At 70.9% G+C, this 49,584-nt stretch carries 49 protein-coding genes; 21 read left to right on the top strand and 28 right to left on the bottom strand.

The window, feature by feature from the left end:
- The 4 genes from DSY14_RS15445 to fahA all read left to right on the top strand — a co-directional run.
- A partial coding sequence (locus DSY14_RS15445) for an FAD-dependent monooxygenase (protein ID WP_249187938.1) occupies nt 1-1,648 on the top strand: 1,648 nt, incomplete at its 5' end.
- A gap of 118 nt (nt 1,649-1,766) precedes the next feature.
- Nucleotides 1,767-2,975, top strand: coding sequence for a homogentisate 1,2-dioxygenase (locus DSY14_RS15440; RefSeq protein ID WP_211717261.1), 1,209 nt, complete (start codon nt 1,767-1,769; stop codon nt 2,973-2,975).
- Complete coding sequence (locus DSY14_RS15435) at nt 2,972-3,802, top strand: hypothetical protein (RefSeq protein ID WP_211717260.1); 831 nt, start codon at nt 2,972-2,974, stop codon at nt 3,800-3,802. Before DSY14_RS15440 ends, DSY14_RS15435 begins: the two co-directional genes overlap by 4 nt.
- Nucleotides 3,803-3,823: 21 nt before the next feature.
- Entirely contained in the window at nt 3,824-5,035 is a 1,212-nt protein-coding gene (fahA, locus tag DSY14_RS15430) for a fumarylacetoacetase (protein ID WP_211717259.1), read from the top strand.
- Nucleotides 5,036-5,103: 68 nt separating this feature from the next.
- Here fahA and DSY14_RS15425 read toward each other — a convergent pair whose 3' ends face one another.
- The 3 genes from DSY14_RS15425 to DSY14_RS15415 are packed head-to-tail and all read right to left on the bottom strand — an operon-like array spanning nt 5,104 to nt 8,373.
- Nucleotides 5,104-6,174: an iron chelate uptake ABC transporter family permease subunit gene (locus DSY14_RS15425; protein WP_211717258.1), complete on the bottom strand. Its 1,071-nt coding sequence runs from the start codon at nt 6,172-6,174 to the stop codon at nt 5,104-5,106.
- 5 nt (nt 6,175-6,179) lie between these two features.
- Nucleotides 6,180-7,283, bottom strand: a complete 1,104-nt coding sequence (locus DSY14_RS15420) for an iron ABC transporter permease (protein WP_211717257.1) — start codon at nt 7,281-7,283, stop codon at nt 6,180-6,182.
- A gap of 40 nt (nt 7,284-7,323) precedes the next feature.
- The gene (locus DSY14_RS15415) at nt 7,324-8,373 is read right to left on the bottom strand and encodes an ABC transporter substrate-binding protein (protein WP_211717256.1); all 1,050 of its coding nucleotides are present in this window, start codon (nt 8,371-8,373) and stop codon (nt 7,324-7,326) included.
- 187 nt (nt 8,374-8,560) lie between these two features.
- Between DSY14_RS15415 and DSY14_RS15410 the strand changes: the two genes are divergently transcribed.
- Entirely contained in the window at nt 8,561-9,358 is a 798-nt protein-coding gene (locus DSY14_RS15410) for an AraC family transcriptional regulator (protein ID WP_211717255.1), read from the top strand.
- 49 nt (nt 9,359-9,407) lie between these two features.
- Here the strand turns inward: DSY14_RS15410 and DSY14_RS15405 are convergent, their stop codons facing one another.
- The 3 genes from DSY14_RS15405 to DSY14_RS15395 all read right to left on the bottom strand — a co-directional run bounded on the left by DSY14_RS15405 (nt 9,408) and on the right by DSY14_RS15395 (nt 11,284).
- Nucleotides 9,408-9,719 (bottom strand): YrhK family protein, encoded by a 312-nt coding sequence (locus DSY14_RS15405; RefSeq protein ID WP_211717254.1) that lies wholly within the window; start codon nt 9,717-9,719, stop codon nt 9,408-9,410.
- 170 nt (nt 9,720-9,889) lie between these two features.
- Nucleotides 9,890-10,729 carry a helix-turn-helix domain-containing protein gene (locus DSY14_RS15400; protein ID WP_211717253.1) on the bottom strand — a complete coding sequence of 280 codons (840 nt, stop codon included), beginning with the start codon at nt 10,727-10,729 and terminating at the stop codon, nt 9,890-9,892.
- 141 nt (nt 10,730-10,870) lie between these two features.
- A complete protein-coding gene (locus DSY14_RS15395) occupies nt 10,871-11,284 on the bottom strand; it encodes a YciI family protein (protein ID WP_211717252.1) in 414 nt (137 codons plus the stop codon).
- Nucleotides 11,285-11,784: 500 nt separating this feature from the next.
- Here DSY14_RS15395 and DSY14_RS15390 point away from each other — a divergent pair, with 500 nt between their 5' ends.
- The gene (locus DSY14_RS15390; RefSeq protein ID WP_211717251.1) at nt 11,785-12,468 is read left to right on the top strand and encodes a DNA alkylation repair protein; all 684 of its coding nucleotides are present in this window, start codon (nt 11,785-11,787) and stop codon (nt 12,466-12,468) included.
- Nucleotides 12,469-12,716: 248 nt separating this feature from the next.
- Here DSY14_RS15390 and DSY14_RS15385 read toward each other — a convergent pair whose 3' ends face one another.
- Complete coding sequence (locus DSY14_RS15385; protein WP_211717250.1) at nt 12,717-13,784, bottom strand: Rv2578c family radical SAM protein; 1,068 nt, start codon at nt 13,782-13,784, stop codon at nt 12,717-12,719.
- A gap of 259 nt (nt 13,785-14,043) precedes the next feature.
- The gene (locus DSY14_RS15380) at nt 14,044-15,327 is read right to left on the bottom strand and encodes a glutaminase (RefSeq protein ID WP_211717249.1); all 1,284 of its coding nucleotides are present in this window, start codon (nt 15,325-15,327) and stop codon (nt 14,044-14,046) included.
- Nucleotides 15,328-15,450: 123 nt separating this feature from the next.
- Here DSY14_RS15380 and DSY14_RS15375 point away from each other — a divergent pair, with 123 nt between their 5' ends.
- Complete coding sequence (locus DSY14_RS15375; protein ID WP_211717248.1) at nt 15,451-15,792, top strand: VOC family protein; 342 nt, start codon at nt 15,451-15,453, stop codon at nt 15,790-15,792.
- An 81-nt stretch (nt 15,793-15,873) separates the two neighbouring features.
- On the opposite strand, the gene DSY14_RS15370 is transcribed toward DSY14_RS15375, so the two are convergent.
- Nucleotides 15,874-16,746 carry an aldo/keto reductase family oxidoreductase gene (locus DSY14_RS15370; RefSeq protein WP_211717247.1) on the bottom strand — a complete coding sequence of 291 codons (873 nt, stop codon included), beginning with the start codon at nt 16,744-16,746 and terminating at the stop codon, nt 15,874-15,876.
- Nucleotides 16,747-16,874: 128 nt separating this feature from the next.
- Between DSY14_RS15370 and DSY14_RS15365 the strand changes: the two genes are divergently transcribed.
- Nucleotides 16,875-17,369, top strand: a complete 495-nt coding sequence (locus DSY14_RS15365; protein ID WP_211717246.1) for a helix-turn-helix domain-containing protein — start codon at nt 16,875-16,877, stop codon at nt 17,367-17,369.
- A 520-nt stretch (nt 17,370-17,889) separates the two neighbouring features.
- On the opposite strand, the gene DSY14_RS15360 is transcribed toward DSY14_RS15365, so the two are convergent.
- Nucleotides 17,890-18,519 (bottom strand): TetR/AcrR family transcriptional regulator, encoded by a 630-nt coding sequence (locus tag DSY14_RS15360; RefSeq protein WP_211717245.1) that lies wholly within the window; start codon nt 18,517-18,519, stop codon nt 17,890-17,892.
- Nucleotides 18,520-18,576: 57 nt separating this feature from the next.
- Here DSY14_RS15360 and DSY14_RS15355 point away from each other — a divergent pair, with 57 nt between their 5' ends.
- Nucleotides 18,577-19,989, top strand: a complete 1,413-nt coding sequence (locus tag DSY14_RS15355) for an aldehyde dehydrogenase family protein (RefSeq protein ID WP_211717244.1) — start codon at nt 18,577-18,579, stop codon at nt 19,987-19,989.
- A gap of 78 nt (nt 19,990-20,067) precedes the next feature.
- On the opposite strand, the gene DSY14_RS15350 is transcribed toward DSY14_RS15355, so the two are convergent.
- The 3 genes from DSY14_RS15350 to DSY14_RS15340 all read right to left on the bottom strand — a co-directional run bounded on the left by DSY14_RS15350 (nt 20,068) and on the right by DSY14_RS15340 (nt 24,044).
- Nucleotides 20,068-20,790: a polysaccharide deacetylase family protein gene (locus tag DSY14_RS15350; protein WP_307851236.1), complete on the bottom strand. Its 723-nt coding sequence runs from the start codon at nt 20,788-20,790 to the stop codon at nt 20,068-20,070.
- Between the two features lie 220 nt (nt 20,791-21,010).
- Nucleotides 21,011-22,576, bottom strand: coding sequence for a polysaccharide deacetylase family protein (locus DSY14_RS15345; protein ID WP_211717243.1), 1,566 nt, complete (start codon nt 22,574-22,576; stop codon nt 21,011-21,013).
- 394 nt (nt 22,577-22,970) lie between these two features.
- Nucleotides 22,971-24,044 carry a pyroglutamyl peptidase gene (locus tag DSY14_RS15340; RefSeq protein WP_211717242.1) on the bottom strand — a complete coding sequence of 358 codons (1,074 nt, stop codon included), beginning with the start codon at nt 24,042-24,044 and terminating at the stop codon, nt 22,971-22,973.
- A 175-nt stretch (nt 24,045-24,219) separates the two neighbouring features.
- Between DSY14_RS15340 and DSY14_RS15335 the strand changes: the two genes are divergently transcribed.
- The 3 genes from DSY14_RS15335 (at nt 24,220) to DSY14_RS15325 (ending at nt 26,847) form a co-directional block, all read left to right on the top strand.
- Nucleotides 24,220-25,767 (top strand): aldehyde dehydrogenase family protein, encoded by a 1,548-nt coding sequence (locus tag DSY14_RS15335; RefSeq protein WP_211717241.1) that lies wholly within the window; start codon nt 24,220-24,222, stop codon nt 25,765-25,767.
- A gap of 146 nt (nt 25,768-25,913) precedes the next feature.
- The gene (locus tag DSY14_RS15330) at nt 25,914-26,396 is read left to right on the top strand and encodes a MarR family winged helix-turn-helix transcriptional regulator (RefSeq protein ID WP_211717240.1); all 483 of its coding nucleotides are present in this window, start codon (nt 25,914-25,916) and stop codon (nt 26,394-26,396) included.
- 25 nt (nt 26,397-26,421) lie between these two features.
- A complete protein-coding gene (locus DSY14_RS15325; protein WP_211717239.1) occupies nt 26,422-26,847 on the top strand; it encodes an organic hydroperoxide resistance protein in 426 nt (141 codons plus the stop codon).
- Nucleotides 26,848-27,005: 158 nt separating this feature from the next.
- On the opposite strand, the gene DSY14_RS15320 is transcribed toward DSY14_RS15325, so the two are convergent.
- Nucleotides 27,006-27,611 carry a helix-turn-helix domain-containing protein gene (locus tag DSY14_RS15320; protein ID WP_211717238.1) on the bottom strand — a complete coding sequence of 202 codons (606 nt, stop codon included), beginning with the start codon at nt 27,609-27,611 and terminating at the stop codon, nt 27,006-27,008.
- A gap of 80 nt (nt 27,612-27,691) precedes the next feature.
- On the opposite strand from DSY14_RS15320, the gene DSY14_RS15315 reads away from it, so the two are divergent.
- Together DSY14_RS15315 and DSY14_RS15310 are read left to right on the top strand one after the other, a co-directional pair.
- A complete protein-coding gene (locus tag DSY14_RS15315) occupies nt 27,692-28,699 on the top strand; it encodes an NAD(P)/FAD-dependent oxidoreductase (protein WP_211717237.1) in 1,008 nt (335 codons plus the stop codon).
- 29 nt (nt 28,700-28,728) lie between these two features.
- Complete coding sequence (locus tag DSY14_RS15310) at nt 28,729-29,379, top strand: bifunctional 2-polyprenyl-6-hydroxyphenol methylase/3-demethylubiquinol 3-O-methyltransferase UbiG (RefSeq protein ID WP_211717236.1); 651 nt, start codon at nt 28,729-28,731, stop codon at nt 29,377-29,379.
- 57 nt (nt 29,380-29,436) lie between these two features.
- On the opposite strand, the gene DSY14_RS15305 is transcribed toward DSY14_RS15310, so the two are convergent.
- The 7 genes from DSY14_RS15305 to DSY14_RS15275 all read right to left on the bottom strand — a co-directional run bounded on the left by DSY14_RS15305 (nt 29,437) and on the right by DSY14_RS15275 (nt 35,622).
- Nucleotides 29,437-29,886, bottom strand: coding sequence for a hypothetical protein (locus tag DSY14_RS15305; protein WP_211717235.1), 450 nt, complete (start codon nt 29,884-29,886; stop codon nt 29,437-29,439).
- Nucleotides 29,883-30,326, bottom strand: coding sequence for a hypothetical protein (locus DSY14_RS15300; protein ID WP_211717234.1), 444 nt, complete (start codon nt 30,324-30,326; stop codon nt 29,883-29,885). Before DSY14_RS15300 ends, DSY14_RS15305 begins: the two co-directional genes overlap by 4 nt.
- A 13-nt stretch (nt 30,327-30,339) precedes the next feature.
- Nucleotides 30,340-30,591 (bottom strand): helix-turn-helix domain-containing protein, encoded by a 252-nt coding sequence (locus DSY14_RS29625; RefSeq protein ID WP_211717233.1) that lies wholly within the window; start codon nt 30,589-30,591, stop codon nt 30,340-30,342.
- 1,052 nt (nt 30,592-31,643) lie between these two features.
- On the bottom strand, nt 31,644-32,654 hold the full coding sequence (locus DSY14_RS15290; RefSeq protein ID WP_211717232.1) for a hemolysin family protein: 1,011 nt from the start codon (nt 32,652-32,654) through the stop codon (nt 31,644-31,646).
- Nucleotides 32,651-34,030, bottom strand: a complete 1,380-nt coding sequence (locus DSY14_RS15285; protein ID WP_211717231.1) for a hemolysin family protein — start codon at nt 34,028-34,030, stop codon at nt 32,651-32,653. The genes DSY14_RS15290 and DSY14_RS15285 overlap by 4 nt, the downstream gene beginning before the upstream one ends.
- Nucleotides 34,031-34,277: 247 nt before the next feature.
- Nucleotides 34,278-34,838, bottom strand: coding sequence for a TrmH family RNA methyltransferase (locus DSY14_RS15280; RefSeq protein ID WP_211717230.1), 561 nt, complete (start codon nt 34,836-34,838; stop codon nt 34,278-34,280).
- A 124-nt stretch (nt 34,839-34,962) separates the two neighbouring features.
- The gene (locus DSY14_RS15275; RefSeq protein ID WP_211717229.1) at nt 34,963-35,622 is read right to left on the bottom strand and encodes a class I SAM-dependent methyltransferase; all 660 of its coding nucleotides are present in this window, start codon (nt 35,620-35,622) and stop codon (nt 34,963-34,965) included.
- 139 nt (nt 35,623-35,761) lie between these two features.
- Between DSY14_RS15275 and DSY14_RS15270 the strand changes: the two genes are divergently transcribed.
- Both DSY14_RS15270 and DSY14_RS15265 read left to right on the top strand, forming a co-directional pair.
- On the top strand, nt 35,762-36,253 hold the full coding sequence (locus tag DSY14_RS15270) for a dsRBD fold-containing protein (protein ID WP_211717228.1): 492 nt from the start codon (nt 35,762-35,764) through the stop codon (nt 36,251-36,253).
- A 220-nt stretch (nt 36,254-36,473) separates the two neighbouring features.
- A complete protein-coding gene (locus tag DSY14_RS15265) occupies nt 36,474-37,736 on the top strand; it encodes an APC family permease (RefSeq protein ID WP_211717227.1) in 1,263 nt (420 codons plus the stop codon).
- A gap of 61 nt (nt 37,737-37,797) precedes the next feature.
- On the opposite strand, the gene DSY14_RS15260 is transcribed toward DSY14_RS15265, so the two are convergent.
- The 5 genes from DSY14_RS15260 to DSY14_RS15240 form a co-directional block, all read right to left on the bottom strand.
- Nucleotides 37,798-38,574 carry an NUDIX hydrolase gene (locus DSY14_RS15260; RefSeq protein ID WP_211717226.1) on the bottom strand — a complete coding sequence of 259 codons (777 nt, stop codon included), beginning with the start codon at nt 38,572-38,574 and terminating at the stop codon, nt 37,798-37,800.
- The gene (locus DSY14_RS15255) at nt 38,574-39,299 is read right to left on the bottom strand and encodes an HAD family hydrolase (protein ID WP_211717225.1); all 726 of its coding nucleotides are present in this window, start codon (nt 39,297-39,299) and stop codon (nt 38,574-38,576) included. The genes DSY14_RS15260 and DSY14_RS15255 overlap by 1 nt, the downstream gene beginning before the upstream one ends.
- A gap of 128 nt (nt 39,300-39,427) precedes the next feature.
- Nucleotides 39,428-40,375, bottom strand: coding sequence for a VWA domain-containing protein (locus DSY14_RS15250; RefSeq protein WP_211717262.1), 948 nt, complete (start codon nt 40,373-40,375; stop codon nt 39,428-39,430).
- Between the two features lie 70 nt (nt 40,376-40,445).
- On the bottom strand, nt 40,446-41,414 hold the full coding sequence (locus tag DSY14_RS15245) for a DUF58 domain-containing protein (RefSeq protein WP_211717224.1): 969 nt from the start codon (nt 41,412-41,414) through the stop codon (nt 40,446-40,448).
- 11 nt (nt 41,415-41,425) lie between these two features.
- Nucleotides 41,426-42,490, bottom strand: a complete 1,065-nt coding sequence (locus DSY14_RS15240) for a MoxR family ATPase (RefSeq protein ID WP_211717223.1) — start codon at nt 42,488-42,490, stop codon at nt 41,426-41,428.
- Nucleotides 42,491-42,643: 153 nt separating this feature from the next.
- Here DSY14_RS15240 and DSY14_RS15235 point away from each other — a divergent pair, with 153 nt between their 5' ends.
- The 5 genes from DSY14_RS15235 (at nt 42,644) to DSY14_RS15215 (ending at nt 48,632) form a co-directional block, all read left to right on the top strand.
- The gene (locus DSY14_RS15235; RefSeq protein WP_211717222.1) at nt 42,644-43,348 is read left to right on the top strand and encodes a hypothetical protein; all 705 of its coding nucleotides are present in this window, start codon (nt 42,644-42,646) and stop codon (nt 43,346-43,348) included.
- Nucleotides 43,349-43,884: 536 nt separating this feature from the next.
- Nucleotides 43,885-44,652 carry a HipA family kinase gene (locus DSY14_RS15230; RefSeq protein WP_211717221.1) on the top strand — a complete coding sequence of 256 codons (768 nt, stop codon included), beginning with the start codon at nt 43,885-43,887 and terminating at the stop codon, nt 44,650-44,652.
- Nucleotides 44,649-45,077, top strand: a complete 429-nt coding sequence (locus DSY14_RS15225) for a DUF3037 domain-containing protein (RefSeq protein WP_211717220.1) — start codon at nt 44,649-44,651, stop codon at nt 45,075-45,077. The genes DSY14_RS15230 and DSY14_RS15225 overlap by 4 nt, the downstream gene beginning before the upstream one ends.
- A 146-nt stretch (nt 45,078-45,223) precedes the next feature.
- Nucleotides 45,224-46,474 carry a multidrug effflux MFS transporter gene (locus tag DSY14_RS15220; RefSeq protein WP_211717219.1) on the top strand — a complete coding sequence of 417 codons (1,251 nt, stop codon included), beginning with the start codon at nt 45,224-45,226 and terminating at the stop codon, nt 46,472-46,474.
- Between the two features lie 139 nt (nt 46,475-46,613).
- Nucleotides 46,614-48,632, top strand: coding sequence for an AMP-binding protein (locus DSY14_RS15215; protein ID WP_211717218.1), 2,019 nt, complete (start codon nt 46,614-46,616; stop codon nt 48,630-48,632).
- 63 nt (nt 48,633-48,695) lie between these two features.
- Here DSY14_RS15215 and DSY14_RS15210 read toward each other — a convergent pair whose 3' ends face one another.
- A complete protein-coding gene (locus DSY14_RS15210; RefSeq protein WP_211717217.1) occupies nt 48,696-49,346 on the bottom strand; it encodes a response regulator transcription factor in 651 nt (216 codons plus the stop codon).
- On the bottom strand, nt 49,295-49,584 hold a 290-nt coding region (locus DSY14_RS15205), incomplete at its 5' end, for a sensor histidine kinase (RefSeq protein WP_374224018.1). The genes DSY14_RS15205 and DSY14_RS15210, both read right to left, overlap by 52 nt.

The following is a 49,584-nucleotide window of genomic DNA, read 5'->3' as shown; positions in this document are numbered from 1 at the left end:
GCCCCGCGCCCCCGCCGACACCGCAGCCGACCCCGTCCTGGTGCTCGGCGCGGGGCCGGTCGGACAGACCGCCGCCCTCCTGCTGGCCCGTCGCGGGGTCCCCGTCCGCCTCATCGACGCACGCCCCGCGCGCGACGCGGTGGGATCCAAGGCCATCTGCCAGCAGCGCGACGTGCTGGACGTGTGGGAGTGGCTCGGCGGGCGGACCATCATCGACGAGGGGCTGACCTGGGACACCGCGCGCACTTTCTACCGGGAGCGCGAGCTGTTCAGCGTGCGCCTGCCCGACCCGGGCGCCTCGTCCCTGCCGTCCTTCGTCAACATCTCCCAGTCCCGCACCGAGCAGGTCCTCGACGACCTCCTGGCCCGGGCCGGCGTCACCATCGGTTGGGGGCACGAGATCACCGGGCTCGACCAGGACGAGCACGGTGTCACGGTCGAGTGCGCCACCCCGCACGGCCCGGTGCGACTGCGCGGATCGCACGCGATCTCCTGTCTGGGCGCCCACGGCGGCGTCGTCCGCGCGGCCCTGGGCGTGGACTTCACCGGCACCAGCTTCGACGACCGCTTCCTCATCTGCGACATCCGCGCCGACCTCGGTGGCTGGGAACGCGAACGCCGCTTCTACTTCGACCCCGAGTGGAACCCCGGCCGCCAGGTCCTCATCCACCCCTGTCCGGACTCGGTGTTCCGCATCGACTGGCAGGTGCCCTCCGACTTCGACCTGGCGGCCGAGGAGTCCGGCGGCCGTCTGGACGCACGGATCCGTCGGATCATCGGCGACACCCCCTACGAGATCGTGTGGCACTCGGTGTACCGCTTCCACACCCGGGTGGCCGACCGCATGCGGGTGGGACGGGTCCTGCTCGCCGGCGACAACGCGCACCTGGTCGCCCCCTTCGGCGCCCGGGGCCTCAACTCCGGTGTGCAGGACGCCGAGAACGCCGCCTGGAAACTCGCCTACGTCCGTGACGGATGGGCGGGGGAGGAACTCCTGGAGAGTTACCACACCGAACGCCACGCGGCGGCACTGGAGAACGCCGACGTCACCAGCGCCACCATGCGCTTCCTCGTCCCTCGCGACGAGGAGGAGCGGCGGGTGCGTCTGGACGTCCTCGAACGGGCCGTCACCGACGCCGAGGCCCACCCGCGGGTGGACTCCGGGCGTCTGGCCGAACCCTTCTGGTACACCGACTCCACACTCACCACGCCCTGCCCGGAACGCCCCTTCGAGGGCCGACCGCCGCGAGGAAGCGCCCCCGCGCCCTGCCCCGGCGTGATCCTGCCCGACGTGCCCCTGTCCCTGGCCGACCGGCCCGAGACGACCCGGCTGCGTCCACTGCTGCGGGAGGGCCTGACCCTCCTGGTGTGCGCCGCGCCCGATGACGGCGACGCCGCGGCCCTGCGCGACGCGGTGCACGCCGCCGCCACCGCCGCCACCCCCGCGCCGGTCGCCACGTTCCACCTGGCCGACGTGGACCCCACCGGTGCCCTGCGCCGCGCCCTGACCCCCGACCCGGGTCAGGTGTGGCTGGTACGCCCCGACGCCCACGTCGCCGCCGTGGTGGCCGGAACCGACACGGCCGCCGTGCGCGCCGCGGTCCGCACCGCACTGGGGCAGGCGGCCACCGACCCCGTCCCCGCCTGAACCCGAGCGCCCGGCCGGATGCGGTCGGGCGACCCGGACCACGGTCCCGAACCGGATACCGACGATCAGGAGCGGCCCCGCCCGGCACGGTCGGGGACCCACGACAGAGGAGGCTTCCATGGCGCACTACCGCAAGGTCGGCGACGTGCCCCGCACCCGCCACACCCAGCACCACAACCCCGACGGCGGCCTGTACTACGAGGAGCTCATGGGCGAGGAGGGCTTCTCCGCCGACTCCTCCCTGCTGTACCACCGCGCCATCCCGTCGGCCATCGTCGACGCCGCCGAATGGCAGGTCCCCGACCAGTCCCGTGGGCGCAACGCCCCGATGATCCCGCGCCACCTCAAGCTCCACGACCTCTTCCAGGGGCAGGACTGGAAGGCCGCCGACGTCGTCGAGTCGCGCCGACTGGTCCTGGGCAACGACGACGTGCGCATCTCCTACGTCGTCGCCGGAGCCCCCTCGGAGCTGTACCGCAACGGCATCGGTGACGAGTGCGTCTACATCGAGTCCGGCACCGGCCGGGTGGAGACCGTCTTCGGCGTGCTGGAGGTGGGCCGCGGCGACTACGTGATCCTGCCGCGCGCCACCACGCACCGCTGGGTGCCGACCGGTGACGAACCCCTGCGCGCTTACGCCATCGAGGCCAACAGCCACATCGCCCCGCCCAAGCGCTACCTGTCCCGCTACGGACAGTTCCTGGAGCACGCCCCCTACTGCGAACGCGACCTGCGCGGCCCCGAGGGCCCGCTGTTGGCGGAGGGCGAGAACGTCGACGTGCTCATCAAGCACCGCGGCGACGGGCCCGGCGGCATCTCCGGCACCCGCTACACCTATCCCACCCACCCGTTCGACGTCGTGGGCTGGGACGGCTGCCTCTACCCGTACGTGTTCAACGTCGACGACTTCCAGCCCATCACCGGGCGCGTCCACCAGCCGCCGCCCGTGCACCAGGTGTTCGAGGGCCACAACTTCGTCATCTGCAACTTCGTGCCGCGCAAGGTGGACTACCACCCCGGCGCCATCCCGGTGCCCTACTACCACTCCAACGTGGACTCCGACGAGGTCATGTTCTACTGCGGCGGCGACTACGAGGCCCGCAAGGGCTCCGGCATCGGTCAGGGCTCCATCTCCCTGCACCCGGGCGGACACTCCCACGGTCCCCAGCCCGGTGCCTACGAGCGCAGCGTCGGGGTCGAGGCCTTCGACGAGCTCGCCGTCATGGTCGACACCTTCCGCCCCCTGGACCTGGGAGAGGGCGGTACCGCCGTGGACGACGGCGTCTACGCCTGGACGTGGGCCCAGGGTCGGAGGAAGCGCCCATGAGCGACGTCCTCTTCCGCGCCCTGTTCGACGACGCCGCGCTGTTCCCGCCCGGGAACGCGCCCATGGGCGAGGCGCTGTCCGCGCACCGCGCGCACCGGGAGAGCGGGCGCGCCCGTTACGTGGGGCCCTTCCTGGTCTCCGACGGGCGCGTCGACGAACTGCGCGCCCTGCTGGCCGGGACCGGACCGGCACCGGAGCCGCTCGACCTGGTGGTCACCGTCCCCGGCGGCGCGGCCGACGCGCCGGCCGCGATCGCGGCGGTGGGCGAGGACCGGGCCCTGCACCTGGTCGGTCTGGAGGTCGCCGCCGCCCCGGGTGAGGCCGCCGACACCGCCGCCGCGCTCGACGCGGCCCTGCCGCCCGGCGCGATCGGCTACGTGGAGGTGGCCCGCGGCACCACCGCCGCCGTCGACATCGCCTCACTGGTCGGCACCGGTGCCAACGCCAAGTTCCGCACCGGGGGAGTACGGGCCGAGGCCCACCCCTCCGAGGACGAACTCGCGGCCCTGCTGTCGGCGGCGATCACCGCCGGAGTGCCGTTCAAGTGCACGGCGGGACTGCACCACGCCGTGCGCCACACCAGCGCCGAGGGCTTCGAACAGCACGGATTCCTCAACGTCCTGCTGGCCACCCGGTCCCTCCTGGACGGAGGGGCGGACACCGACGCCGCGGCGCTTCTGGCCGACCGGGACGGCCGGGCCCTGGCCGCCCGCGCGGTGGCCCTGTCCGACATCGAACAGGCCGACGTGCGGGCCCGGTTCCGTTCCTTCGGTACCTGCGACATCACCGAGCCCCTGGAGGACCTCACCGTCCTCGGGGTGCTCTGAGCACACGAGAAAGCGAGACCCATGCCCGACAGCTGGCTCGACATCGCCCCCGACGCGCAGTTCGGTCTGGCGACCCTGCCCTACGGGGTGTACACCGTCGACGGCGGTGAGCCCCGCGTGGGCGTGGCCGTCGGCGACCACGTGCTGGACCTGGGGGCGGTGGCCCGCGCCCAGGACGCCCCGTTCGCCGACGCCGTCGGCGGACCGAACCTGGACGCCCTGCTGGCCGCCGGGCGGCCCGTGTGGGACGCGGTCCGCCGTAGCCTGACCACCTGGCTCACCGACCCCGCCCACGAGGAGACGGTCCGTCCCCACCTGGTGGACCGTGCCTCGGTGCGCCTGCACCTGCCGTTCACCGTGGCCGACTACGTGGACTTCTACGCCTCCGAGCACCACGCCACCAACGTCGGTCGCATCTTCCGGCCCGACCAGGAGCCACTCACCCCCAACTGGAAGCACCTGCCCATCGGCTACCACGGGCGTTCGGGAACCATCGTGGCCTCCGGCACCGACATCGCCCGCCCCTCCGGCCAGCGCCGACCCCCCACCGATGCCACGCCGACCTTCGGGCCGTCGGTGCGACTGGACATCGAGGCCGAGGTGGGCTTCGTGGTCGGCACCTCCAGCCCCATGGGAGGGCGGGTGGCCGTCGACGACTTCGCCGACCACGTGTTCGGGGTGTTCCTGCTCAACGACTGGTCCTCCCGCGACCTCCAGGCCTGGGAGTACGTTCCGCTGGGTCCGTTCCTGGGCAAGTCGTTCGCCACGTCCGTCTCGCCGTGGATCGTTCCGGTCGCCGCCCTGGAGGCGGCGCGTGTGGAGCAGCCCGCCCAGGACCCTGAGCCGCTGCCCTACCTCGCCGGAAGCCGCTCCTGGGGCCTGGACCTGCGACTGGAGGTGCGGCTGAACGGGCACGTGGTGTCGCGGCCACCGTTCGCGCTGATGTACTGGACCGCGGCCCAGCAGTTGGCGCACATGACCGTCAACGGCGCGTCCCTGCGCACGGGCGACGTGTTCGCCTCCGGTACCGTCAGCGGCCCGGAGGTGGCCCAGCGCGGCTGCCTCCTGGAGTTGACCTGGTCCGGCAAGGAGCCGCTCACTCTGCCCGACGGCACCGAGCGCACCTTCCTGGAGGACGGCGACGAGGTCACCATCACCGCCACGGCGCCGGGACCAGACGGCACCCGGGTGGACTTCGGTGAGGTCACCGGGCGCATCCTCCCCGCGACGTAGCCGGATCGCGCCGTGGGAGGGGCGCGCACCGCCCCTCCCACGGTCGCCGCCGTCCCGGACACCGGCGGCTACCTCCGGGCCTCGCGCACCAGGAGCCGGATCAGGTACAGGCCGCCCAGACACACGGTGACGAGACCGACCGGGACGGGACGGTAGACCTGGGAGAGCACCAGGGAGAGCAGGTGCGCACCGGCCAGCAGCGCCGCCCCCATCGCGGCGGCCGACAGCAGCCCCACACCCGGTGTACGCGTCAGGCGCCGGGCGAGCTGCGGGGCGACCAGGGCGACGAACCCGATCGGGCCCGCGGCGGCGGTCACCAGCGCCGTGGTCGCCACCCCCGTCACCAGCAGCCCCAGCCGGGCCGGTCCAGGGCGGGCCCCCTGGGTCACGGCGGCGTCGTCGCCCAGTTCCAACCTGCGCAACGACGGGGCCAGCGCCGTCGCCGCGAGCGCGACGAGCGCCGCGATCACCAGGGCCGGCGTCATACCGTCCCACGTCACCCGCGTGACCGAACCCGCCCCCCAGAAACCGACGGTCATCGCGTCGTCGATGTCGGCCCGGGTGATGAGGAAGGCGTTGACCGATCCCAGCATCGCGGAGACGCCGATCCCGACGACGATGAGCCGGAACCCCTGGACGCCCCGGCGGTAGGCGAGCAGGTAGACGGCGAACGCGGTGGTCAGACCGCCCAGCAGTGAGGCCGAGGCGATCGACCAGTAGCCGCCCGAGCCGACCACGAGCAGGGTCAGGACGACGGCCGTGTAGGAACCGGCGTCGAAACCGATCACGTCCGGGGAGCCCAGGGGGTTGCGGGTCAGCGACTGGAAGATCGCGCCGCCCACGCCCAGGAGCGCACCGAAGACGACCACCGCGACGGCCACGGGAAGCCGCCACGCGACCACGATGGTCCGGTGGAAGGCCTCCCCGCCGCCGGTGAGCGCCGCACCGACCTCGGGCACGGTCAGGGGGTAGTCGCCGATCCCGAGGGCCCCCACCGCGACCCCGGCCGCGAGGGCGAACAGCAACACCGTGATCGTCAGCGAACGGAGCGGGATCCGCGCGGAGAAGGAGCGGGTCCGCACCGTGCGGGTCGCGTAACCGAAGTCCACGCGGGGCGGTGGTCCCTCGGATCGGGCCATGGTGGTCACAGTCCGCTCGCCCTCCTCGCGCGCACCAACGCGATCAGCACCGGAGCGCCGACGACGGCGGTGACGATGCCGACCTCGACCTCCGAGGGGCGGGCGACCAGCCGGCCCAGCACGTCCGCCGCCAGGACCAGGACCGCCGCGGCCGGGGCCGAGCAGGCGATGATCCAGCGTTGGTCCGGGCCGACGAACCACCGCACCACGTGCGGGACCATGAGCCCCACGAAGGCCAGACCACCGGTCAACGCGGTCGCCCCGCCGGCCAACAGGGTCACGGCCACGATCCCCAGGACACGCGTGCGCACCACCCGGACACCCAGGGACGAGGCCAGGTCGTCGCCCAGGGCGAGGGAGTTCAGGGGCCGGGAGAGCAACAGGGCCAGAAGCATCCCCGTCGCCAGGAACGGCAGCACCGCGAGGGTGTCGTCGAGGCTCACACGGGCGATGGATCCCAGACCCCAGGTGCGCACGGACCGGAAGGTGTGCTCGTCGATGAGGGTGAGGAACGTCGAGAATCCCGTGAGGACGGCCCCCAGGGCGACCCCGGCGAGCACCAGGGTGACCGGTCGGGCCGGACCGCGCCCGGCGGAGCCGATCAGGTACACGAGCACGGTCGCGACCGCCGCGCCCGCGAAGGCGCACCACACGTAGCCACCCATCCCCGTGAGGCCGAGGAGGCCGACCCCGAGGGTGACCGCGAACCCCGCACCCGCGTTCACGCCGAGGATGCCCGGATCGGCGAGAGGGTTGCGGGTCAGCGCCTGGATCAGCGCGCCCGCCATGCCGAAGGCCGCGCCGACGAGCACGCCCACCACGGTGCGCGGGACGCGCAGCGTCCACACGATGAGGTCGGCCTCCGCGCCGTCGCGCCGCCACAGACCCCACCACACCTGGTCGAGGGTGAGCGGGTTGGTGCCCCACGCCAGACTCGCCGTCCCGGCCGAGGGCAGCGCGACCAAGAGCAGCAGTACGCCGACCGTACGGCCCAGGGCCCGGTGCCGTCCGCCGCGCGGTGGGGGCTCCGGGCGCGACGACGGTCCGGGAGCGGGGCTCGCTCGCCCCGCCCCCGCCGTACCGGCCGCCTCCGGGGGTACCCGTGTCATCAGGAGTCCTCGTTCCGCCGGTGCCGTCCCCGTCCTGCGCTCAGGGGAGCTCCACCTCGTCGACCCAGTCGGCGATCGCGCCCATGGCCCAGGGCAGGCTCAGGGCGCTGGCGCCACGGCGCAGCACCCAGGTGGCGTTGCCACCGGAGTCGGCCTGGTCGGACAGGACGGAGACGTAACGCCCCTCCTCGACCGGCGGTAGCGCCTGGAAGAGGTCCATCTCCTCGCGCGCGTCACGGTCGGCCGCGTTGTTGTAGAACACGACCAGCATGTCGGCGTCCAGCAGCGCGATCTGTTCGTCGGAGACCCCGGCGTCGTCGACGAAGTGCTCCGCGAGCGGGTTCGGCGCGAACCCCAGACGCCCGACGATCTCCTCGGCGGTGCCATCGGTCACGGTGTAGTAGTCCATGCCGGTCTCGGTGTAGTCGTAGGCGATGGTGATCGTGCTGCCGGAGACGTCCCCCACCTCCTCGGCCGCGGCGTCGATCTCCTGCTCGGCCCGGGCTATCGCCTCCTCGGCGGCCTCACCGAGGTCGAGGGTGCGACCGATGAGCCGCTGGGTCTCCCGCCAGTCGATCCGGTCGCCGGGGATCTGCTCCTCGTTATCCAGGACGGGCGCGATGTCGGTCAGCTTCGCGAAGTCGGCCTCGTCGTGGACGCCGTTGGTGGCCACGATGAGGTCGGGGTCGGCCGCGGCGATGCCCTCGAAGTTGATCGGGTCCTTGCGCGTGGCGGTGTCCACGACCTCGATCCCGGACTCCCACCCCCGGTCGCGCCATTCCCAGTCCTCGTCGGAGAGGGCGTACACCGGGGTCGCGCCGATCGCTTCGAGCGCGTCCACGTTGGGGGAGAAGCCGAGGACCGCGACCCGTTCGGGGCGTTCCTCCAGGACCGATTCCCCGGCCCAGGTCGTCAGGGTCAGGGGATACTCCGTGTCCCCCTCGGGGGCGGGGAGGTGCGCGCCGGAGCCCGCGTCGGTGCTCTCGGCGGCCGGGTCGTCGGGTGCGCCGCAGCCCATCAGGGCGAGCAGGGTCGCCGAGGCGATCGCGGTCAGTGCTCGTCGCCGGGTTGGGGACAGGGCGATGCTCATGGGGTCCTCTCAGGGGTCGGTGGACGGACGCTCGAGGCCGGGCCGAGGGACGGACGTGGCCGAGCGGGACACCGTTCCCGGTTAGGTTAGGTAAACCTAGCCTTCTTGAGGGTGCAGTTTTCGACAGCATGGGCGCAGTTCACGGCAACGTGGACGCGCCGGTGCCGTCACCGAACAGGTGGGAGCCATGCCGAAGTCACCAGCGCGCGCGTCGGTACACGGGTCGTCGACTCCGGGGCCCGACACCGACCCCGGCTCGCTCTGGCGCGTCCACCTGCCATCCGTCTCCCTGGACGGGCTTGTGGAGGACGACAAGCACCTGTTGCTGTGGCAGGCCCGCGGTGCGTCGGACTTCGTCGTCGAGGACGAGCCCCGGTCGCTGAAGGTCGGCCAGGCGCTGTGGGTTCCGGCACGCACCCGCCACTCCTTCACCGTCCAGGCGGATTCTGTGCTGTTGCCGATGTTCTTCGAGGCGGCGATGACCGCCACCACCCTGCGCGGGCCCACCGTCATCACCGTGGACCGGGACCTGCGCACGCTCTTCCTCGGGTTCATCCAGGCGAGCTACAGCCGGATCCGGCCCGACGTGAACATCGCACGCCAGATCCTCGCCCTGATCGAGGAGCGGCCGGTCCTGGTCACCGACCTGCCGCTACCGACCACCGAGTCGGCCCTCATCGTCGCCGAGTCCCTGCTGTTCAACCCCGGTGACGACCGCGGGGTGGACGCACTCGCCGCATCCGCGCACGCGTCCGTCCGCACCATCGAACGCGCCTTCCTCGCCGAGACCCACATGACCCTGCGACGGTGGCGGATCCGCAACCGCATGGAGGCCGCCGGCATCCTGCTGCGCTCGCACACGACCCTCGACGCCGTGGCCCGCCGGGTGGGCTACACCGACACCAGTGCCTTCCGTCGCGTGTTCAAGGGCCATTTCGGGATGACCCCGAGCGCGTACGTCGCCCGTTTCCGCGCCGCCCGCTGAGAACGGGACCGGGGCGCGCCCGTGCCGGTCGGATCGACGGCGGCGGAGCTCAGAAGTCCATCGAGGCCTCCGGCGGCAGGCCGGAGGGGCGATGGCGGGCACGTGCGCGGTTGAGGTGGAACTGGCGGCCCAACCGGATGAGCGGCCGGATCAGCAGCTCCACGCTGCCCGCCAGGAAACACCAGGTCCCCGCGGTCGACCACGCGGGGAAGAAGAACATGATGCTGCCGGCGATGAACCACAGGGCGACCAGGATGTCGTTGATGATGCTGAGGGACGCGTAGCGTCGCCGGAGGGCCATCTCCTCACGGCCGATACGCGCGATCAGCGGTCGTTCGTGTTCGTGTTCGTGCCCGGGCATCCTCGGCTCCCTCTCGCCGGCGCGTCCTCACCCCGCACGTCCATCATGTGGGCGCGGGGGCGCCCGGCCCGGTCAGACGCGTTCCTCGGTGCGTCGCCCCGGGGCGACGACCGGGTCTTCCCCCGTTCCCCTCCTCCGTCTCCGAGACCTCCGGGTGGTGCCGGGGCGGTTCAGGAAAGTCGCGTCGACGGGGGCATCCGCGCCGAGAGCGTGCCGAGCAGGCCGAGCGCCTCGGCGCTGGGACCGCCGGGCTCGGCCTGGTAGCAGAGCAACTGCCGTCCCGGCGCCTCGGCGATGTCGAAGGTGTGCATGCGCAGGGTCATCGCACCCACGGTCGGATGCACGAAGCCCTTGACCTCGGAGCGTTTTCCGCGGGCACGGTTCTGTTCCCACAGGCGCGCGAACTCGGGGCTGTCGCGGAGCAGGCGATCGATGAGGGAACGGATGCGCGGATGGTCCGGCGCCCGCCCCTCGGACAGGCGCAGGCCGGCCACCGAGTTCTCCGCGGCGCTCCACCAGTCGGCGTAGAACCCGCGGGAGTCGGGGTCCAGGAACACCTTCTCCAGCAGGTTGCGGCTGACGGGGAAACCGCAGAAGAGAGCGTCGCCCAGCACGTTGCACGCGAGCACGTCGTAGGCGGCGTTGACGATGAGCGCGGGGGTCCCCGCCCAGGAGTCCATCAGCCGCAGCAGGTGCGGATCGACGTGCCGCGGGCTGAGATCGGCACGCGGTCGAGGAGCGAGCCCGGCCAGGCGGTACAGGTGTCCGCGACCGTCGTCGTCGAGGTCGAGCGCGTCGGCGAGCCGGTCGAGCACCCGCGCGGACGGGCCCGTCTCCCGGCCCTGTTCGAGACGGATGTAGTAGTCGACGCTCACGTCGGCGAGCATCGCGACCTCCTCGCGGCGCAGGCCGGGCACGCGCCGCCGGGAGGTGCCGCGCAGTCCCACGTCCTCGGGTCGGGTCGCCGCACGACTCGCCCGCAGAAAACCCGCCAGGGATGGTGCAGTCATGGTGCGACGCTACCTCGGACCCTCGGCGGCGGGGAGGGTGTGGCGCACCCGGGTTCCTGTCCGCGGGGCCCTCCCACCGACGCGCGGGGCCGCCGGGCCCCGCGCGCGGCGCGTCCTCGCGCCACGGCCGTCGCCCGGGGCTCAGAACGTCGGGTCGTCCATCTCCTCCGAGATCGGTCGTACGTCGACCCACTCGCCCTCGAACCCCGGCCGGACCAGATCGGCGGCGATCTCGGTGGCCCGGTCGAAGCTCGCGCATTCCACGACCGTGTATCCGGCCAGGACCTCCACGTTCGCGGGATAGGGGTTCTCGGAGACCCGCGTGGCACCGTCGCGCAGCGTGACCCGTCGCGCGTGCGCCGGCGGGGTGAGACCCCGGGCCTCCACCAGTTCACCGGAGTCGGCCAGCCCCTGGTGGTACTCCTGCATGAACGTGGTCATCTCCCGGACCCACTCGGGCCCCACCCGCCGTTCCTCGGGCTGGTCGGGAACGTCTTGGCCGGCCATCATGGCGATGTCGTTCTGCGTGGCGTACAGCATGATCAGGTATTTCATGGTCATCGATCCTTCCCCGAAACTCCTGTGAGGCCCCGCCGAACCACCGATGGCCGCCTCGCGGATCGCGCGGCCGTCGGCGTCGGGCGCGCCGAGCGGCACCGTTCCCGCGCCTCGGTCTCCGTGTGCGCCCGCGGGCACCCGGCCCGACGGCGCCCGGGTGCGCCTCGTGAACGGGCCCCGGTGCGCGCCCGGGGCCGCTCCATCGGCCGGGCACAGAGGGCCCACCCGTTCCGGGATGATGCCCGCGTACCGCTCGGGCCGAACCCCGAGCCCGCCCACCTTCCTCGGAGCCGGTACCGCGGGGCGGAGAAGTCGGTCGCCTCCGCCCCGCATCGGTGCCCGATCCCGTCCTCGCGCGGCAAGGGTCTCGGTGGCATGCGCGCCGACGTGATCGCGAGCGACGACGGCCGGAACCCGCGCGTGTGGTCACCACGCTCGCCCGTGGAGTGTCGTGGGCCCGGCGTAGTGTGGATCTCGCGCACGGGGGAGGGGTCGCGATGGGCGAGACGACGGTGGTCGAGGTCAGGGCGGAGCTCGCCGCTCTGGAGGATCCGAGGATCCGTGAGGTCAACCGCAGGCACGGTGACGATCACGGGGTGAACCTCACCTCGTTGCGGGCCATGGCCCGACGGCTCAAGAAACAGCCGGAGTCGGCACGTGACCTCTGGGCGACCGAGGACGCCGCGGCCCGGCTCCTGGCGATCCTCATCGCGCGTCCGAAGACCTTCCCCCGCGAGGAACTCGACACCATGCTGCGTGAGTCCGGCACCCCGAAGGTGCAGGACTGGCTCCTCACGTACGTGGTGAAGAAGAGCCCGCACGCCGAGGAACTGCGGTTGGCCTGGTGGGCCGACCCCGACCCCGTGGTGGCCGCCGCCGGGTGGTCGCTCACCTGCGCACGGGTGGTGAAGGAGCCCGAGGGCTTGGACCTCCCCGGCCTGCTCGACGTCATCGAGGCGCACATGCGGGACGCCCCGGACCGTCTCCAGTGGGCGATGAACACCTGCCTGGCGCAGATCGGGATCGAACACCCCGAACACCGTGCCCGCGCCCTCGACATCGGTGAGCGTCTGCGGGTCCTCGAGGACCATCCGACCCCACCCGGTTGCACCTCACCGTTCGCGCCCGTCTGGATCACCGCGATGGTGGGCCGTCGTGGGGACGCCGCGACGGCCTCCTGAACGGGGCCCGGTACCGGTATGGGTCCCTCCGCGTCGCGCCCGTATGAATCTACGATGTCAAGGTGGCGGTTCCGAGCCTCGCCCCGCAGCGGCTGTCGACGCACGGAAGCGCCGATCCCGGACCTCGGGTGCCCGTTCGTCGAGGTCGCGCGCCCCGTGCGTGGGCGCGGGCCGCGGGCTTGGAACGCCTGTCTCCTCGCTGCTCCGGCCCCCCTGTCACCGACGGACCGCCGCGCGGTCGCGCCGTCTCAGACCCCGGCCATCGGCAGGTCCAGGGGAAGCTGCGCGTCCTCGGCCGGCTCCCTGCGGCCGGCGTCGCGCGGGGAGCCGGGCCGGTTGAGGCCGTGACGTGCGGCGATCTCTCGCACCGCCGTGGTGACGATGCGTTGGTAGGAGGCGCGGGCGTAGGAACCGTGACCGTAGAGTTCCCGGTACAGCGGGAGCAGGCGGGGGTGTTCTCGCTCCAACCACGCCCGGTACCACTCGCGGGCACCCGGGCGCAGGTGCAGCACGATGGGGGTCACCCGGGTCGCGCCCGCCGCGGCGATGGCGGCGACGGTGCGTTCGATCTGTTCGACCGAGTCGGTCAGGCCGGGCAGGATCGGCGCCATCAGCACCGAACACGTCAGGCCCCGGTCGGACAGACGACGCACCACCCCCAGGCGCGCGCGGGCGGAGGGGGTACCCGGCTCCACGGTGCGGCGCACCTCGTCGTCGACCGACCCCACCGACACCGCCAGGCCCACCTCGGTGACGCGTGCGGCCTGTTCGAGCAGGTCGAGGTCGCGCAGGATCATCGTGCCCTTGGTGAGGATGGAGAACGGGTTGGCGGCGTCGCGCAGGGCCGCGATGATCTGCGGCATCAGTCGATAGTGCCCCTCGGCCCGCTGGTAGGGGTCGGTGTTGGTGCCCATGGCGATGTGCTCGCCCCGCCAGGAGGGGCGGGCCAACTGCGCGCGCAGCAGTTCTCCGGCGTTGGTCTTGACCAGGATGCGGGTGTCGAAGTCCCGGCCGCTGTCCAGGTCCAGGTACTCGTGGGTGCGCCGGGCGAAGCAGTACACGCAGGCGTGGGCGCACCCGCGGTAGGGGTTGATGGTCCAGCGGAACATCGGGTCCGCGCCGGGGACGCGGTTGATGATGGAGCGGGCCCGGATCTCGATGGCGAGCGCCTCACCGTCCTGACCCGCCCGGATGGGGTCGGGGGAGGGCGTGGCCAGGCCCGCCCGCCCGGTGCCTCGATCGGGTGGGGTGAGGGGTGCCTCGAACAGTGAGGTCTGTTCCGTCGTGCCGTCTTCTCGCAGGTTCTCCCAGCGCATGATGCGATTCGAACATGTTTTCGAACGTCTGTCCAGTCCTGCGACGGAGCGGGGGATGTGGGTCGCCCGCGCAGGGCGGGAGCCCGTGTCTCGGGCCGGAGGCCTCCTCGGGCACGGGGGACGGGACGCGTTCTCCGCAGACCGGCGAGGGGCGGGGGAGGCGCGAGCCGCCCCCATCGCGGGCGCCCAGGGTTCCCTTCTCGCGGTCCGGCGCCCGAGCACGGGCCGTAACGCGATGGAGACCCCGCAGGGACAGGGCCTAGTCGACGGCGCCGCCGCCGGCCCGCGCCAGACGTTCGACCGTCCAGCGCTCCACCTCCCGTCCCTGGCTGTCGCGGAAATCGGCCACGGTCTCCTCGGGGTCGACGAGGACGATGCGGTGCCCCTCGTCGATGAGCTTGGTCGCCATGGCCGCGGAGGTGCGGCGGGCCACGGGCAACACCTCGTCCACCCGGCTCATGTCGAAGACCACCAGGTGGGTGGGCGGCGGGTTCTCCACCAGTTCCTGCACGAGCGCCTCGATACCGCTCAGCACCATGTCGCCCTGGAGCACGTAGACCGTCGCCGGCTCGCCCTCCAACGCGGTGCTCAGCCTCTCGCGCAGGGAGGACCGGGAGGGTCGGCTCGCCTCCATCAGGTGCAGACCCAGGTCCTCCGACAACCGCTCCATCATCACCACGCCCCGGGCGCTGTTGCCGTGGGCGTCCAGACGGGGGGAGAACACCGCCACGCCCACCTGCCCGGGCAGGACCCCGATGATCCCGCCGGCCACGCCGCTCTTGGCGGGGATGCCCACCGCGGTCAGCCAGTCCCCGGCCGCGTCGTACATGCCGCAGGAGGCCATCACGCTCAGGAGGTGACGGGTGGTCCGACGACCGAACAGTCGCCGGCCGGTGTTGGGCTGCACACCAGCGTTGGCCAGGGTGGACGCCATCAGTGCCAGGTCGCGCACGGTGACGTTGACCGAGCACTGGCGGGCGTACCCCCGCACGGCCGCCGCGGGGTCCCGGGCCAGGGATCCCGAGGCGTGCAGCAGGTAGGCCAGTCCCAGGTTGCGGTCCCCGGTGGACAGCTCGGAGGCGGCCAGGTCCTCGTCGATGGTGGCGGGCCGTTCGGTCAGGGCGGAGAACAGCGCGAGCAGCCGGTCGACGACCGGCTCCTCGGTGTCGTCGATGAGGGCGTGGGTGGCGATCGCACCGGCGTTGATCATCGGGTTCTTGGGTCGACCGGTCTCGGAGTCCAGGGACAGCTCGTTGAACGCCTCGCCACTGGGTTCCACCCCGACGCGCTCCAGGATGTCCTCGAGCCCCCGGTCCTCGATCGCGAGCGCGTAGGCGAACGGTTTGGACATCGACTGGATGCTGAACTCCTGGTCGGTGTCGCCGCTCGCGTACACGGTCCCGTTCACCGTGCACAGGGCCACCGCCACGCGGTCGGGGTCGGCGGCGGCGAGTTCGGGGATGTAGTCGGCCGGGGCCCCGGAGTCGACGTGGTCGGTCCGGGCGATGATGTCGTCGAGGTAGTCGAGGATCGGAGAGCGCATCGTGTTCCCTGTGGTGGAGGCGGGGCCGTGGAGGGCATCCTTCGGCCGCGCCAAGGTTAACGTCGCCGGTGTGTCGCCGCCGGGCTGACATGCCCGGACCCACGGGCGTCCTAGGGTGGCGACATGACGGTCGATCTGTTCGCGGGCATCCCGGTCACCGACCACGCGCGGTCGCTGGACTGGTACCGCCGCCTGTTCGGAGCCGAGCCCGCGTTCCTGGCCACCGCCACCGAGGCGGTGTGGGAGATGGCCCCGCACCGATGGGTGTACGTGGAGCAGGAACTCGCCCACGCCGGCCACGCCCGCACCACCCTGCTGGTGCCGGACCTGGAGGCTCGGATCGTGGAACTCGCCGGTCGCGGGCTGGAACCGCACCGTCGCGAGGACTACGGGGGTGGGGCCGTCAAGGTCGTCTACCGTGACCCCGACGGCAACGAGTTCGGGTTCGGTCACACCCAGGAGTGAGCCCCGGCCGCGGACGGTGCGGCGACCGGTCCGGGCCCCGACACGCGGGCCCACCCCCACGACGCGTCCTCGGGCTCCGCGCTACCGGCCGATCCGATCCAGTGCGGCCAGGTCCGTGTCGGACAGCGTGAGCCCGGCGCCGGCGACGTTCGCGCGCAGGTGCGCCACGGACGAGGTTCCCGGGATCAGCAGGATGTTCGGTGACCGGTGCAGCAGCCAGGCGAGGGCCACGGACATCGGGGTCGCCGACAGTCGTGCGGCCACGTCCGAGAGCACCGAGGACTGGAGCGGGTCGAACCCGCCGAGGGGGAAGAACGGCACGTAGGCGATGCCGTCCCGGGCGAGCGCGTCGACCAGGGGGTCGTCGTGCCGGTGGGCGAGGTTGTACATGTTCTGCACGCACACGATCGGCGCGATCGACCGCGCTTCGGCGACCTGGTCCGCCGTCGCGTTGCTCACGCCGAGGTGGCGGATCAGCCCCTGGTCCCGGAGTGCGACGAGTGCCTCGAACGGTGCGGCGAGCGAGCCGTCCCGCGGCCCCGTGGCGTCACCGAGCCTCAGGTTCACCAGGTCGAGCACCTCGACTCCGAGTGTGCGCAGGTTGTCGTGGACGGCCTCGCGCACGGCCTCCGGTGTCCGGGCCGGCGGCCAGCCGCCGTCGCGGTCACGCGTGGCGCCGACCTTGGTCGCCAGGCGCAGCGACGCGGGATAGGGGCGCAGGGTCTCCGCTATCAGCCGGTTGGTGAATCGCGGACCGTAGGCGTCACTGGTGTCGATGTGGGTGATGCCGAGGTCGACCGCCTCGCGGAGCACCGCGCGTGCGCCGTCGAGGTCGGCGGGCGGGCCCATGACCCCGGGGCCGGCGAGTTGCATCGCGCCGTAGCCGAACCGAGTGACGGTCAGGTCTCCCAGGGTCCAGGTGCCGCCGGGAAGCGCGGTGGAGAGCGTGCCCATGTCCTGCCTTTCGTCGTGAACCGAGGGTGGCGTGCGACCACCCCGTCACGAGTATGGGAAAGCCGCTCTCCCGGAGGAAGTAGGTACCTTCAGGTGCGTAAGTCACTCACGGAGCACAGGAGAGGTCCATGGCCACGCTGACGGCGGCACAGAAGAGAGCTCAGGCCAAGGAGCGGTACGACGCCTTCCTGGCGGTGTGTCCCAGCCGTATGCTGCTCGACCGGATCTCCGACAAGTGGGTCACGCTGGTGCTGTGCGCACTGGGTGACGACGGCACCGGTGCTCCACGGACGATGCGCTTCTCCGAGCTGTCCCGTCACCTGGCCGGTGTCAGCCAGAAGATGCTCACCCAGACGCTGCGCTCCCTGGAACGCGACGGTCTCCTGACCCGGACGGTGACACCGACCGTGCCCGTCACGGTCACCTACGCGTTGACCGACCTCGGGCTCTCCCTGCACGTGACCATGGGTGCCGTCAAGGACTGGGCGGAGTCGTACATGGACGAGGTGCTCGTCCACCGCGCGGAACACGATGCCCGGGTCGACCGCGACCCGGCGAGCACCGGGCCCTCGGCACCTTCCACGACCAGACGCCGGGCCCCGCGGCCGAAGACCGAGTCGTGAGCCACGCGTACGACCGGGGGAGCGGGGCGACGCCGTCCCGGAGGACGTGCCCGGGGCAGGCGTCGATCGGAGCGGCCCGGCTCCAGGGCGGTGACGGGGGAGGGGCCGGGCGTGAACGCCGGACCACGCAGGCGAGGGGCCCTGAGCGCCAGGATCGTGGCCCTGGTGTCACGCCCGTTGCCCGGGAGGCGGTTCGTGCGCCGATCGGGCTCCCGACACCGTGCCTGTGAATCTACGTTGTCAAGGTGGTGGAACGATTCAATGAACTCGACCACTGCAACAACGACAAAGGAACAACGAGACCCCTCCCTGATTCATCGCCTTTTCAGGATATGATCGCTTTATAGCGATGAATAATCCCTGTTGCGCGCCGGACGCGACCCCGGGGGCGACGCGGCCGTGCTCATCGCCGGACTCGGGACGTGGTTCGGCGCCCCCGCGCTGTGGTTCGAGCGCGCCCGGGTGGTGCTGATGGCGGCCTCGCCGTGCGCGCCGGCGATCTCGGTGCCGGTGGCGGTGCTCAGCCCGGTCGGTGGCCCAGAGCCCGCAAGAGGTAGGGCAGGAGCCGGTCGGCGATGCCGTCACCGGGCTCGCGCCCCTCCGAGGCGGGGAGGAGGAAGGTGTGGCTGACCATGGGTCCGATGACCATCTCGACGACGACGAGGGGATCTTCGACCGGGGGGATCTCCCCACGGTGGACGGCTCGTTCGAGTACGGCCAGGACGCGGTCCTGCAGGGGCAGGACGAACGCCTCGAAGAGCACGTCCGCCAGGGCGCTGTTGTGGGCGGCCTCGCCCAGGACGGCCCGCAGAAGCCGGCCGGACGGTCCTTCGAGGGCGGTGGCCTTGTCGCCGAGCAGCGCCGCGAGATCGCCCGGGAGCGTACCGGTGTCGTGGTCGGGTCCGAGGTTCTCGGCCCAGGCCTGGGCCGCTCCCACGACGAGGTCCTGCTTGGAGCGCCACCGCCGGTAGAGGGTGGCGGTGGAGACACCGGCCCGCCGTGCGACGGCGGCGGTGGTCAGTCCGCTGTAGCCGTGGATCTGCAGTTCGGTGAGGGTGGCGTCCACCAGCGCGCGGTCCCGACCCGCGTCGCGGGGCCGCCCTCGTGGGGTGGCCGGTGCGGAGGTGTCGGGCACATGGTCCGTCGTCATGCGGCGAATTCTAGTCACCCCCTTGGAAACGAAACGTTTTCGTTTAGTATCTAACGCATGGCTGACACCGAGACCTCCGGCGCACCCCTCACGCTGACCACGAACATTCCGCCGATCGTGGCGCGACTGCGCGCCACCTTCGATGGAGGCCGTACCAAGCCGATCTCCTGGCGACGCGCCCAGTTGCGGGCCCTGCGCCGGATGCTCACCGAGGAGCGTCCCACCTGGGAGCGAGTCCTCAAGGACGACCTGGGCAAGCCCTCCCTGGAGGCGCACACCACCGAGATCGGTTTCGTGATCAACGAGATCGACCACGCCGTCAAGCACCTGGCCGCGTGGCTCCGGCCGCAGCGCGTGAGCGTGCCCCTGGGGTTGGCTCCGGCCCGTGCGCGTCGGGTCCGTGAACCGTTGGGTACGGTGCTCGTCATCAGCCCGTGGAACTACCCCGTCAACCTGTCCCTGACGCCTCTGGTCGGGGCGATCGCGGCCGGCAACACCGTGCTGATCAAGCCCAGTGAACTGTCCCCGGCCACGTCGGGAGCGTTGGCGAAGCTGGTGCCGCGGTTCCTGGACACCGAGGCGGTGGCGGTCGTCGAGGGTGGTGTCGCCGAGAGCACCACTCTGTTGGAGCAGCGCTTCGACCACATCCTCTACACCGGCAACGCGGCCGTGGGGCGGATCGTGATGGCGGCGGCGGTCAAGCACCTCACCCCGGTGACGCTGGAACTGGGCGGCAAGAGCCCGGCCGTGGTGGAGTCGGACGTGGACCTGGCCACGACGGCGCGTCGGTTGGTGTGGGGCAAGTTCACCAACGCGGGGCAGACCTGTGTGGCGCCGGACTACGTGTTGGCCGTGGGAGGCGCCGCGGAGCGGTTGCAGCGTGAGCTGGCGGCGGCGATCACCGAGATGTTCGGATCCGACCCCGAGCTCAGTCCCGACTACGGTCGCATCATCAACGAGCGGCACTTCGACCGCCTCAGCGCACTGCTGGGCAGCGGTGAGGTGGTGGCCGGTGGTCGCACGAACCGCGAGGCGCTCTACATCGCGCCGACGGTGCTGGGAGGTGTGGACCCGGACAGCCCGGTGATGGCGCAGGAGATCTTCGGTCCGATCCTGCCGGTCATCCCCGTCCCGGACCTGGACGCCGCGATCCGGTTCGTCAACGAGCGGGACAAGCCGTTGGCGCTGTACGCGTTCACCGACTCGGAGGTCACCAAGCGGCGGTTGATCACCGAGACGTCCTCGGGAGCGGTGGGGTTCGGGTTGCCCATCGCGCATCCGATCGTCCCGGGGCTGCCGTTCGGCGGTGTGGGCGAGAGCGGGTCGGGCGCCTACCACGCGGAGGCTTCGATCGACACGTTCTCGCACGTCAAGCCGGTGTTGGACAAATCGCTGGCCCTGGACACGATGCGGGTCGCCTACGCGCCGATCACGCGGTTCAAGGATCGGTTGCTGCGTCGGATGACCTAGGACGCCGGCCCCTGGGCGCGCGGTCCGAACACGCGAGGGAACGCCGTGATCGGGCCGCGGTGGGCGTCACCTCGGGGGTCAGTCCAGGGACCGGGCGTCGCTGTAGGCGGTGCCGGCGTCGATGTCGGAACCCATCATCTCGCTGACGGTCACGAACTCGTAGCCGTCGTCGGACAGGGTCTCCAGGACGTCGGGCACGGCCTCGACACTGGTCTCGTGGATGTCGTGGAGCAGCAGGACGCTGCCCTCGGAGGTCTCCTCGGTGGAGATGTCGAGGATCGTGTCCGGGTCGCGGTTCTGCCAGTCCAGGGTGTCGACGTCCCAGAGCATGATCGGCTTGTCGATGGTCTCGCGCGCGGTGTCGCTGAGCGATCCGTAGGGCGGGCGCATGGTGGTGGGCGCCTCCCCGGTCACGTCCTCGATGGCCCGGTCGGTGCGGTCGAGGTCGTCCTCGATCTCATCGGAGGACAGCGTGGCCAGGTCTTCGTGGTCCCAGGTGTGGTTGCCCACCTCGTGGTCTTCGTCGACCATCCGCTCGATCTCGTCGCCGTGGCCGTCGACGTTGGAGCCCAACAGGTAGAAGGTGGCCTTGGCGTCGTGTTCGTCGAGGATGTCGAGGAGTTCGTCGGTGTAGGGGCCGGGGCCGTCGTCGAAGGTCAGGGCGACGCACTTGACCTTGTCGCAGTCGGGCGCCGTGCGTTCGTCGTCGGCGCTCGCGGGGAGGGCGGTCAGGGCGAGCAGACCGGTGGTGGCCACCAACCCGCCCACCGCCGCTTTGCGCATCAAAGAGGTAACGTTCACGCGTCGAAATGTATGCGAAGGTGCGCGAGTGGGCAAAGAAAAGCCCGGCTCAGAGCCGTGAAGTGAAGAAGGACTCCTTGCCCGTCGGCGGGAATGGATTCCGGGATCGCCCGCGCACCCGTGGATGCCGCACGCGCGTGGCGGGTGCGTGGGCGCGGTGCCCCGGACCGAAAAAAAGGGGGCCGGAGCGCGATGTGCGCCCCGGCCCCCGGTCGCGACCTCAGTTGAGTCGACCGTCGGTGTGGACCTCGCCCGGCTCCATGCCCTGCAGTCCGAACAGGTCCTTGACCGTCACGAAGTGGTACCCCTGCCGGTGCAGACCGTCCAGAACCTCCGGGATGGCGTCGACGCTGGACTTGTGGATGTCGTGGAACAGCACCACGCTGCCGGCCTGGGACTCGGACAGGGCGTGGCCGGCCACCGCCTTGGTGTCCCGGCTCTGCCAGTCCATGGTGTCCACGTCCCACAGGATGAGCGGGTGGCCGGTCGCGCTGCGCACGGTGGCGTTGAGCGATCCGTAGGGCGGACGCATGGTCACCGGCGCCTCACCGGTGACGGCCTCGATGGCCTCGTCGGTGCGTGCGAGGTCCTCGCGCACCCCCTCGGCCGACATGCCGGCCAGGTCGTCGTGCTTCCAGGTGTGGTTGCCCACCTCGTGACCCTCGGCCGCGGTGCGCTCGACCACCTCGGGGAACTCGCCGACCAGCGACCCCAGCACGTAGAAGGTGGCCTTGGCCTCGTAGTCGGCCAGCATGTCCAGAAGGGCCTCGGTGTGTTCCCCGGGGCCGTCGTCGAAGGTCAGTGCCACGCACTTGAGTTCGGCGCAGTCCAGGGTGGTGCCCTCGGCCGTCGCCTCGGCGCCCAGGTCCAGGGCGTCGGGCGAGGCGTTGCCCTGCACGGCCGCGTCGCGGGCCTGGTAGCCGAGTTCGGACAGGGTCTCCTCGGCCTGTTCGGGCTCGATCGGGACCAGGGCCTCCTCGCCGCGCCCGGCTCCGGGCACGTCGGCCGGATCCATGCGCACGGCCAGACCCCCGGCGGTGCTGAACGCCAGGTCGGCCAGTGGTGAGTCGGCCCAGAGCTCGGCGACCTCCCCCGCCTGTTCGGGGTCGGTGAGGTCGGAGTCCCCCGGCGGCAGGGCCTCGCGTTCCTCGTCGGAGGCGACCGCGGTCGGTGTCGGCTCTCCCTGGGGCTCCTCCTCGTCGGCTTCGGCCTCGGTCTCCGCGTGGGCGGCGACCTCACCGATCCGACCGGGTAGGTCCTCGGTGGCGACGTCGTAGTCGTCGCGCAGGACGTCGGCCAGGTCCAAGTGGGCCTGGACCAGGGCCTGTTCGTCACGGAACAGCGAGGTCCAGGGCAGGACCTGTTCGGAGCCGCCGTCGTACCAGAGCGTGGAGGACTCGGTGTCCTCGGCGCCGGAGTCGGTGACGTTGAGACGCAGTCCGATGACGTCGGGGGATGCCGCCAGGAGTTCGGTGTCCTGGTGGAGTTCGGGGCTGCCGCCTTCGGGCAGTTCCTCAAGGAAGGCGGTCTGGCGTTCGGCCATGGCGGTGCGCACATGGAGCGAGAGCGGATGCGTCTCGCCCAGGACCGGGTATCGGTACCCGACCGTACTGTGGTCGGTCTCCACGGACACGGTACGTGTGTGCAGGTCCGGAAGGTCCGCGGAGATGAAACCGATGGCCTCGGCGTAGGGCAGGGTACTGTCCCCGGCCTGGCAGCCGGTGACCAGGATCAGACCCAGAGCGCTACCGACGGTGAGTTTTCGTCGCAGAGAGGTGTCAGCCACGGAGGGACCATATCGGAGGTCGGCGTCCGAAAGTTAAGCGCAACGCGATGACTCACACACGAAGTCGCCCCGCCGTGGAAACGCTCAGACCGCGGTCACCGGATCACGCGGCGCGCTCGTGTGCTCGGGTGTCGGCGGGCCCCACCCCCGGCGCGACCCGGGGAGGTGCCCCGGGTGGAAGGGTGCGTTCCTCGCCGTCCCACCTCGGGTCCCGAAGGCTCGCGACCACCCGGGCGCCCGAACGGCCGCGTCCCGGCCCCGGGAGGCCACGGCTGCCCTCACCACAGGGGGTTGCGCACGCGGTTCCCCTCGTTCCCGGGGAGGTCCTGTGGGCGCGCCGGGATCCGCACCACGGACCGCGTTCGGGGAAGGGCCCGAAAGAGCACGGCCCGGCCTAGTTGTTCTCCAGGGCCGCCGACACGAGCGCACGCAGCTGTTCCAGTACGGGCACGTGGTCCTCCGGTCGTGTGGTCCGGGGCAGGTGCACGTGGCCCGAACGCGCTCCGGTGCCGGTGCGATCGCGCAGCACGGTGTTGCGGTAGGCGATCTCGTTGGACAGATAGTCGCCTCCGCCGCCCCGCCGGGCGCTCGAACCCTCGCTCGGGCCCTCGGGACGCACCGACGGCCTGTCACCGCCGGAGGGCACCTCGGTCACCTCGGTGTTGGCCACGACGGCGAAGGGCCCCGTCGCGCCGGCCACCATGTGTTCCACCGGCAGGGTCGAACGCGACCACTGCGGCGCCTCACCCTCGGTCAGGGGGACGGGTCCGGTCCGGCTCACCCCGAGATTGTCCGGTCCACCACCGCGCCAGGCGCCGTTGAACACCTCCAGGTCGAAGCGCTCGGGCCGACCGCGGCTCAGGGTCAGCACCGCGTCGGCGACCCCGTGGCGGGTGGCCAGGGCCTCCTCCACCAGGCCGTCGGCGAAGTCGTCCCATCGCACCGGAAAGAGCGCGGCGCGGACCACCGCGGTCCGGTCGCCCACGGGGAAGGTCCACCCGTGAAGGTCCAGGGCCGCGGCCCCGGAGGGGTTGGAGCACTCCAGGTCCTCGTCCAGGTGGAAGGGGTCGAACCCGGTCACCACCACGCGCACCCACCGTTCGCCCGGGGGGAAGTCGAGGTCCGTGATACCGCGGGAGGTGCGTTCCCACAGGCGCAGCAGAGCGGTGTGCTCTCGTGGGGTGAGGTCGAAGGAGGGTCGCCAGGAGCGCAGTCGCGCGGACAGCGTGAGGCGGGCCCAGTACAGGGGACGGTCGTCCACAGGGCCGGTGGTGGGGGTGCGGGTGGCCTCGGTCCACAGCCGGGAGGCGTGCGAGGTGACCACTTCACGGGCCTGGTCGTAGGTGGTGGCGCCGCGCAGGTCCGCGGCGAAGAGGGGGTCGGCGGCGTCGAAACCGGACCGGGCCAACAGCCTCCGGGGGAGGGGCAGGCGGGCACGGTCCTCTTCGGGGGTGGTGTCGGTGCGCAAGGGGTGGTCTGTCTGGGTCGGGGACGGGCCCGCCGAGTCTAACGTTCGTGGGTGATGAACGGACCGTGAACGCCCGCGGGGCGGTGCGGGAGTGACGTCGGGTCTGGATTGTGGGGCCCGGAGTTGGCAAGGTGAGAGGTGTCCGTCGTCCCTCTCAACGGAGAGAGCAACACCTATGACCAACGGTGCCCTACCCGACACGCAGGTTCTCGCCGACCGCGCGCGGACCGCTCTGGAACGGTGCGGTGGAACCCTTCCGCCCCGGTCCGTCGGGGCGACCGGGCGTGCCCGCACGCCGATCACCGGACAGGACCTGTTCGATGTGGAGTTCGATACCCCCGAGAGCGCCGGGCGGGCCGTGGCGGCGGCCGCCGAGGCCTTCGACTCGACCTGGCGCGACACCCCCGCGCCCGAGCGCGGGAAATTGGTGCACCGCCTGGGCGCGCTGCTGCGCGAGCACAAGGAGGACCTGGCCGAGCTGGTGACCATCGAGGCGGGCAAGATCCGCTCCGAGGCGCTGGGCGAGGTGCAGGAGATGATCGACATTTGCGACTTCGCGGTGGGTCTGTCGCGCCAGCTCTACGGGCGCACCATGCCCTCGGAACGGCCCGGCCACCGGTTGATGGAGACCTGGCACCCGATCGGGGTGGTCGGGGTCATCACCGCGTTCAACTTCCCCGTGGCGGTGTGGTCGTGGAACACCTGTGTGGCGTTGGTGTGCGGTGACACGGTGGTGTGGAAACCCTCCGAGTCGACCTCGCTCACCGCGCTGGCCTGCCATGGGTTGCTGATGCGCGCCGCGGCCGACGTGGGCGCTCCGGCCGACGTGCACCGTGTGGTGTTGGGCGGCGCCGAGGTGGGCGGGGTCCTGGTGGAGGATCGCCGGGTGGCGTTGCTGTCGGCGACCGGGTCCACGGCGATGGGCCGGGCGGTGGCACCGAAGGTGGCCGCCCGTATGGGCCGTTACCTGCTGGAACTGGGCGGTAACAACGCCGCCGTCGTGGCGCCCTCGGCCGACCTGGACCTGGTGGTGCGCGGGAGTGTGTTCGCCGCCGCCGGTACCGCGGGACAGCGGTGTACGACGCTGCGCCGGTTGATCGTGCACGAGGACGTCGTGGACGCCGTGTGCGAGCGGGTCGTGGACGCCTACACCCAGCTGCGTGATCGCGTGGGCGACCCCTGCGAGGAGTCCACGTTGGTGGGCCCGCTGGTGGGCGAGGCCGGCCACAAGGCGATGTCCTCCGCGTTGGATCGGGCCCGTGGCGACGGTGGCCGGGTCCTGGTGGGCGGTGAACGCCGGCTCGAGCAGGAGGCGGCCGCGGCCTACTACGTGGAGCCGGCCGTGGTGCGGATGCCCGCACAGACCGAGGTGGTGCGGGAGGAGACCTTCGCGCCGATTCTGTACGTGATGTCCTACCGCACCTTCGAGGAGGCGGTGGAGCTGCACAACGGCGTGCCCCAGGGGTTGTCCTCGGCGATCTTCACCCAGGACCAGGCCGAGGCCGAGCGTTTCCTGTCGGCGGCGGGGTCGGACTGCGGCATCGTCAACGTCAACATCGGTACCTCGGGCGCCGAGATCGGCGGCGCCTTCGGTGGGGAGAAGGACACCGGTGGCGGTCGTGAGTCGGGTTCGGACTCCTGGAAGGCGTACATGAGGCGCGCCACGAACACCGTCAACTACGGTGGTGAACTGCCGTTGGCCCAGGGAGTGCGCTTCCTGTAGAGCGGATCGGGGCCCGCGCCGTCGTCGGCGCGGGCCCTCGGCGTGGCGCACCCGATCCAAAAAGATTGCGCCCAATGCTGTTGTGCACAACTTATTTTCTGTTACCGTGGCAACGCCGACACGGTACGTATCGCAGGGGAGGATCCATGGCCGGAACCGACGAGGGAGACCCCCTCGCCCTGGACAACCAGCTGTGCTTCGCCCTCTACACCGCCTCCCGCGCCCTCACCGGGCTCTACCGGGAGATCCTGACCGACCTCGGGCTCACCTACCCGCAGTACCTGGTCATGCTGGCGCTGTGGGAGCACGGGACCCTGCCGGTCAAGGAACTGGGGCAGGTGCTCAGCCTGGACACCGGCACACTCTCCCCTCTGCTGCGCCGCATGGAGGGGGCCGGGCTCCTGACCCGCAGGCGCGGTCCCGAGGACGAGCGCATCGTCCGCGTCCGTCTCACCGAGGAGGGGGAACGTCTGCGCGACCGTGCGGACGGCATCCCCGACCAGGTCCTGTGCGCGACCGACCTGCCCTTGGAGAAGGCCGTCGAGCTGCGCACGCTCCTCGACCACGTCACCCGCTCTGTGAACGCGACCACCGGCGATCGAACCACATCCACAGGGGAACCGGCCTAGCACCGGACCCCGGAGAGAGGCAGACATGGCTTTCCAGACGCTGTACACCGCCAACGCCACCATCACCGGCGAGGGCCGCGGCGGCTCCGGCAAGACCGACGACGGCCGCCTCGCGGTGGACCTGTCGGTGCCCAAGGGCCTGGGCGGCGACGACGGCCCCGGCACCAACCCCGAACAGCTCTTCGCCGTCGGTTACGGGGCCTGCTTCCTCGGCGCGCTGAAGAAGATCGCCCGCCAGACCAAGGTCGACGCCTCCGACGCCACCATCGACGCCCAGGTCGTCCTGGGCAAGGACGAGGGCCTGGACCTGGTGGTCGCCCTCACCGTGACCCTCCCGCACCTGTCGCAGGAGGAGGCCGACGAGCTCGTGGCCACCGCCCACCAGACCTGCCCCTACTCCCGCGCCACCCGCGGCAACATCGAGGTCACCCTCACCACGAAGACCGCCTGAGCATCACCGTGCCCGGAACGGGGCCGCGACCACCATGGGTGGGCGCGGCCCCGTCGCCGTGTTCGGGGCGGGACGAACGCGCAGGGGGCGATCCCGGGGCGTCGGCCTCCAGTCCGCTCCGAGGGTGCCCGGAGCCGTGGCCTCGCGCGGCGGAGTGCTCAGCCGGCGCGATCGTCCTTGGCGGCGGCTCGGGGCCGGGCGCGCAGATGGGCCTTCTCACCCTGGGCCCCGAAGAGGCTCAGGAACTCCACGGCCCGGTCGTCGGCGGCGCCGAACCAGTGGGGGACCCGGGTGTCGAACTCGGCGGCCTCGCCGGCGCCGAGGATCAGGTCGTGTTCGCCCAGGACCACGCGCAGACGACCGTTGAGGACGTAGAGCCACTCGTAACCCTCGTGGGTCTGGGGGTCGGGTTCACGGCGTCCGGTGCCCGCCGCCAGAACCAGCTTGTAGGCCTGGATGCCGCCGGGGCGACGGGTGAGGGGGATCATCGTCATCCCGTGCTGGGTGGTGGGGCGCAGGTGCACGCGCGGGTCACCGGTGGGAGGCGCGTCCACGAGTTCGTCGAGGGTGACGCCATAGGCGCGGGCCAGGGGCAACAGGAGTTCGAGGGTGGGTCTGCGCTCGCCCGTCTCCAGGCGCGACAGGGTGCTGACCGAGACACCCGTGGTGGCCGAGAGGTCGGCCAGGGTGGTCCCGCGTTGGGTGCGCATGGCGCGCAGACGGGGGCCGACGGCGGTCAGTGCCTGGTCGAGATCGTGGTCCATCCCCGCATTTTGCCACACCGGCAACAGAAGTTGTCGAATCGGTCGGCTGGTAGCACTCTGACGTGTGGAGGTGGTCCACGGTGGACGAGCGGGTCGAGGATGTCTACGAGGTGGTGGTGGTCGGTGGCGGCGCCGCCGGGCTGAGCGGGGCCGTGACCCTGGCACGGGCGCGCCGCTCGGTGCTGGTGGTCGACGCGGGGGAACCGCGCAACGCCCCCGCGAACGGGGTGCACGGTCTGCTCGGGAGGGAGGGCACGTCCCCGGGCGCACTCCTCGAACGGGGGCGTGCCGAGGCCCGTTCCTACGGGGCCCATGTGGTGCGCGGCCGGGTGCGCTCGGTCGAGGGCGCGGTGGGAGCGTTCGTGGTGCACCTGGAGGACGGGCGCACCGTGGAGGCGCGACGGGTGCTGGTGACGACCGGCCTGGTCGACCAACTCCCCGCCGTTCCCGGACTGGCCGAGCGCTGGGGTCGCGACGTACTGCACTGCCCCTACTGCCACGGTTGGGAAGTGCGCGACCGCCCCATCGGGGTCCTGGCCACGGGGCCGATGTCGGTGCACCAGGCACTGATGTTCAGCCAGTGGAGTCCGGACGTGGTCTACTTCGCGAACGGACTCCCGTTGGAGACCGACCAGGTCGAGCGCCTGGCCGTCCGCGGAGTCGAGGTGGTCACGGGCGAGGTGGCCGCCGTGGAGACGGTGGACGACGCGCTGCGGGGAGTGCGTCTGGTCGGGGGAGAGCTGGTGGAACGCCGGGCGCTGGCCGTGGCCGGCCGCATGGTGGCCCGGGTCGACTTCCTCGCCCCGCTGGGGCTGGTGCCGGAGCCGCACCCTTCGGGGATGGGCGAACACCTTCCCGCCGACGCCACCGGACGCAGCGCCGTTGCGGGGGTGTGGGTGGCGGGCAACGCCACCGACGTGGCCGCCCAGGTGGGGGCGGCGGGAGCGGCCGGCACGCTCGCGGCGGCCCAGATCAACGCCGACCTGATCACCAGCGAGATCGACCTGGTCCTGGCCGATCGCCGGGCCTTCTCGGCCGGCTCCGAGCGGGAGGCGGCCGCCCGCAGAAGGGGCGGGCACGGACTGTGAACACGCACGACGACGCAGGGGGGAGTCACATGGCGCAGGAGTTCGACCGTGAGTTCTGGGAGGAGCGGTACCGCACCGGGCGACACGATCACGGTGGGCACGGGCCCGACGGGCCGGGCGAGCCCAACCCGCAGTTGGTGGCCGCCGCCCGCGACCTGCGACCCGGTCGGGCCCTGGAGGCCGGTGCCGGTCTGGGCGTCGACAGCCTGTGGCTCGCCGGGCAGGGGTGGCGGGTCACCGCGTTGGACGTCTCCCAGAACGCGCTGGACCGGGCCGTGGAGTCGGCCGAGCGGATCGACCCGGAGGCGGCCGCCCGGATCGACTGGGTGCGGGGCGACGCCACCGAACTCGATCCCGACCGGGTCGTCTTCGACCTGGTCACCAGCCACTACGCCCACCCGGTGGGGCCCTTCTCGGCCCTGGTGGAGCGTCTGGCCGCCGTGGTGGCCGTGGGAGGGACGTTGCTCATCGTCGGCCACGACCCCTCCGACGCCCACGGCCACGCTCCGCACGCCGGACACGCGGCGGCGCACGTCAGTGCCCCCGAAATGGCGGACGTGCTGGACCGAAAGCGTTGGCGTGTGTTGGTGGCCCAGACCCGGCCGCGCACCCGACGGGGCGGCGATGGCGGCCGGGTGGCCATGAACGACGCGGTGATGGTGGCCCGCCGCGTCGGATGAGGGTGGCGGGTCCTCCCCCCTTCCGCCCGAGGGGAGGACCCGCTTTTCCAGGGGTGGTCACATGGTGCGGAAAGCGGCCAGACGGCGCTCGAACAGCACATCGACGGGGTGGGCGAAGGGGCGGGAGCGGTCCAGCACCATCACCAGCTGTCGCGTGCCCGGGCGCAGCAGGGCCGTGACCGCGTGGGTGAAGGCCTCGGGATCCAGAAGGGGGTCTGCTCCCAGCACCAGGGGGCGGCGCACCGCCTGTTCCAGGCGCGCCCAGCCGCGTCGCTCGTCCCAGGCCAGCAGGAAGTCGTCGTGATCGGGGCCGCCCAGTCGCACGAGGGCGCCGCGGTCGTCCTGCCGCTGCAGGTGGCTCTCGGGGAAGTGCACCCGGGGCGGGTGGCTGAGCTCCTTGCGCAGGCGTTCTGCGCAGGCGTACACATAGGCGTGGTGGTTGAGCGGCCACGGCGTGGTGTTGGCGTCCACGTACTGCAGCCGGCTCGTCGGGGGGGTGATGGTCACTGGTCGGGCTCCTGTTCCACCTCGTCCTGGTCCGAGGTGGGGGACCCCGCCAGGACGGTGAAGAGTACGGTCACTGCATAGCCGGAGTGTTCTCCGCGCAGGGTCACCACGCGTTCGCGGCCCCCCGCACGTTCGCTGCTGGACTCGGTGGGCACGTGCAGACGGTCGCGCCAGCGGGAGACGACGCCGTCCGGACCGAACAGGGACGAGGCGAGGCCCCCGCCGTGCACGGCGGCGTAGTGAACGGTGGTCAGCCCATTGATGTCGGTGACACAGGTGGTCAGGGCCGGCCACAGACCGGGGTCGCCCTCGATGAGTTCGGCCACGTCGCGCGCGCACGCCGTCAGTCTGCGAGGACCGGGGACGAGCGGCTCGATCCGTAGGCCGGGCTTGCGTTTAGGGAGAGCGGGGGGTTTGTCGGTCGTGGGAAGTGCGTTCACTCGGCCTCACCTTTCAAAGGTGTCTGTGTTCCGTGCTCGTGTCGATCCGCGATTCGCGTACGGCGTTTTCGACGTACTGATTGAGTGATTCGCACGTGATGCGACGAATCCATTTCTTGGGTCCGATCTTCACCGACTGGAGTTCGTCGCTGTAGCAGAGATCGTAAACCACGCGCTCCGACACATCGAGAATCTGTGCGGCTTTTCGGACACTCACTAAGAGTTTCTCTTGATCAATAACGCGGATATCCCGCGGTTGCGTCATGACGAGAACCTAGCAATCCCAGTGGTGCGTGTACAGAGTCCGTTCTGGGGACAACACAGCCTGGTAATTACCGATTGTCGGGAATCAGGACCAGGGTCCCTCCGGTTCTCCCCTCCCGGTGTCTTCTCCATACTCTGCGAGGTTTTGCGAGTCTTGAATAGGGGGCCGAACCTTTTGGACCTTAAAGAGAAGGAAGATCTTTTACTGTTGATCTTGAAAGAAGGGTCGACGTGCGGAAACGCCGGAAGGAGGAGTGTGAACCGAACGGTTGCCGAAGCCCTTCTCGGCCGGCCGCCCCGGGCGTCGGAGCGCAGCGGGAACGCTCGGTCCCACGGGCCCTCCTGGGTCGACGGATCCACCGGGGCGTCCCTCCCGTCGCGGACCGGGACGACAGGCGGGCGCGGCCCTGACGCACCACGTCCGGAGCGAGGCACGGGGCCGACGAGGGCCGGGAGACGGCCCGGGCCGCGCACACACGGCGGTCCCGGCGGTCACGCCCGGACGCGGGGTGAGTCGTTCGGGCACGTGGTGGGCGGACGCGACACGCGTGGTCGGCTCTCACGGGGGCGCGTCCTCCTCGTCCGGGGCGCGGACGGGCACGGTCGGATCGTGGTCACCGGGTCGCCCGTAGCGACACCCCGCGGCCGACCCGGGGCCGGCCCACGGTGGTGTACGCGGACCCCTGGGCGATGCGCCGGCCGGTTCCACGGGCGGAACCACGATGGCCACGAGCGTGCCCGCCACGATGTCCCCGAGGAGGTTCCGCACCGTTCCTTTCGCGCGGGGAAGGGCCAGACGGGGGGAGGGGCGAGACGAGCACGGTGGGTCGCGCCCGTCGTCGTCACGACGGGCACACGGCGTCAGGGGAGAGGCGGCACGGCCGGGAGACCGTCGACCCGGTCGCGGCCGCGCCCCCGACGCTGATCAAGCTGTGCCCCCGGAGCGGCTCCGCGCGCCGCACGCCACGGTGCGCGGGTCCTCGCGCACACGAAACGGGGAGGGCCCCAGAGCCCTCCCCGTCGTGTCGGTCGCGCCGCCGGGCGGCGCCACCGTCAGGCGGCGGTCTCCAGCAGCAACAACCGGTCCAGGATGTCCTGCAGGGTGACCAGACCCACCAGACGGTCCTCGTCCTCGACCAGGGCCAGGTGGGTGCGGCTCTCACGCATGATGCCCATGGCCGCGTACATCGGCGTGCCGGTGTCCAGGGTCAGGACCGGACGCATGAGGTCCGCGGCGGTGGTGTCGGCCGCACCGGTCAGGGCCTCACGTACGTGCAGCACCCCCACCGGTTCTCCGTGCTCCATCACGACCAGACGCAGGTGGGTGGACTCACGGGAGACCCGCTTGATCTCCTCCACCCCGGCGTCGGGCCCCACCCAGGCGATCTCCTCGCGCGGGGTGATGTGTTCACTGATGGGTTGGGAGTTGACCTCCAGGGCGGTGGCCAGCTGGTCCCGGCGCTCGGAGTCCAGGGAACCGGCCTTGGCCGAGTGCTCGACCAACTCGCGCACGTCCTCGGGGTTGTGCCCCGTGATCAACTCGTCCACGGCCTGCACGCCGAAGCGGTGCAGGACCCAGTTGGCCATGTTGTTGAGCATGACGATGACCGGACGGGTGAGCCACATGAACGCGCGCATCGGGATGGCCAGCAGGGTCGCCGACTTCTCCGGGTGCGAGATCGCCCAGGACTTGGGTGCCATCTCTCCCACGACCAGGTGCAGGAACGTCACGATGATCAGGGAGAAGGTGAAGGAGAGCACGTAGGCCACCGAGTCGGGCAGCCCACCGAAGAGCGGCTCCAACAGGTGGTGGAAGGCCGGCTTGGAGATCGCGCCCAAGGCCAGGGTCGCCAGGGTGATCCCCAACTGGGAACCGGCCAGCAACAGCGACAGGTCACGGGCGCTCTTGAGGGCCGCCCGCGCCGAGGCGCTGGTGTGGGCGGCCTCCTCCAACCGGTAGCGGCGCGCCGCCACCAGGGCGAACTCGATCGCCACGAAGAACCCGCTCAGCGCGATGAAGACCACGGTCAGCACGAGCGCCAACCACACGTTCATGTCGCTCATGCCCGCACCTCCTGTGCTTGCTCACCCTGGATCTCGCGCAGCCTGACCTCCACGGTGTGCGGCACGTGCCGCTGGACCGCGTTGACGGTCAGGGTCAACTCCATGTCGGGGTCGCCGTCATGGGCGCTGGCGGGACGGGGCAGGGCCAGGTCGACACGGTCGCCGGCCCTCGGGAGCCGGTGCAGCTCGTGGATGACCAGACCGCCCAGGGTCTCGTAGTCGCCCTCGGGCAGGTCGTGACCGATGAGCCGCTCGACCTCGTCGATGTGCAGCGCACCGGGGACCAGGTAGCCGTTCTCACCACCCAGGGGAGCCGGTGACTCCTCTTCGGGGGTGTGCTCGTCGGCGATCTCACCGACGAGTTCCTCGGCGAGGTCCTCGGTGGTGATGACGCCGGCCAGGCCTCCGTACTCGTCGACCACGCAGGCGAACTCCTCGTCGGCCGCGCGCAGCTGGTCGAGCACCCCGGGCAGGGGCAGGGAGGCCGGGACCATGACGGTCGGCCGAGCGACCTCGCTGACGCGTACGCCGGCCAGGTCGCGGTCGCCCAGGGCGAGCACGTCCCGCAGACAGATCACGCCGACGATGTCGTCCACGCCCTGTCCCAGCACGGGGAAGCGGGAGTGGTCGGAGGCCATGAGCTCCACGACCCGGCTGACCGGTTCGCTCTCCTCCACGGTGGTGACCTCCGGGCGCGGGATCATCGCGTGTCCGGCGGTCTGTTCGTGGAAGTCCAGGGTGCGGTCCAGGAGTGTGGACACCTCGGCGGGCAGATCCCCGCTCTCCCGGGACTCGGCGATGATCCGTTCCAGGTCACGCGGGGTGGCCGCGTGCTGGACGTCCTCGACCGGGGTGATGCGGACCATCTTGAGCAACAGGATGGCGGCCTGGTCGAACAACCAGATGACGGGCCCGAAGACCCTGAGGTAGATGCCGGTGGACAACGCCAACCATCGGGCCACCGGTTCGGGGCGGGCGATGGCGAGGTTCTTGGCGAACAACTCGCCGAAGACCATCTGGACCACGGTGGAGAACACCAGGGCCAGAGCGATACCGATGGCGACACCGGTACCGGGCGGTACGCCGGCTCCGGCGAGAAGCTCTCCGATGCCGTTACCGATCATCGGTTCGGCGACATAACCGACCAGAAGTGTGGTGACGGTGATGCCCAATTGGGCGCCGGAGAGCATGAACGAAGTGCGATTGGTGATCGCCAGGGCCCGTTTGGCCCCGCTGTCACCGGCCGCGGCCCGCGCCTTGAGGCGTGAACGGTCCACGGCCATGTAGCCGAATTCCTGGGCGACGAAGTATCCGGTCGCCACGGTGATCAAAAAGACCACCAGTGCACCGAAGGCGATGCTGAGGATGGTGCTCATCGGGCACACACCACCAGGTTCCGCCTGTGGGCAGGGTTCCTACGAAGGTGCGCGCCCTTCGAAGAAGGGGGCTCGTCGGATTCTGGGTCACAGCATCCACGCGGGATGCTGTTGGTACTTCGGGACGGGTCCACTGTTCCTCTCTCTGCGCTGAGGCGCGTTGATGATGTGACGATAGTGAATGTGGTCAATGGAGGGACGTCCGGGGCGGGTGAAAGATTCCCGCTCCTGCGGTGTCCCCGGTTCTTCAGGATCCGATGGGGGCGTCGGCCTCGTCGCCGAATCCGGCCCATTCCCTGCGGCGGGCCTCGGCCAGGGCGATGGCGGTGGCCACGGCCACGTTCAGCGAGCCGACCCGGCCGATCTGCGGGATGTAGGTGATGGCGTCGGCTCCGGCGAGCAGCGCGGGCGAGCAGCCATGGTCCTCGGCGCCCACGGCCAGACACACGTCCGGCTCCAACGGGGCGGCGTGCAGGGGAACGGCCCCCTTGGCCAGTTCCACGGCCACGACCTTGTAGCCGTCGGCGCGGGCCGCCTCCAGGGCCAGGGCCGTGGTGGCCAGGCGCTCGTGGGGGACCTTGGCCGAGGTGCCCAGAGCGGTCTTGCCGACCTTGGGGTCATCGGGGTCGGCGCTGTTGCCGGTGAGCCAGAGACGGTCGACGCCGAACGTGGCACAGGTGCGCAGGATGGAACCCAGGTTGAAGGGCTGGGTGACCGATTCGACCAACAGGGACAGACGTCCCTCGGTGCGCCTGCGCCACTGGCGGTTCAGACGTTTGACGTCCGTGGGACGCAACTGCGTGCTCAACTGCGGTGTGTTCCTCGTGGATGGGGGCCGGGTGGTCCGGCTCCGGTCGGTCAAGAGTACCGGTCCGCGCGCCGACCTGCACGTGTGAGGCCGGGCACGGCGGACAAAAGGGGATCTGGTGGGATCAGGAGGCCGATGCGGGGCCCACGGTGAGCACACGGAAACCGGCGCGCGAGGCGAGTCGCTCGGTGGGGTGTCCCTGCCCCTCCAACCATTTCTGCAGGGAGTCCGACCCCAGGTGGCGTTGGACGACCAGGTGGGCGACCCCGTTCGGGGAGAGCCGTCCCAACCAGGCGCGCAGCAGGGTGTGCAGCACGTCCTTGCCCACGCGGATCGGCGGATTGGACCAGATGACGTCGAAGGGCCCGAGCAGATCGGCGCCCGTGGACGGGGTCTCGACGTCGGCGCCCTGCTCCGGCGCCAGGCCGCCCTCGGGGGTCACCACCGCGAAGCGCGCGTGGCCGAACCCGTGTTCGGCGGCGTTGCGACGGGCCAGCCCCACGGCGCGCGCGTTGACGTCCACGCCCAGCACACGCGCCCCCGGCGCACGGTGGGCCAGGGTCAGGGCGATGGGGCCGTAACCGCAGCCCACGTCGAGCAGGGTGCCCTCGGGCGGCGGGGCGGGAACGCTCTCCAGCAGGACCCGGGTGCCCAGGTCGATCCTGTCGGGGGAGAAGACGCCCCGGTCGGTGTGCAGACGCAGGTGCACGTCGGGCAGGACCAGGTCGGCGGTGGAGGGCCGACTGGCGGCGTCGGGGCTGGAGTCGAAGTAGTGCTGGGCCACGCCGTGACGCTATCAGGGGCGCACGACCGGTCGGGTGGGCAAAAACCTCCCCAGCGGGCGGGAACGAAAGGCCCAACCCCCGATGGGTCGCCCGACTCGGGCGGAATGATGGAGGTACGCGAGGTTTCTGGGGGAACCCATGCGAGCAAGGGTAGGAGACCGACTGGTCATCGAGAGCCCCAACGCCGATACCCACCGTCGTACGGGGGTGGTCGTCGAGGTCAGAGGGCGGTTGGGGGAGCCGCCCTACCAGGTGCGCTGGCTCGACGGCGGTGAGGGCCGCCGGGCCCTGGTCTACCCGGGGCCCGACGCGCACATCGAACACGCAGCACACGTGGGGGGAGCGGATGCCATGCAGACGATGAAGCGGTGGAACGTCGACGTGGTCGTGGCCGAGGAGAGCGAGGGGGAGGCCGCCCGAACCTGGGCCGAGGTGGGCCTGGTGGCCGAGGACGGGACCGCGTTGCGCGGCCACGGCATGGCCCGCAAGCACCCCACGGACATGGACGTGCCCGAGATCGGCGAGGAGCTGGCCGTCTCGCGCGCGCTGTCGGACCTGTCCCGGCAGCTGCGACAGGTGGCCGCCGAGGACATCAACGACAACACCGGTACTCCGTGGCGTCCCACGTGAGTCGACTCCGGCCGGGGCCTCGCGAGCGCCCGGGCCCGGGGAAGACGGTGTGAGCAGGCCCTCGGTGTGAACCGGGGGCCTGGCTCTGTGCCCGTGGACATCGGACTTCGCGGGACCTTTCGGTCCACAAGTGGCCATCGGCCCCCTGGGGGCAGGGGCCCATGGGTCGGTCGGATCGGGCACACTCGAAAAGTCGGATCAGTCGACCAAGGAGAGCTTGTTGGCCACCTCTTCCGGACCGCAGGCCGGACCGGCCCGGGTACTGGGCACCGTCGACGCGGCCGCCATCGGCGCCGCGGCGATGCTCGGTGCCGGGGTGTTCTCGGTCTTCGCACCGGCGGCGTCGGGCGCCGGCGCCTGGCTTCCGGTCGCCATCGTCATCGCCGGGGCCGTCGCCTACTGCAACGCGATCTCCTCGGCCCGACTGGCCGCCCGCCACCCCGAGAACGGGGGCACCTATGTGTACGGCCGCGAACGTCTCGGTGAATTGTGGGGCTACCTGGCCGGGTGGGCTTTCGTGGTCGGCAAGATCGCCTCGTGCGCGGCCATGGCGCTGACGTTGGCGTCCTATGTGCTGCCCGGGTGGGAGACCCCGGTGGCGGTCGCCACGGTGGTCGTGCTGGCCGCCGTCAACTACCGGGGTCTGCGGCGTTCCACGCTGCTGATCAAGATCCTGCTGGTGCTCGTACTGGCGGTGTTGGTCGCGGTGTTCGTGGCGATGGTGCTCAGCGGCCGTCTGGCCGCCGTCGCCGAGGTCGACGGTATGGGCCCCTGGCCGGGGTCCTTCGGTGTGCTGGGCGCCGCCGGGATGATCTTCTTCGCCTTCGCGGGCTACGCGCGCATCGCGACCCTGGGCGGTGAGGTGCGCGATCCGCGCACCACCATCCCGCGGGCGATCACCCTGGCGCTGGGCGGGGTGCTGGTGCTGTACCTGGTGATCGGCACCGGGCTGTTGATCGTGCTGGGACGCGAGAGACTCACCACCTCCACCGCGCCCATGGTGGACGCCGTGGAGGTGGCCGGCTTCCCGATGCTGGTGCCGTTCGTGGTGGCCGGTGCGGCCCTGGCCTGTGCTGGGGCCCTGCTGTCACTGCTGCTGGGCGTCTCGCGCACGGTGGCGGCCATGGCCTCCGACGGCCACCTGCCCCGTCACCTGGGCCACACCCACGAACGGTTCGGTGTGCCCCATCGGGCCGAGATCGCGGTGGCGGCGGTGGTCGTGGCCCTGGTCCTGGTGGGCGACCTGGCCGGGGTGATCGCGTTCTCGGCCTTCGGCGTGCTGGTCTACTACGCCATCGCCAACGCCTCGGCATTGCGCCTGGGACCGGACGAGAACCGACCCCCGTTGATCGCCCCGGTGGGCGGCCTGGTGGGGTGCGTGGTGCTGGCCACCAGCCTCCCGCTGCCGGTGGTGGCCACCGGTATGGCGGTGCTCGGCGTGGGCGCCGGCATCTGGTGGCTGCGCCACCGGACCCTGACCTGAGCCGGCCTCCGAGCGCATCGGAGCCGGGGGAGCGGACCCGGGGGCCGCGTGACCCCGGAGGTCAACGCTCCGGGTGGGAGATCAGGAAGCCCAGACCTCGACGCGCCGTCGTGGACAGGCGCAGGCCGCTCAGCTCCTCGGGCGCGAACCACCCACACGCGGCGGTCGATCCGCTCTCCTCGACCACCCGCGGTTCCGTGGGAGCGCCCACGTGCACGTGGGAGAAGACCCAGACCGCGTAGATGTCGAGGTCGGAGGCGGACGAGGTGCGGCGGTGACCGGTCACCCTGATGAGCGCGCCGACCACGCCGTGCTGGCCGGTCTCCTCCACCACCTCGCGACGCAGCGCGGCCCGCATGTCCTCTCCCAGGTCCACGCCACCGCCCGGCAGGTGCCAGGACCCGGCGCCCGGGAAACCCTCGGCGATCCGGCTCAACAGGATGCGTCCGGCGGGGTCGGTCACGATGCCGTAGGAGGCGAAGCGACGCAGACGGGGCAGGGATCCCGGCTCGGGGTCGGGTTCGTCCGGGACCAGCGCGGGGACCGTGGGGACCAGCCCCTCGGCGGGCACCACGTCCGGCCAGGCCGAACGCAGCTCCGGTCGGGTGTAGACGATGCGGTCCACGTGCATCGCCCGGCTCCGGGACAGGCTCACGGTCTCGGTGATGACGTCCAGGGCCGTCAGCGGTGCGTCCTCCGGCAGTCCGCCCAGTTCACGGGCGCGGCGTTCGGGGTCCTCACCGAAGAGCACCCGCGCGCCCCGTAGTTCGGGGCCGTCCGGGCCGGCGGTGATCAGGTGGACGGTGACACGGCGGGACACCGGATCGTCCGTGGACATCAGATGGCGCCGGTGGGTGCGGTCAGGCCGAGCATGCGCGGCAGACTCTCCAGGTCGGGGATGGTGGTGATCCCCTCGAAGGGGGCGCGTCCGGTGCGATCGATGATCACCGGGTGCATGCGCGAGGCGCTGGCGCCCACACCGTCCGACTGGATCTGGTCGCCCACGTGCCAGCAGGCGGAGGTCTCCACGCCCAGGCGCTGGGCGGTGAAGTGGAAGATGCGCGGGTCGGGCTTGCCGGCCCCGGCGGTGTCGGCGCAGACCACGGTGTGGAAGTATCCGGTCAGCTCCAGGGCCTGGAGCTTGGCGTGCTGGAGCGACTCGACGCCGTTGGTCAGGAGCGCCATGCGGTACCCGGCGCGGCCGAGCGCGGCCAGCGTGGCGTGCGTGTCGGGGTAGACCTGCCAGGCGGCACGGTGCGCCTCCAGGTAGATGCGGTAGAGCTCATCGCAGTGCTGGTCGGCCAGGTTGTCGTGGCCTGACTGGACGGCCAGCGCACGAACACGTTCCCGACGCTGTTCCTCCAGGCCGATCCTGCCGCGCAGGTAGGAACCGAAGGAGATCTCGGTCTGGATGTCCCACAGCGCGCGGGCGGCGCCGAAGTCGGGGTGGCCGATCCGTTCCATGACCGCGCGCAGACCCGCGGAGGAGGCTGCGGCGTCGTCGATGAGGGTGTCGTCCAGATCGAAACAGAGCGCGGTCGGGGGTGTGGGTGTCTTCGGCATCGTTCCTCGATGTGGGTGGGCAAGGCAAACATGCCAACGCTAACCGCTGGCATCGGGGGAATTGGTGCAAACCCCACCTAAACGGATGTGTCCAACATCACGGCGCTCATCGGTGGCCACCGTCGTGATCAGGGAAGACGCTGGAACCACAGCAGGGAGGTCGATGCGGTGGCCAGCGCCAGCACGATCGCGATGAGGACGAAGCGCGTGACGATCTCCTCATGCACGTACTCGGTGCCCAGCGAGGAGCCGATGTCCTCGTAGACCTCGTCCAGCTCGGTCTCGCTCTCGGCCTCGTAGAAGTGACCCCCGGTGTCCTGCGCCAGTCCGCGCAGTGCCTCCTTGTCGATGTCGGCGGGCACCTGGTACCCGTCGATCTCGATCATGGCCGCACCGCTGCCGAAGGCGATCGTGGAGACCGGCACCTCCTCCTCGGCCGCCACGGCCGAGGCCTGGGCGATGTCGCGACCACTGGTGTTCTCCCCGTCCGAGAGCAGCACGATCGCCGAGGGCGGCGGATCCTCCTCCGCCTCCTCATCGAAGCCGCGGATGGCCTCCAGGGACGCGAAGACCCCTTCGCCGATGGCCGTGCCCGGTCCCAGGCGCAACCCCTCGACCGAGCCCATGACCGCGGCGTGGTCCTGGGTGGGCGGGGCCACCACGGTGGCCGTGGAGGAGAAGGAGACCAGCCCGACGTTGAACCGGTCGGGCAGGGTGTCTACGAACCCGCGTGCGGACTCCTTGGCCGCGTGCAGACGGTCCGGTTCGATGTCGGTGGCCGCCATCGACAGGGAGACGTCCACCGCCACGATGATGGTGGCCCGCTCCCGAGGGGCCTCGACCGGCATCGCCGGGACCGCCATGGCGGCGAGCAGCACCGCCATCGTCAGGGCGAACAGCGTGGCCGGGACGTGCCGCCGGATGTCCGGCCGGTGCGGGGCGACCTGGTCGAGCAGTTCCAGGTTGGTGAAGCGCAACGTGTACTCGCGCCGCTGACGCTGGGCGAGCACGTAGGCCACCACCAGCACCACGACCAGCAGCAACCACCACAGTCGCTGGGGTTCCAGGAAGGTCATGACGGCCTCACGTCCCCCGTCATCATCCGCGACGTGGGGACTTCCCACGCCGTGTGCGCCTCGGCGCGCCTCATCGGGGCACCCCCGGGGTGTGGCGGGCCATATGGTGCGCCGTGCGTCGCTGTTCGATGACGAACCGCGCGATGTCCAATACCCAGTCGCGGTCGGTTCGCAACACCAGGTGATGGACCCCGCAGCCGCGCAGGGTCGCCCGGATGGCCGCGCGCTGGGCGCCGGCGGCCTCACGATAGCGTTCCCGCACCGCCCGGGTCACACGGACGTCGCGGACGCGCCCCGTGGAGGGATCGCGCAAAGTCACGTCGCCGATGTCGGGCACGTCCAGTTCGCGGGGGTCCAGGACCTCCACGGCCAGCACCTGGTGCCGCGCTGCCAACTGTCGCAGGGGACGCTCCCAGGTGACGGTCCCGCCGAAGGCGGGGGTGTCGAGGAAGTCGGACACGACCACGCGCAGGCCACGCCTGCGGCGGACGCGCGCCAGGTCGGTGACGGCGTCGGCGAAGGTGTCCCGTTCGGAGTCGGGACCGCGCTGGTCGCCGGTGGGCGCGGCGGCGATGGTGGCCAGCAGGGCCAGCAACGCCTCCTTGCCCGAACGCGCCGGCCACCGTCGGATCCGGCCCTGGTGCAGGAAGTGGGCGCCGAACCGGTCGCCCACCCGCTGGGTGAGCAGGTTGGCGGCGACCAGCGCGCCCACGGCCACCTCGCGCTTGGAGTACAGCCCGGTGCCGAAGTCCATGCTCGGCGACAGGTCCAGCAGGGTCCAGCTCTCCAGTTCGCGGTCGGCGACCATGTCCCGCACATGGGGGGTGTCGGTACGCGCGGTGACCGCCCAGTCCATGTGACGCACGTCGTCCTCGCCGGGCTGGTACAGGCGGGCCTCGGCCGCCTCCGACCCCGGCCCCATGCGCAGGCCCAGGTGTTCGCCGTGCAGCAGCCCGTCCAGGCGGTGCACGATGCGCAGGTCCAGGCGGCGCAGGGCGGCACGCAGCCGTGGGTCGGTGCCGATCGCTGGTGCGTTCACGGTGGGTCCCTCTAACGGTGCGAGGCGAAGGAAGCGGACTCTCCCGTGGGTGGTTCGTCCCAGATGACCCGTGGCGCGGGAACGGTGGACAGGATGCGGTCGACGACCTGTTCGGGGGTGATGCCGTCGGCCAGCGCGTCGAAGGTCAACACCAGACGGTGGGCGATGACGTCGTGGGCCAGCACCCGCACGTCGTCGGGCAGGACGTAGTCGCGCCCACGCAGCAACGCCAGCGCCCGGGCGGCGGACACCAGCCCCAGGGTGGCGCGGGGGCTGGCGCCCACCTCCAGCGCCTGGCGCAGGTCCGGCATCTGGTGGTTCTCCGGTTCACGTGTGGCCATGACCAGGCGCACCACGTAGTCGGCGATGAGCTGGTGGACGTGTACGCGCTCGGCGTCGGCCTGGAGCTCGCCCAGGGTCACCGGGTCCAGGACCTGGTGGGCGGTGGGCGGGTCGGAGCTCATCCGCCGCAGGATCTCCATCTCCTCGTGCGCCTTGGGGTGGAGCACGTTGACCTTCATGAGGAAACGGTCGCGTTGGGCCTCGGGCAGCGGGTAGACGCCCTCGGACTCCACGGGGTTCTGTGTGGCGATGACGATGAAGGGGGAGGGCAGGGGGTGCGTGGTCCCGCCGATGGAGACCTGGCGTTCGGCCATGACCTCCAGGAGGGCGGACTGCACCTTGGCGGGGGCGCGGTTGATCTCGTCGGCCAGGACGAAATTGGCGAAGACGGGACCGAGCTCGACGTCGAAGCGCTCGGTGGAGGGGTGGTAGATGCGCGTGCCGACGATGTCGGACGGCACCAGGTCGGGCGTGAACTGCAGTCGGGAGAAGGAACCACCGGTGACCTTGGCCAGCGTCGACACGGCCAGGGTCTTGGCGATGCCGGGCACCCCCTCGATGAGACAGTGGCCTCGGGCCACCAGCGCGATGAGGGACCGTTCGACCATGCGTTCCTGGCCGACGATGACGGTGGAGACCTCGTGCAGCGCCGCGCGCAGCAGACGGGTGGGTTCGCCCGGGGTGCTCTCCGGTTTCGGAGCCGAGGAACCGTTCCCGGTGGAGGTTTCTGCCATGTCCCGCCTTCCCGGTACGTGGGTGCCGACCGTAGGGGCACCGGTAGGAGTAGGTTGTGGTTCACCTGCTGGCGACACTACCTGTTCGGAGCCCCGAATCCGGTTCCCGGCACGGGTGGTGGGGTCGATGGTCGCTTGTGAAGGGGGAGGCTGATGTCGGTTCCCACGATGGGGCTGCACGAGGGGGACCCGCGCCAGCTGGGCGGGTACCGGTTGCTGGGACGGTTGCGCGAGTCGCGCCTGGGCGTGGTCTACCTGGGCCGGGACGGGGCCGGGGCCCGGGTGAGCGTGGCCATGCTCAACGACGCCGCGGGGATCGACGAGGCCACGCGCGGTCGGTTCGCCGACGAGGTGGGCCGCAGCGACGAGGTCGTGGCGGCGCGCACCACCGGACGTTCGGCACTCTGGGTGGCCTGCCCGTTCGAGGAGGGCGGCGGTGCGGACGCCGGCGCGTTCTTGGAACGTGCCGGTCGGGGCGGCCCGGTGGTGCCCAGTGGCCCGATGGTGATGCCGCACTGGGCGGGGGAGCGGGGCGCCTCGTCGGTGCGGTGGAGCGCTCTGCCCGGCGGGCGGGACAGCAAGGTGGCGCGTGGCGAGGCCAACTGGTGGCTCATCGGCACCCTGGGTGCGCTGTTGCTGTTGCTGCTGCTCCTGATGTTCGCGCTGTACCTGTGGTTGATGCAGTTCCCCCAGCCGGAGCCGTCCGAGCCGGCGCAGCCGGAGCAGTCGGAGGAGTCCGAGCCGGCGCAGGAACCCTCGCCGGGGGAGGACGCGGAACCCACCCCTGTGCCCACGGTGCCGGGGCCGGGGCAGGACGGCGACGAGGAGTGGGGAGAGCAGCCCGAGGACAACCTCTGACGCGAGGGGAGTGCGGCCCTCGGGGGCCTCCGTTCGGATACGGGGGAGCCCCGGGGCCGCGGGCGTCGGTGGGGTGCCCGGCGGAAGTGGATGGGCCCCGAAAACGGGGGGATCGTGGAGGGGAAACCTCGAGGGTGGTCGTGTCTCTCCTTAAAATCTACGTCGTAAAGGTGGCGGAGCTTTTGTTCAAAAGCATTTTCTTCGAAAAAACAAAGGAGCGGCTACGCCGCCCGACTCATCGGACTCCGCACGGGAGAGGGGCGCCGTGTCGCGCTCATTCCAGGGCACTTCTAGAACGTGTTCAGGGGCGGATATAGGGGGCCGTGACGGGGTTCGGTGGTGCGGCGGAGGGTGGTCGGACACCGTCGGGCTCCGAACGACTGACGACTGTGCACGCCGTCCCCGTTCCTGCGCGAAGTGACGGTGCGCGCCCCGTGCGTCCGATGCCGCGTCCGTTGGTGCGCGCGGATCGGCCGACGGACGCTCCCCGTGGGTGCGGTCGGTGCGTGCGCACCGTGCGGTCGACGGTTGTGTCTATGCTGACCGGCGTGCTGAAGAAAGTGATCGCGACGCGGTACGTCCTACCGCTGCGCGAAGGAGGATCGCTCCCCGGTCTGGTCGAGGCCGACGACCTGGGGATGTACGTGGTCAAGTTCATCGGGGCCGGTCAGGGGCGCAAGACCCTGGTGGCCGAGGTCCTGACCGGGGAGTTGGGACGGGCCCTGGGGCTGCCGGTCCCGGAGTTGGCCCTGGTGGAGTTCGACGCGGTCATCGGTCGAGGAGAACCCGATCAGGAGGTCCAAGAGCTGCTCAAGGCCAGTGACGGGCTGAACCTGGGAATGGACTTCCTTCCCGGGTCCCTGGGCTTCGACCCACTGACGTTCGACGTCGCCCCCGACCTCGCCGCCCGGGTGCTGTGGTTCGACGCCCTGACGGGCAACGTGGACCGTTCCTGGCGCAACCCCAACATGCTGATGTGGCACGGTGCGCCCTACCTGATCGACCACGGGGCCACGTTGATCTTCCACCACAGCTGGCCCAACGCCGACCGGTTCGTCACGCGCCCCTACGACGCCTCCGACCACGTCCTGTCGGGCTTCCGGCCCGACCTCGCCGCGGCCGACGCCGACCTGGCACCCCGTGTGGACGAGGAGCTCCTGCGCCGGGTGGTGGGACTCGTGCCGGACGTGTGGCTGGAGGAAGAGCCCGGCTTCGACGCCCCGGAACAGGTCCGTGAGGCCTACGTCCGTCATCTGCTGGCCCGCGTGGCCGATCGGTCCTGGCTTCCGGAGGTGGGCGCGTGAGCGAGAGGTACAGCGTGGTGACCACCGGTCGCGTGGGGATCACACGCGACCGTGCGGTGTTCGAGTACGCCCTGCTGCGTGTGGTGCCGTGTCTGGAGCGCGGCGAGTGCGTCAACGCCGGAGTGATCGTCTACAGCCAGGACCGGGCGTTCCTGGCCGCGCGTTCGGACCTGGACGAGGACCGGCTGCGGGCGTTGGACCCGGGTGTGGACGTGGTGGGGGTGCGTCGGGCTCTGGAGGCGGTGGAGGCGATGTGCCGTGGTGGGGCCGAGGCGGGTCCGGCCGGCCGTGAACGTCCCGGTCCGCGTTTCCGGTGGCTCACCGCACCTCGCAGCACGATCGTGCAGGCCGGTCCGGTGCACGGAGGGTTGACGGTCGATCCGGAAGCCGAGGTGGAAAGGTTGTTGGACCGCTTGGTGCGGTGAATGTCCGCTTCGGGGTAAGGGACATCACAGGTTTCGGGGTGGTTGGGTGGGGAGCGAATTCCTCCCGTTCGGTGTTGGTATGGAGTGGCCCGCGCCCGTGGGCGCGCTCCCGGCCACCCCGTCCCCGTTTCTGAACAGGAGTACCTGTGCAGTCCTCGACCTCCCCCGTCACCGCCGAACAGGCGGCCTCACCCCCGGTACGTCCGCGTCGCGCGATCGTGTTGCTGGTGTTGGTGCTGGGTGTGTTGACCGCCACCGGCCCGTTGGCCACCGACATGTACCTTCCGGCGTTCCCACAGATCACGCAGGAGCTGGGGGCCTCCGAGGCGCAGATCGGGTTGACGCTGACCGCGATCATGTTGGGGTTGGCCGCGGGCCAGTTGGTGATCGGTCCGATGAGCGATGCCTGGGGCCGGCGTCGGCCGTTGCTGGTGGGCGTGGCCCTGTTCACGATCACGTCGGTGCTGTGCGTGTTCGTGCCGAACGTGACGGCGTTCATCGTGTTGCGTTTCGTGCAGGGGGTGGCCGGGGCCGCGGGTGCGGTGATCGCGCGTGCGGTGGTGCGGGACCTGTTCCAGGGCGATGACGCGGTGCGGTTCTTCTCGCGGCTGGCGCTGGTGATGATGTTGGCGCCGTTGCTGGCTCCGCTGGTGGGCGCCCAGCTGTTGCTGGTGGGTCCCTGGCAGTTGAGTTTCTGGGTGCTGGCCGTGATGTCGGCGCTGAGTTTCGTGTTGGTGCTGTTCTGGTTGCCGGAGTCGTTGCCTGCCTCCGAGCGTCGGGCCCAGGGGCCTCGGATGTTGGTGGCGACGGTGGGCGCTCTGGTGCGGAACCGGCGGTTCGTGGCGCCGGTGCTGTCGCTGGGGTTGAGCTTCGGGATGCTGTTCACCTACGTGTCGGCGTTCTCGTTCGTGTCCCAGAACGAGTTCGGTGTCTCGCCGCAGACGTACGGGTGGTTGTTCGCGGTGAACGCGTTGGCGTCGATGGCGGGGACGCAGGGCAACGGGTTGCTGGTGGGTCGGGTGGACACGCGGCGACGGTTGTTGATGGGACTGTTGTTGGCTCTGGTGGCGGTGCTGACGCTGTTGGTGTTGGCGTTGGCCGGGTGGGCCCAGTTGTGGATGGTGTCGTCGTTGTTGGCGCTGATGATGTTCAGCGTCGGTTTCATCATGCCGAACGCGACGGTGTCGGCTCTGGACGGTCAGCCGGTGGCGGTGGCCGGTACGGCTTCGGCGTTGATGGGTTCACTGCAGTTCGCCTTGGGTGGTGCGATCGCGGCGTTGGCCGGGATGACTCCGTCGGGTGAGGCGTCGTTGGTCAGTATGTCCGTGGTGATGGCGTCGGTGGCGGTGTTGTCGGTGGCGGCTTTTGTGTGGGGTGCGCGGGTGAAGGTGGGATGAGCCCGAGGTCGGGGGTTTCGTCGAACTTCTCTGAGGTTGCCGTTCGGTGGGGAAATGGGCACAGTAGGGCACGATTCCCCGATTGAGGCGGGTGGGAATCGGTGGCCCGCCTTCCGATGTGGCAGAGGATGAGTTGGATATGGGCGAGACCCCCGGTTCGGTGGCGCGAGGCCAGTCCGGGCTGAGCGACCAGGTCTATGACGTGGCGACCTCTGACGCGCATGCGCAGGTGTTCTCGGTGCTGGAGGAGGGCCGCTGGGAGCGTCGGACCGCGGGGGGTTTCGCGACCGAGGTGACGGCGGTGGCCAAGGGCCTGGTGGCGGCCGGGGTGGCCGAGGGCGATCGGGTGTTGGTGGTGCTGCCTTCGGGCCATGACTGGGTGCGTTTGGCGTACGCGGTGTGGTCGGTGCGGGCGGTGTTGGTGCCGGTCGCCATGGAGGCGTCCTCGGAGCGGTTGACGCAGGTGGTGCGTGATGTGCGTCCCGCGGTGGCGGTGGTGTCGGGGGTGCGGGCCCATCGCGTGGTGGCGGGGTTGCAGCGGGAGTTGCCGGACCTGGGGCGGGTGTGGCGCTTCGAGGAGGGTCTGCCCGAGGTGGTGAGCCTGGGGGCGTACATGGACGCCTCGTCGGTGCGTTTTCGGCGGGATGTGGTGGTGCCGGAGGATCCGGCGGTGGTCCTGTATCCGGTGAGCACGGTGTCGCGTTCGATGCGGGGTGTGGTGCTCTCGCACGGCGGTCTGTTGTCGGCTGCGGCGGATCTGGTGGATCGCATGTGGCCGCGGTTGTCGGAGCTGGCGCCGGGCAAGGCGAGCGCGGTGGTGGATCTGCCGTTGTCGCAGTTGCCGGGGTTGGCGACGTTGGTGGCCTGTGTGGTGGGTCGAGTCCGGTTGGGTGTGGTGGCTCCGGGGCGGTTGCGGAGTGAGTTGGACCGGTTCAGGCCGACGGTGTTGGTGTGCACGCCGCGGTTGCTCGAGCGTGTGCACGGGTCGGAGCGGGCTTCGGCGCATTCGACGGACTGGGATTCGGTGGGGACGTTCAACGCGGCGATGGACGCCGCGGTGCAGTTCGACCAGGCGAAGAAGAAGGGTGCCTGGGCCCGGTTGTCGCGGTCGATGTACGACTGGTCGTTCTCCAAGATCCGGGACGTGCTGGGTGGTCGGGTGCATCTGGCGGTGTGTTGGGGTGGTGGGCTGTCGGAGCGGTTGGACAGCTATTTCGGTGGTGTGGGTGTTCCGGTGATGCAGGCGTACGGGGTCGCGGAGACGGCCGGTGTGTTCTGTGCGAACGCGGTGGGTGATCGTGTGCCGGGGTCGGTGGGGCGGGTGTTGCCCGATCGTCAGTGGTGGGTGTCGCCCGAGGGTGAGTTGTGTCTGTTGGGTGGTGCGTTGTTCCTGGGGTACTGGGGCGACGCGGAGGGGACGCGGGCGGCGTTCCGTGAGGGGTGGTTGACCACCGGGGTGGTGGTCGAGGTGGACGATGAGGGCTTCGTGCGGGTGCTGGGTCGTGTGCGGCCCCAGGCGTCGTCCGCGCGGGTGCCGGATGGGTTCGTGCCGCGGGTGGTGGAGCCCGCTCCGGAGCGGGCTGTGGCGCGGGTGGAGCGGCCGCGTGGTGGTGAGGACGCGGTGGTTTCGGTGGTGAGGCCGGCCGAGGTGGCGCCTGCCGAGGATCCGTGGGTGTCGCAGGCGCGTGCGGAGCCCGAGCCGGAGCCGGCTGCGGAGTCGGGTGTGGTGGTGCGGTCGGGTGCGGCGGACCGGTCGCGGGACGCGGAGTTGGTGGCGGGGTTCGAGGAGCGGTTGCGGGCGCATCCGCTGATCAGCCAGGTGTTGGTGATCGTGGAGGGGCGGCCGTTCGCGAGTGCGTTGGTCACCTTGGTGCGTGATCAGTTGGAGTACTGGCGTTTGGTGAACGGTCGGCCGTTGTCGATGGCGCCGGAGGAGATCGCGGGGGACCGTGAGCTTCTGCGGGAGGTGCAGGGGTTGGTGTACGAGGCCAATCGGAGTGTGCCGCGGCATTTGGCGGTGCGGTCGTTCCATGTGCTGGCCGAGGAGTTCACGATGCAGTCGGGGTTGGTGCATCCGTCGGGTGGGTTGCGCAGGGACGCGGTGTTGCGTGCGTTCTCCGAGGAGATCGACGGGTTGTATCGGGTGCGTCGGGACTGATCGACGGGTGGTGTGCGGCGGCCGCGGCTCCTTCGGGGGCCGCGGCCGTTGTCGTGTGCGGGGTCAGTTCCGGCCGTTGAGGTAGGCGAGGACGGCGAGGACGCGGCGGCTGTCGTCGGAGGAGGGCGGCAGGTCGAGTTTGGTGAAGATGTTGTTGATGTGTTTGCTGACGGCTTTCTCGGTGATGTAGAGGCGTCCTGCGATGGCGGAGTTGGAGCGGCCCTCGGCCATTTCGGCGAGGACTTCGCGTTCGCGTGGGGTGAGTTGGGCGAGGGGGCCGCTGTGGTCCTGGCGGGCCAGGAGTTGGGAGATGACGGCGGGGTCCATGGCGGTGCCGCCGGCGGCGACGCGGCGGATGGCTTCGATGAACTGGTTGACGTCGAAGACGCGGTCTTTGAGGAGGTAGCCGACGCCTCCGGCGTCGTCGGAGAGGAGTTCGCGGGCGTAGAGCTGTTCGACGTGCTGGGAGAGGACGAGGACAGGTAGGCCGGGGATGTGGGTGCGGGCGGCGATGGCTGCCTGGAGGCCTTCGTCGGTGAAGGTGGGGGGTAGGCGTACGTCGACGACGGCGACGTCGGGTTTGTGTTCGGTGAGGGCGGTGTGGAGGTCGGGGCCGTTGTCGAGGGCGGCGACGACGGTGAATTCGTGGGCTTGGAGGAGTCTTATGAGTCCGTCGCGGAGGAGGGCAAGGTCTTCGGCGATGACAACGCGCACGGAATCTCCAGGGTGATGATGGTGGGTCCGCCTGTGGGGCTGGTGATGTTCATCGTGCCATCGAAGGCGTCGAGGCGTCGGGCGATGCCGCCGAGTCCGCTTGCGGGTGTGGGGGTGGCTCCGCCGTGGCCGTTGTCGGTGATGGTGATGACGAGTCGTTGGCGGCCGTGGTTGATGTGGACCCAGGCGTGGGTGGCTCCGGAGTGTTTGGCGGTGTTGGTGAGGAGTTCGGCGATGG

Source organism: Nocardiopsis sp. MG754419, from assembly GCF_018207095.1.
In the GTDB taxonomy this organism is placed as follows: Bacteria; Actinomycetota; Actinomycetes; order Streptosporangiales; family Streptosporangiaceae; genus Nocardiopsis.
This window is presented reverse-complemented; position numbering and strand designations above follow the sequence as displayed.

Bases quoted from the DNA above. Each gene is read 5' to 3' on its own strand.
- DSY14_RS15425 (WP_211717258.1), bottom strand. From the start codon at position 6,174: ATGGCCCGATCCGAGGGACCACCGCCCCGCGTGGACTTCGGTTACGCG.
- DSY14_RS15320 (WP_211717238.1), bottom strand. From the start codon at position 27,611: ATGGACCACGATCTCGACCAGGCACTGACCGCCGTCGGCCCCCGTCTG.
- DSY14_RS15380 (WP_211717249.1), bottom strand. From the start codon at position 15,327: ATGCGCTCTCCGATCCTCGACTACCTCGACGACATCATCGCCCGGACC.
- DSY14_RS15440 (WP_211717261.1), top strand. From the start codon at position 1,767: ATGGCGCACTACCGCAAGGTCGGCGACGTGCCCCGCACCCGCCACACC.
- DSY14_RS15395 (WP_211717252.1), bottom strand. From the start codon at position 11,284: ATGAAATACCTGATCATGCTGTACGCCACGCAGAACGACATCGCCATG.
- DSY14_RS15235 (WP_211717222.1), top strand. From the start codon at position 42,644: ATGTCGGTTCCCACGATGGGGCTGCACGAGGGGGACCCGCGCCAGCTG.
- DSY14_RS15330 (WP_211717240.1), top strand. From the start codon at position 25,914: ATGGCCGGAACCGACGAGGGAGACCCCCTCGCCCTGGACAACCAGCTG.
- DSY14_RS15370 (WP_211717247.1), bottom strand. From the start codon at position 16,746: ATGGGCACGCTCTCCACCGCGCTTCCCGGCGGCACCTGGACCCTGGGA.
- DSY14_RS15325 (WP_211717239.1), top strand. From the start codon at position 26,422: ATGGCTTTCCAGACGCTGTACACCGCCAACGCCACCATCACCGGCGAG.
- DSY14_RS15290 (WP_211717232.1), bottom strand. From the start codon at position 32,654: ATGAGCGACATGAACGTGTGGTTGGCGCTCGTGCTGACCGTGGTCTTC.
- DSY14_RS15285 (WP_211717231.1), bottom strand. From the start codon at position 34,030: ATGAGCACCATCCTCAGCATCGCCTTCGGTGCACTGGTGGTCTTTTTG.
- DSY14_RS15260 (WP_211717226.1), bottom strand. From the start codon at position 38,574: ATGTCCACGGACGATCCGGTGTCCCGCCGTGTCACCGTCCACCTGATC.
- DSY14_RS15385 (WP_211717250.1), bottom strand. From the start codon at position 13,784: ATGCGCTGGGAGAACCTGCGAGAAGACGGCACGACGGAACAGACCTCA.
- DSY14_RS29625 (WP_211717233.1), bottom strand. From the start codon at position 30,591: ATGACGCAACCGCGGGATATCCGCGTTATTGATCAAGAGAAACTCTTA.
- DSY14_RS15375 (WP_211717248.1), top strand. From the start codon at position 15,451: ATGACGGTCGATCTGTTCGCGGGCATCCCGGTCACCGACCACGCGCGG.
- DSY14_RS15215 (WP_211717218.1), top strand. From the start codon at position 46,614: ATGGGCGAGACCCCCGGTTCGGTGGCGCGAGGCCAGTCCGGGCTGAGC.
- fahA (WP_211717259.1), top strand. From the start codon at position 3,824: ATGCCCGACAGCTGGCTCGACATCGCCCCCGACGCGCAGTTCGGTCTG.
- DSY14_RS15390 (WP_211717251.1), top strand. From the start codon at position 11,785: ATGGGCGAGACGACGGTGGTCGAGGTCAGGGCGGAGCTCGCCGCTCTG.
- DSY14_RS15415 (WP_211717256.1), bottom strand. From the start codon at position 8,373: ATGAGCATCGCCCTGTCCCCAACCCGGCGACGAGCACTGACCGCGATC.
- DSY14_RS15310 (WP_211717236.1), top strand. From the start codon at position 28,729: ATGGCGCAGGAGTTCGACCGTGAGTTCTGGGAGGAGCGGTACCGCACC.
- DSY14_RS15365 (WP_211717246.1), top strand. From the start codon at position 16,875: ATGGCCACGCTGACGGCGGCACAGAAGAGAGCTCAGGCCAAGGAGCGG.
- DSY14_RS15420 (WP_211717257.1), bottom strand. From the start codon at position 7,283: ATGACACGGGTACCCCCGGAGGCGGCCGGTACGGCGGGGGCGGGGCGA.
- DSY14_RS15405 (WP_211717254.1), bottom strand. From the start codon at position 9,719: ATGCCCGGGCACGAACACGAACACGAACGACCGCTGATCGCGCGTATC.
- DSY14_RS15250 (WP_211717262.1), bottom strand. From the start codon at position 40,375: ATGACCTTCCTGGAACCCCAGCGACTGTGGTGGTTGCTGCTGGTCGTG.
- DSY14_RS15230 (WP_211717221.1), top strand. From the start codon at position 43,885: ATGCTGACCGGCGTGCTGAAGAAAGTGATCGCGACGCGGTACGTCCTA.
- DSY14_RS15255 (WP_211717225.1), bottom strand. From the start codon at position 39,299: ATGCCGAAGACACCCACACCCCCGACCGCGCTCTGTTTCGATCTGGAC.
- DSY14_RS15400 (WP_211717253.1), bottom strand. From the start codon at position 10,729: ATGACTGCACCATCCCTGGCGGGTTTTCTGCGGGCGAGTCGTGCGGCG.
- DSY14_RS15435 (WP_211717260.1), top strand. From the start codon at position 2,972: ATGAGCGACGTCCTCTTCCGCGCCCTGTTCGACGACGCCGCGCTGTTC.
- DSY14_RS15270 (WP_211717228.1), top strand. From the start codon at position 35,762: ATGCGAGCAAGGGTAGGAGACCGACTGGTCATCGAGAGCCCCAACGCC.
- DSY14_RS15410 (WP_211717255.1), top strand. From the start codon at position 8,561: ATGCCGAAGTCACCAGCGCGCGCGTCGGTACACGGGTCGTCGACTCCG.
- DSY14_RS15355 (WP_211717244.1), top strand. From the start codon at position 18,577: ATGGCTGACACCGAGACCTCCGGCGCACCCCTCACGCTGACCACGAAC.
- DSY14_RS15335 (WP_211717241.1), top strand. From the start codon at position 24,220: ATGACCAACGGTGCCCTACCCGACACGCAGGTTCTCGCCGACCGCGCG.
- DSY14_RS15360 (WP_211717245.1), bottom strand. From the start codon at position 18,519: ATGACGACGGACCATGTGCCCGACACCTCCGCACCGGCCACCCCACGA.
- DSY14_RS15240 (WP_211717223.1), bottom strand. From the start codon at position 42,490: ATGGCAGAAACCTCCACCGGGAACGGTTCCTCGGCTCCGAAACCGGAG.